Here is a 50419-nt window from a genome sequence, read left to right as displayed (position 1 = left end):
ATATCCGGGTCGCGCGCGACCTGCTGGCGACCTTCCCGTTCCTGTCGCGGCGCGGCACCACCGCCATCGCCCGCGAGGCGATCGGCGTGTGCGGCCTCATCACGCCGTGGAACTGGCCGCTCTACCAGATCACCGCCAAGGTCGCCCCGGCCCTGGCGGCGGGCTGCACCGTCATCCTCAAGCCGAGCGAGCTCTCGCCCCTGAGCGCGCTCCTGTTCGCCGAGGTGATGGACGAGGCCGGCTGCCCGGCGGGCGTGTTCAACCTCGTCAACGGCACCGGGCCGGTGGTCGGCGAGGGCTTGTCCACGCATCCGGAGGTCGACATGATCTCGATCACCGGATCGACCCGGGCCGGCGTGCTGGTGGCGCAGGCCGCGGCGCCGACCGTCAAGCGCGTGGCCCAGGAGCTCGGCGGCAAGTCGCCCAACGTCGTGCTGCCGGATGCCGACCTCGCCCGCTGCGTCCCGCTCGGCGTCGCCGCCGCGATGCGCAACCTCGGGCAATCCTGCAGCGCGCCCACCCGGATGCTGGTGCCCCGCGCCCGTCTCGCCGAGGTCGAGGCCCTGGCGCGGACGACGGCCGCGGGCTTCGTGGTCGGCGATCCGCGCAACGAGGAGACGACCCACGGCGCGATCGCCAACCGGGCGCAGTACGACCGCATCCAGCGGATGATCGCGATCGGCATCGAGGAGGGCGCCAAGCTCGTCACCGGCGGAACCGGGCGGCCCGACGGCCTCACGGGCGGCCTCTTCGCCCGGCCGACCGTCTTTTCCGAGGTGCGCCGCGACATGGTGATCGCCCAGGAGGAGATCTTCGGGCCGGTCCTGGCGATCCTGCCCTACGACGGCGTCGAGGAGGCGGTGGAGATCGCCAACGACTCGATCTACGGGCTGGGCGCCCACGTCCAGGGCACCGACATGGAGCAGGTGCGGGCGGTGGCCGGGCGGATCCGCGCCGGCCAGGTCCATCTCAACTCCCCGGCCTGGGACCCGGAGGCGCCGTTCGGCGGCTACAAGCGCTCGGGCAACGGCCGGGAATACGGCCGGGAGGGCCTGGAGGAGTATCTCGAGACCAAGTCGATCCTCGGCTACTACAGCTGAGGCAGGGCCGACGCCTCGACCCCGCCGGGCGATCCCGGCGGCCGGCCGGGGGCGGACGGCAGAAAATGCCGCTGCGTCCGGCCACTCCGGCACACTCGGCGCGGCGGTCCCCGCTAGGCTGTCCCGGTCACAGGGAGCCCACGGATGCCAGCGCCACTCCTCCATATCGACACGACCCCGGACCTGCCGGCGGCCGCCGATGTCGTGGTGATCGGCGGCGGGGTCGTGGGCACCTTCACGGCCTATTACCTCGCGCGCCGGGGCGTCAGCGTCGCGCTCGTCGAGAAGGGCCGCATCGGCGCCGAGCAGTCGAGCCGCAACTGGGGCTGGTGCCGGCAGCAGAACCGCGACGCCCGCGAACTGCCGATGGCGACGAAGGCCATCGCGTTGTGGGATCGGCTCAAGGCCGAGATCGGCGAGGATCCGGGCTTCCGGCGCTGCGGCCTGCTCTACCTCAGCAACGACGAGGCCGAGATCGCCCGCTGGGCCAAGTGGCGCGACTTCGCCGCCGGCGAGGGCGTCGTCACCCACGTGCTCGGGGCCGCCGAGGCGCGCGAGCACGGCCGGGCCACCGGACGGGAGTGGAAGGGCGGGGTGTTCTCGCCCACGGACGGCATCGCCGACACCTCCCGCGCCGTGCCGGTCGCCGCACGCGGCGTGATGAAGGCGGGCGGGACCGTGCACCAGTTCTGCGCCGCGCGCGGCCTCGAACTCGAGGGCGGCCGCGTCAGCGGCGTCGTGACCGAGAAGGGCACGATCCGTACAAAGACCGTGGTGATGGCCGGCGGCGCCTGGGCCTCGTCGTTCTGCCGCCAGCTCGGCATCCGCTTCCCGCAAGCCGCGGTGCGCCAGTCGATCATGGCGGTCGGCCCCAACGTCGCCGGCCTGCCGGACGCGCTCTACACCGCGGGCGTCTCGCTCACCCGCCGCGGCGAGAGCGGCGGCTACAACCTGGCGATCAGCGGGCGCGCCCGCGTCGATCCCACGCCCCAGCAGATCCTGTTCGCCCGCGAATTCGTGCCGATGTTCGCCAAGCGCTGGCGCGTCCTGTTGCCGGGCGGCACCGAGGCCTGGCGCAGCGGCCACGAGACCGCGAAGCGCTGGGCCCTCGACAAGCCGACGCCGATGGAGCGGGTGCGCATCCTCGACCCGAAGCCCGACGCGCGGCTCATCGCCGAGACCCGCCGGCGCGCGCTCGAGCTGCTGCCGGCGCTCCGCGACACCGCGGTCACCGCCTCCTGGGCCGGCTACGTCGATTCGACGCCCGACGGCGTGCCGGGGATCGGCGAGGTGACGGGCGTGCCCGGCCTCGTCCTGGCGGCGGGATTTTCCGGCCACGGCTTCGGCATCGGCCCGGGTGCCGGCCATCTCATCGCCGACATCGTCACGGGCGCCGAGCCGATCGTCGATCCGCGGCCCTACCATCCCGACCGCTTCCACGCCTCGGCCTGGGGCAAGGTCGCGGACTTCTAGAGCAGATTTTGCCGCAGTGGACACCGGTTCGGCGGAAAAAATCTGCGATAAAACAAGAACCTAAGCGGGCGAAGCGTTGGCCTGCCAACGCAAGTCTGCTCAGAGCAGCACCCGATCGCGTTGCGATCGGAGGATGCTCTCGATCATTGATTCTGATGCATTTTCTATCGACGGACCGGTGCCCACTTCGTCGGAAAATGCTCCAGCACCGGTCGCGCCCCGCGCCAGGGTCGCTCACCGCCTTTCGTTCGACCCGGGCGACCGTGCTTGCGCGACGACCGCCCCCGAGGAGTTTCGGCTCGACATGACGGCTACGACTGAGATGCGCTCGATGACCGAGCAGGATTTGGCGCGCGGTCACGCCCTGTCCCAGGCGGTGCGCTGGCCGCACCGTCTCGAGGACTGGCAGCTGTTTCACGCCGTCGGCCAGGGCCGGGTGGCGACCGAGGACGGCGCGATCACCGGCTGCGCCATGTCGTGGCATTACGGCGAGCGGCTGGCGACGATCGGCATGGTGATCGTCGATCCCGCCCTGCAGGGGCGCGGGACCGGCAAGCGGCTGATGAACGACCTGATCGAGCGGGCCGGTGCGCGCGCGATCCGGCTGACGGCGACCGCGGCGGGACGGCCGCTCTACGAGAAGCTCGGCTTCGTCGTCACGGGGTCGATCACGCAGCACCAGGGCCCGGCGAGCGCGGGCGCGACGGTCGACGACGAGGCGGTCCGCCCGGCCGCCGACGCGGACTGGGCCGCGATCGGCCAGCTCGACGCCGCCGCGACCGGCGGGGACCGGAGCGGGCTCCTGGACGCCCTGCGGGTGCAGGGCCGGACCGTCGTCCTGGAGCGCGACGGCCGGATCGCCGGCTACGCGGTATGCCGGCCCTTCGGTCGCGGTCACGTCGTCGGTCCGATCGTCGCCCAGTCGGACGGCGACGCGATCGCCCTCGCCTCGGCCCATGTGCGGGAGCACGACGGCGCGTTCCTGCGCGTCGACACCCGCCGCGACGACGGCCCGTTCGCCGAGTTCCTCGCGGCGTCGGGCCTCCCCAACGTCGATCGCAGCGTCGAGATGACCCGGGGCGAGGATGGACGCAGCGGCCCCGCGCAGGTCTTCGGCCTCGCGAGCCAGGCCCTGGGCTGAGACGCGTTCGCCGGAGCGGTGAACACCGGTCCGGCGAGGAGAGCGATGAAGGAAAGCTCCCGGCGGAGTTGCCTCGTGCAGCTCCGCCGGGAGCTTTTTTTTTGGCGACGCGAAGGGCCGCTCGCCGTGCGGATCGGCGCAACTCTGACGAGCGCGGCGACCGGCATCCCGACAGAAGCGCCATGCGCGAGACGCCGTCGCCGTGCCCGGGCATCGGGCAGGACATGCCCGCAATCCCGCCATCGACGGGCTTGCGCTCGGCATAAAAATATCGCCACTATCTCGCCCATGAGATTTTTCGATCACCTGAGCGGCAGCGCCGGCCGACGCGCGAGGAGGACGGCGTGAGCGCGCCGGCCGACGGCGCCTCCGTCGCCCAGCGGATCGCCCGCAGCTTCCCGGGCCTGAGCCAGTCGCACCGCGAGGTGGCGCGCTACGTGCTCGACCACCCGCTCAAGGCCGCGACCCTGCCGGTCGCCGAGCTGGCGGACCTCGTGGGCGTCTCGGTGGCGACCGCCAACCGCTTCGCCCGGGCGCTGGACTACGAGGGCTACGCGCAGTTCCGCGCCGCCCTGGTGCTGGGCTTCGAGGGCGCGCTGGCGCCGGTGGAGAAGCTGCGCGGCGACCTCGAGCAGCCGGCCGATCCGGCCAGCGTCTTCGAGGCGACCTTCGCGGCGATCGGGCGCAACCTGGAGGCGACGCGGGCCGGGCTCGATACCGGGGCCTGCGAGCGGGCGGTGGCGGCGATCCGGGGGGCGCGGCGGGTCTACGTCCTCGGCTTCGGCAGCTCGGCCTGGCCGGCGGGGTTGCTCGCCCGCAACCTCGACCTCACGCGCCAGGACGTCCACCTGCTCGCCACCGTCGAGGGACCGGCCTTTGCCGCCCGCGTCCTGCGGCGGCTGAGCGCCGACGACCTCGTCATCGTGCTCGCCACGCCGCGCTACTTCGCCGACACGGTCCGGCTCGCCGGCCAGGCGCGGGACGGCGGCGCGGCGGTCCTGGCCCTCACCGACGGCCCGCACTCGCCGGTCGCCGCGCGCGCCACGATCACGCTCTGCGTGCGCACCGACAGCCGCTACTTCGCGGCCTCGGAAGCCAGCCTCGCCGCCCTGGTCGAGGCGCTGTCGAGCGCGGTGGCGCACGCCGCGGGCGGGCTCGTCGCCACGGCGACGCGGCTCACCGAATCGGTCCTGCCCTGGCTCGAGGGCGACTACGCGGCCTGGCCGCCGGCCGCCGCGATGACCGAGCCCGCCCCCCTCTCCGACCCGGATTCCGAGACATGACCGACCTCCGCCCCGTCCTCGCCATCCATGGCGGCGCCGGCACGATCGCGCGGCCGGAAGCCGGCAGCGACGGCGAGGCACCCTATCACGCGGCTTTGGCCGAGATCCTGGCCGCCGGCGAACGCTGCCTGCGCGAGGGCGGCAGCGCCCTCGACGCGGTCGCCGTCGCGGTCGACCTCCTGGAGGAATGCCCGCTGTTCAATGCCGGGGTCGGTGCGGTCTTCACCAGCGCCGGCACCCACGAGCTCGACGCCGCGATCATGGACGGCGCGACCCTGCGGGCCGGAGCGGTCGCGGGCCTCGCCCGGGTGCGCCGGCCGGGCCGGGCGGCCCGCGCGGTGATGGAGGACGGCACGCACGTCCTCCTGGCGGGGGCCGGTGCGGAAGAATTCTGCCGCGCCCACGGCCTCGAGAGGGTCGAGCCGGATTTCTTCTCGACCGAGGCGCGCCGCCGGCAGCTCGAAGCGGCGCAGGCCGGCGGGCGGGTCAGCCTCGACCACGACGAGGGGACGCCCCTCGACGAGCGCCGGAAATTCGGCACCGTCGGCGCCGTGGCACTCGACCGGAACGGCCACCTGGCCGCGCTCACCTCGACCGGCGGCATGACCAACAAGCGGCCCGGCCGCATCGGCGATACGCCGCTGATCGGCGCCGGCACCTATGCCGACGACCGCACGGCGGCGGTGTCCTGCACCGGCACCGGCGAGGTCTTCATCCGGGCGGCGGCGGCCTACGACGTCTGCGCCCGCATGGCCTATGCGGGCCTCGATCTCGACGCCGCGGCGCAGGCGACCGTGCGCGACGCGCTGACCCCGCTCGGCGGCCAGGGCGGCCTCATCGCGGTCGATGCGCGGGGCCGCGTCGCCATGCCGTTCAACACCGCGGGCATGTATCGCGGCCTCGTCCGGGCCGGCGACACGCCCGAGACCGCCATCTTCTCATGACCGCCATCGTCTGAGTGCCGACCGTGACGCGTTCCCCCTCCCCTGCCCCTGCCCCTTCGCTGATCCTGCCCGACCGGCGCATCCTGTCGGTCTCGGACCTGACCGTGCGCTTCACCACCTCCGAGCGCACCGTCGAGGCGGTGCGCGACCTGTCCTTCCACGTCGAGGCCGGGGAGACCCTGGCGATCGTCGGCGAATCGGGCTCGGGCAAGTCCGTCACCTCGCTCGCGCTGATGCGCCTCGTCGAGCATGGCGGCGGCAAGATCGCCACCGGCCGCATGCTGTTTCGCCGCCGCTCGGGCGCGATCCTCGATCTGGCGCATGCCTCCAGCGCCGAGATGCGGGAGATGCGCGGCGCCGAGATCGCGATGATCTTCCAGGAGCCGATGACCTCGCTCAACCCGGTCTTCACCGCGGGCGAGCAGATCGCGGAGTCGATCCGGGTGCACCAGGGCAAGGGCCATGCGGCGGCCCGGGCCGAGGCCCTGCGGATGCTCGACCTCGTGCGCATCCCGGAGGCCCGCAACGTGCTGACGCGGTTCCCCCACCAGCTCTCGGGCGGCATGCGCCAGCGGGTGATGATCGCGATGGCGCTCGCCTGCCGGCCGCAGCTCCTCATCGCCGACGAGCCGACAACGGCTTTGGACGTCACCATCCAGGCCCAGATCCTCGAGCTGATCCGCAGTCTCCAGGACGAGATGAAGATGGGTGTCGTCTTCATCACCCACGACATGGGGGTGGTGGCCGAGATCGCCGACCGGGTGCTGGTGATGTTCCGCGGCGACAAGGTCGAGGAGGGCAGCGCGGCCCCCCTCTTCGCCGCCCCGCGCCACGCCTACACCCAGGCGCTGCTCGCCGCCGTGCCGCGGCTCGGCGCCATGGCGGGCAGCGACCTGCCGCGCCAGTTCGACCTCCTGCGGCCCGATGCGACCGAGACCCCGGCCGCGCAGGCGACGCGCGACGCGCCGCAGGACACCCGCCGGCCCGGCCCCCCGATCCTGCGGGTGCGCGACCTCGTCACCCGCTTCGACATCCGCGGCGGCCTGCTCAACCGGGTGCGCCGGCGCGTCCACGCGGTCGAGCGGATCAGCTTCGACCTCCAGGCCGGCGAGACCCTGGCCCTCGTCGGCGAGTCGGGCTGCGGCAAGTCGACGACCGGCCGCTCGCTGCTCCGCCTCGTCGAGAGCCAGAGCGGGCTGATCGAGTTCGCCGGCGAGAACATCCGCCACCTTCCGCCGAGCAAGCTCCAGGCACTCCGAAAAAACATCCAGTTCATCTTCCAGGACCCCTACGCCTCCCTCGATCCGCGGCTCACCGTCGGCTTCTCGATCATGGAGCCGCTGCTGGTGCACGGCACGCCTCGGCGCCAGGCCGAGGCGCGGGTGGCCTGGCTCCTGGAGCGGGTCGGCCTGACCCCGACGCAAGGGTCGCGCTATCCGCACGAATTCTCCGGCGGCCAGCGCCAGCGCATCGCCATCGCGCGGGCGCTGGCGCTCAACCCGAAGGTGATCGTCGCCGACGAGGCGGTCTCGGCCCTCGACGTCTCGATCCAGGCCCAGATCGTCAACCTGATGCTCGACCTGCAGCGCGAGCTGGGGCTCTCCTACCTGTTCATCTCGCACGACATGGCGGTCGTGGAGCGGGTGAGCCACCGGGTCGCCGTGATGTTCCTCGGCCAGATCGTCGAGATCGGCCCGCGCCGGGCGATCTTCGAGAACCCGCAGCACCCCTACACCAAGAAGCTGATGGCCGCGGTGCCGGTCGCCGATCCGGAGCGGCGCCACGCCAGGCCCCGCGGCCTCCTCACCGGCGAGATCCCGAGCCCGGTCCGTGCGCTCGGCGACGAGCCGGAGGTGGCGCCGCTGGTCGAGGTCGGTCCGGGCCATTGGGCGGCCCGGCACGTAGTCGGCGGCCTCGCGGCGTGAGTGTCCTCAAGGTGAGTGACAGATTTCATCCCACCCGCGACCTCATCCTGAGATGCTGCGAAGCAGCCTCGAAGGAGGGGTCCAGGGATCGCAGAGACTTCTGGAGCCATCCTTCGAGGTTCGCATACGCTCGCACCTCAGGATGAGGTCGCGGGCAGGATGAAATCCAGCAATCGATTCAAGCAAAATTCGAGATTTCCCGGAAGGACGCCCCAATGACCCGAGGCACCCCCATGCTCATTCGCTCCCTCCTCGCCACCGGCCTGCTCTGCGGGCTCCTCGCCAGCCCCGTGGCCTCCGCGCTCGCCGCCGGAGATCCGGTCCTCGTCATCGGCGTCCCGCCCGAGACGCTCGACCCCTACAACACCAACACCACGCTCACGACCGCCGTCACCAAGTCGTTCTACGAAGGCCTGTTCGAGTTCGACAAGGACCTGAAGGTCAGGAACGTGCTGGCCGAGAGCTACGAGGTCACGCCCGACGGTCTGACCTACACCTTCAAGCTGCGCGAGGGCGTGAAATTCCATGACGGCACGGCGTTCGACGCCAATGCCGTGAAGGCGAACCTGGAGCGGGTGCTCAATCCCGAGAACCGGCTCGCCCGCTACAACCAGTTCAACCGGGTCAAGACGGTCGAGGTCGTCTCCCCCTTCGTGGTGCGCATCACCCTGAAGGAGCCCTTCGGCCCGTTCATCAACTCGCTGGCGCACGCCTCCGCTGCGATGATCTCGCCGGCCGCGCTCCAGAAGTGGGGCAAGGACATCGCGTTCCATCCCGTCGGTACCGGTCCCTTCATCTTCGTCGAGTGGAAGCAGACCGATTCCGTCAAGGGCGCCAGGTTCGCCGATTACTGGCAGGCCGGCCTGCCGAAGGTCGACGCCATCACCTGGAAGCCGGTGCCGGAGAACGGCACCCGCGCGGCGATGCTCCAGACCGGCGAGGCCGACTTCGCCTTCCCGCTCCCCTACGAGCAGGCCAAGAGCCTCGGTGAGAACAAGAAGCTGAAGGTCATCGCGCAGGATTCGATCATCGAGCGCTATGTCAGCATGAACATGCTGCAGAAGCCGTTCGACGATCTGCGCGTGCGCCAGGCGATCAACTACGCGATCAACAAGGAGGCGCTGGCCAAGGTGGCGTTCAGCGGCTACGCCAGCCCGGCCAAGGGGATCGTGCCGGCCGGCGTTCTGTACGCTCACCCGATGAACGCCTGGCCCTACGACCCGGCCAAGGCGCGCCAGCTCCTGAAGGAGGCCGGCTACGCCAACGGCTTCGAGACCACGTTGTGGAGCGCCTACACCACCAGCACGGCCCAGAAGGCGATCCAGTTCGTGCAGCAGCAGCTCGCCCAGGTCGGCATCAAGGTGCAGACCCAGGCGCTCGAGCCCGGCCAGCGCGTCGAGTGGGTGCAGACCGCCCCCGACCCGAAAACCGCCCGCGTGCGGATGTACTATGCCGGCTGGTCGTCCTCGACCGGCGAGGCCGACTGGGCCCTGCGGCCGCTCTTTGCCACCGAGGCCTGGCCGCCCAAGCTCAACAACACCGCCTATTACAGCAACCCCGAGGTCGATGCGCTGCTCGCCAAGGCGCTCGTCTCGACGAAGGACGAGGAGAGGGCCGAGCTCTACGCCAAGGCCCAGGAGCTGATTTACAAGGACGCGCCGTGGGCGCCGCTCGTCATCGAGCAGAACCTCTACGCCACCTCGTCGCGCCTGTCGGGCGTGGTGGTCATGCCGGACGGCAACATCGACAGCCGTCAGGTCGCGGTCGCACCGTAAGGCCCGTTCGGGGGCTGGGCCGCGGCATCGACCGCCGCAGCCCGGCCCTCTTCCTCATTTCCTCCCCGTACCGGCGCCATGCTGACCTTCTTCCTCAAACGGCTCCTCGGCCTGCTGCCGACGCTCGCGATCGTCGCGGTCCTGGTCTTTCTGTTCGTCCACATGCTGCCGGGCGATCCGGCGCGGCTCGCCGCCGGCCAGGATGCCGACCAGCAGACCGTGGAACTGGTGCGCGCCGAACTCGGCCTCGACCGCTCGCTGCCGGAGCAGTTCGGCCGCTACTTCCTCAACATGGCGCGGGGCGATGCCGGCCTCTCGATCCGCACCCGCCGCCCGGTCGCGACCGAGATCGGCGAGCGCTTCCTGCCGACCCTGCTGCTGACGCTCACCAGCATGGCCTGGGCGGTGGCGTTCGGGCTCGTCATCGGCATCGTCTCGGCGGTCTACCGCAACGAGTGGCCGGACCGGCTCGGGATGACGCTCGCGGTCTCCGGCATCTCGTTCCCGGCCTTCGCGCTGGGGATGCTCTTGATGCAGATCTTCTCTGTCGGCCTCGGCTGGCTGCCGACCGTCGGGGCCGGCTCGTGGCAGCACTACATCCTGCCCTCGCTGACCCTCGGGGCGGCGGTGGCCGCCGTGATGGCGCGCTTCACCCGCGCCTCCTTCGTCGAGGTGCTGGGCGAGGATTTCGTCCGCACCGCCCGGGCCAAGGGGCTCAAGGAACGGGTCGTCATCGCCAAGCACTGCCTGCGCAACGCGCTGATCCCCGTCGTCACCATGATGGGCCTGCAATTCGGCTTCCTGCTCGGCGGCTCGATCGTCGTCGAGGCGGTGTTCAACTGGCCCGGCGTCGGCCGCCTCCTCGTCGATGCCGTCAATCAGCGCGACTACCCGGTGATCCAGGCCCTGGTGCTGATGTTCTCGCTCGAATTCATCCTGATCAACCTGGTCGTCGACCTGCTCTACGGGCTGATCAACCCGACCATCCGCTACAAGTGAGCCGGCCGTGACCCAAACCGCTCTCACCGCCACGAAGGCCGTCGCCGCGATTCCGACCGGCGTGCGCACCCCCTGGTCCGAGTTCTGGCGCAAGTTCCGCCGCCAGCACGTCGCCGTCGTGGCGCTGGCCTTCGTGGTCCTGCTCGTCGCCGTGGCGATCCTGGCACCCTGGATCGCCCCCTACGACGCGGAGACCTTCTTCGATTACGACCGGATCAACGAGGGCCCGTCCCTCGCGCACTGGCTCGGGGTCGACCCGCTCGGGCGCGACATCCTGAGCCGCATCCTGGTCGGCGGGCGCATCTCGCTCGCCACCGGCTTCCTGTCGGTCGCGATCGGCGGGCTCATCGGCACGGTGCTGGGGCTGCTCGCCGGCTATTACGAGGGCTGGTGGGACCGCCTCGTCATGCGCCTGTCCGACGTGCTGTTCGCCTTCCCCGGAATCCTGCTCGCGCTCGGCGTCGTGGCGATCCTGGGCAGCAGCCTCGTCAACGTCGTGGTGGCGGTGTCGGTGTTCAGCGTGCCGGCCTTCGCGCGGTTGGTCCGCGGCAACACGCTGGTGCTCAAGCGCGCCACCTATGTCGAGGCCGCCCGCAGCATCGGGGCCTCGGACCGCACCATCCTCACGCGCCACATCCTGCCGGGCACGGTCTCGTCGATCGTCGTCTACTTCACGATGCGGCTCGGTACCTCGATCATCACGGCGGCGAGCCTGTCCTTCCTCGGCATGGGCGCGCAGCCGCCGACGCCCGAATGGGGCGCGATGCTCAACGACGCGCGCGCCGACATGGTCTCCTCGCCCCACGTCGCGATCTTCCCGAGCCTGGCGATCTTCCTCACCGTGCTCGCCTTCAACCTCCTCGGCGACGGGCTGCGCGACGCCCTCGATCCCAAGCTCGACCGCGCATGAGCGACAGGGTTCCCCGCGTCGGCGCGCTCCCGAGCGGCCCGCGCGACGCGATCACCGACGTTTCGGGCGTCACCGTCGGCCATTGCACCCTCGCCGAGGGCGCGGTCCAGACCGGCGTGACGGTGATCCGTCCGCATGCCGGCGACCTCTACCACGACCGGGTGCCGGCCGCGGCCGCGGTGCTGAACGGCTTCGGCAAGTCGATCGGCCTGATGCAGCTCGAGGAGCTCGGCGTCATCGAGACGCCGATCGCGCTCACCAACACCTTCGGGGTGCCGGCGGTGGCGGCAGCCCAGATCCGGGCGGCGCTCGCGGTCAATCCCGGCATCGGCCGCGAATTGCCGACCGTGAACCCGCTCGTCTTCGAGTGCAACGACGGCCACCTCAACGACATGGCCCGGATGGTCGTGGCCGAGGCGCATTACCGCCAGGCGCACGATGCCGCCGACGTCGCGGTGCCGGAGGGCGCCGTGGGGGCCGGGCGCGGCATGTCGAGCTTCGGGGTGAAGGGCGGCATCGGCACCGCCTCGCGGCGGGTCGAGGCCGGCGGGCGCATGGTCACGGTCGGCACCCTGGTGCTGGCGAATTTCGGCCGGCCGGCGCAGCTCCGGATCTGCGGCCGGGCGCTGGGCCCGGTCCTCGCCGAACGGCTGGAGGATCCCGGGACGGTCGCCAAGCCCGAGAAGGGCTCGATCATCCTCATCGCCGGCACCGACGCGCCCCTCGACGCGCGCCAGCTCCGCCGCCTGGCTCTGCGGGCGGGCGCGGGGCTTGCCCGCACCGGCTCGGTCTTCGGCCATGGCAGCGGCGACATCGCGCTCGCCTTCTCGACCGCCTACACGCTGCCGCAGGACCCCGGCACCCCGATGCCGGCGGTGGCGATGCTGCACGACGCCCATCTCGACCCGCTCTTCGAGGCGGTCGCCGACGGGATCGAGCAGGCGATCCTGAACGCGCTCTGGCGCGCCGAGACGGTCACCGGCCGCAACGGTCATCGCCGGCGGGCCCTCGCCGAGATGCTGCCCGACTGGCAGGCCCTCGCCCCCGGAGCGATGTCGTGAAGGTCCTGATCTCCACCGATATCGAGGGCGTGGCCGGCGTCACGCATCCCGACCAGACCCGCCGCGGCGGGCCCGACTACGACCGGGCGCGCCTCTGGATGGTGCAAGAGGCGAATGCCGCCATCGCCGGCGCCTTCGCGGCGGGGGCCGAGACGGTCCTCGTCAACGATTCGCACGGCGATTTCCGCAACATGCCGGCGGACCTGCTCGATCCCCGGGCCCGCGCCGTCCAGGGCAAGCCGCGCCCGCTGGGCATGATGGCGGGGGTGGATCTCGGGATCGATGCGGTGTGCCTGATCGGCTACCATTCCCGCGCCCATGGCCGGGGAATCCTCGCCCACACGATCAACGGCTTCGCCTTCGCGTCGATCGCGCTGAACGGGCGGGAGATGGGCGAGGCCGGGATCTACGGCGCGCTCGCGGGCGCGTTCGGCGTGCCGGTCGCGATGGCGAGCGGCGACGACGTCTTCGTCGCCGAGAACCGGGAATTGTTTCCCGAGACCGTCTTCGTCGAGACCAAGCGCGCGACCGGCTGCCACAGCGGCATCAGCCTCTCGCCCGAGGCGTCCCGCGACGCGATCCGGGCCGGCGTCGCCGCCGCGCTCGCCCGGCCGCTCCCGGCGCCGCTGCGGCTCCCCGTGCCGCTCGTCGTCGAGATCCGCGCCCAGACCCCGGCGCTCGCCGACCTGTTCTGCGGGTGGCCGAGCCTGCACCGCCTCGATGGCAGCGCCGTCCGCTTCGAGGCCGACAGCGTCGCGAGCGCGGTGCGGATGATCAACGCCCTGTCGGCGATGTCGAGTTTCTTGCGCTGACGGCGCGGTCGGCCCCGGATCAGGCCGCGTCCGCGGGGTGGCGAACGAGCCGTCCCGGCGGCATCGTCACGCGCGACCCGTGACACCGAGGCCCGAGCTGCGACCATGAACCCGCTCCGACGCATGCTGCCGTCCAACCACGCCCTGTTCGTGTTCGAGGCCGTGGCCCGCAACCGGAGCTTCACCCGGGCGGCGGCCGAGCTGAACGTGACGCAGCCGGCGGTCAGCAAGGCGATGGCGCAATTCGAGCGCCATCTCGGCGTGCGCCTGCTCGACCGCTCGGGCGACGGCATCGCGCTCACCGACGACGGCGCGATCCTGTTTCGTCGGGTGGCGGACGGCTTCCGGGGCATCGAGGCGGCGTTGCGCGAGATCGACATCCGCCGCACCGGCATCGACACCGTCACGCTGTCCCTGTCCTCGGCCTTCACCACCCACTGGCTGATGCCGCGCATCAACACCCTGCAGGAGGCGTTCCCCTCCGTCGATTTCCGTTTCCAGCTCATCCCGGGCGCGCTCGCCGGCCCGGTCGACGACGTCGATCTCGGCATGCGGTTCGTCGAGGGGCCCGACCTCGACCACGAGGCCCTCTTCCTGATGAACGAGGTGATGCTGCCGGTCTGCAGCCCGGCCTATCGCGCCGGGAGGCAGGCCGATCCCGCCGGTCGCACCACCTTCGTCAACCTCACGGCCATCTCGCCGATGTGGACCGGCGGGGTCGATCCGGGACCCGACTGGAACGGCTCGCGCGCCTCGCTCAACTTCTCCGACTATGCCGTGGTGCTGCAGGCCGCCCTCCTCGGCCAGGGCGTCGCGCTGGGCTGGGCGAGCGTGGTCTCGCACTGGCTCTCGACCGGCGACCTCGTGCCGGCGGCCTCCCGCGTCACCCGCACGGCACGGATGTGCCAGCTCATCCACTTGCGCTCGCGGCCCCTGCGCCGCTCGGTCGCCGCCGTGCGCGACTGGCTCGTCGCCGAGATGCGCGCCGACGTCGCCAAGGTCGACCGGCTCTATCCGGAGCTCGGCTTGGGCCGGGCGTGCTTCGAAGCCCCATAACCTGGAGTTATGGGCCTGCGGATTCTTTCGACATTGAACGGAGGCGCTACTTTTGTGAGCTTTCCCCTGTCGGCGGCACCGGACGGGAAGGCAGCCCCACGATGGCAGCAGGATCGAGCCCAGGATTGAATCGGATGCCGCTCGCCGGCGGCAGCGTCGGCGTGTCGATCCGCAACGCCACCCGGCGCTACGGCGCCTTCAAGGCCCTCGACGACGTCACGCTCGACGTCGCACCCGGCGAGTTCCTGTCCCTTCTCGGGCCGTCGGGCTCGGGCAAGACGACGCTGCTCGGCATCCTCGGCGGCTTCACCGTGCCCTCCTCCGGCAGCGTGCATTTCGGCGAGACCGACGTGACGTTCCTGCCGCCGCACAAGCGCGACATCGGCGTGGTGTTCCAGAACTACGCGCTCTTCCCGCACCTGAGCGTGGCCGAGAACGTCGCCTTTCCGCTGCGGGCCCGGCGAGAGCCCAAGGCCAGCTGGGGCAAGCGGGTGGCAGAGGCCCTCGCGATGGTCGAGCTCGCCGGGTACGAGGATCGGTCGATCTCGCAGCTCTCCGGCGGCCAGCGCCAGCGCGTGGCCCTCGCCCGCGCCATCGTCTTTCGGCCGCGGCTGATCCTGATGGACGAGCCGCTCTCGGCCCTCGACAAGCAGCTGCGCGAGTCGATGCAGATCGAGCTGCGGCGGCTGCATCGCCAGCTCGCCGCCACCATCATCTACGTCACGCATGACCAGCGCGAGGCGCTGACCATGAGCGACCGGATCGCGATCCTGCGCGGCGGGCGGCTCGCCCAGATCGATACGCCCGAGCGCCTGCACGACCGGCCGATGAGCGCCTTCGTGGCGAGCTTCATCGGCGAATCGACCCTCGTCCCCGTCACCCGCGCCGGCGCCGACACGATCGCGCTCGGAGCGACGGCCTTGCGCAGCGCCCGGCCCCTCCCGGCGGGCGAGGCCCTGCTGCTGGCGATCCAGACCGAGAAGCTGATCGTGGCCGGCGACGCGACCGCCGACGGATACAACCGCCTGACGGGGCGCGTCACCGACGTCGTCTACCAGGGCGAGAGCCTGCGGGTGTTCGTCGCCCTCGATGGCGGGCCGGAGATCTCCCTGCGCCAACCGGCCCACCATGCCGGGCGCCTCGCGATTCCCTCCCCCGGCGGCGCGATCACCGCTCTCCTCCACCCGCAGGACACGATCGTCGTCCCGGCGGAGCCCGCCTGACCTTCCCCGCGTCGGTTGCGAAAAGGAAAACCCATGCCCGCTCCCTCCCTCGATACCTTCAAGGTTCTCACCTTCGACGTCGTCGGCACCCTGATCGACTTCGAGAAGGGCATCCTCGACCATCTGCGCGCGGTGTCCGGCCGCAGCCAGGCCGAATTGAGCGACGCGACGATCTTCGCCTCGTACCTCAAGGGCCGCGAGCTGAACTACGAGCGCTCGAGCGAGGTCTTCGCCGACGTCTACCGTCACGTCGCCCGTGAACTCGGCTTCCCCAACGCGGACGCCGATGCCGACGCGTTCCAGCTCTCGGTGCTGCGCTGGCCGGCCTTCGCGGATTCGGTGGCGGCGCTCAAGCGCCTGCGCAAGCATTACCGCCTCGTCGCGATGACCAATGCCGACCGCTCGGCCTTCTCGTTCTATTCCCACACCCTCGGGAGCCCGTTCCACGACGGCGTGACCTACGACGATACCGGCGTCGCCAAGCCCAACCCCCAATTCTTCGCCTTCAACCGCGGCCGGCAATCGGCTCTCGGCTACAAGCAGAGCGACATACTCCACGTCGCCCAGAGCCAGTACCACGACATCGGCATCGCCCGGGACCTCGGCTACACCGTCTGCTGGATCGAGCGTCGCCAGGGGCTCGAAGGGTTCGGCGGTACGCCCGAGCCCGAGCGGCTGACGACGCCCGACTACCACTTCCCGACGCTGGAGAAGCTCGCCGACGCCGCCGACGCGGCCTTCGCCGCGGCCGCCCGGCAGGCGGCCTGACGATGAACGCCTTCCCGAAGCCTCCGGTCGCCTCGCTCTGGGCCGCCGGCGCGGTGCCGGCCGGACGCTTCGGGCCGCTCGACCGCGACGTCCAGGCCGACGTCGCGATCGTCGGCGGCGGCTATACCGGGCTCTCGGCGGCCCTGGCTTTCGCCGCGCGCGGCGAGCGCCCGGTGGTGCTGGAGGCCAGCACGATCGGCTGGGGCGCGAGCGGGCGCAACGGCGGCGTCGTCTCGGCGAAGTTCCGCCCCTCGTTCCAGACCATCGCCAGCCGGCACGGGATCGCGGTCGCCAAGCGCATGCACGCCATCGCGTACGCCTCGGTCGAGACCCTGGAGCGGCTGATCGCCGAGCACGGCATCGTGGAGGCCAACTACGCCCGGGTCGGCCAGCTCAAATGCGCCCATACCCCCGCGACCCTGGCGGCGACGATCGCCGACAGCGAGTGGATGCGCCGGGAGATGGGCGACGGCTCCGTCTCGGTCCTGTCCCGCGAGGCGGTGGCGGCCGAGACCGGCTCGCAGGATTTCGTCGGCGGCGTGCTCTCGCAGAAGGCCGGGGGGCTGCACCCGCTCAACTATGCCCGCGGCCTCGCCCGGGCAGCCGCGGGGAAGGGCATCGCGATCCACGAGGAGAGCCCGGCCCTGCGCCTCCATCGCGAGGCCGGCGGCATCCGGGTCGAGACGCCGGGCGGCTCGGTGCGGGCGCGCCAGGTGATCGTGGCGACGAACGGCTATACCGACCTCACCGCGGCGGCCGCGCCCTTGCGCACCCGCCTGATTCCCTTTCGCAGCGCGATCCTGGCCACCGAGCCGTTGTCCGACAACCTGCGCGCCGCGATCCTGCCGAGCCGGCGGATCTACGTCGAGACGCGGCGGATGATGCGCTGGTTTCGCATGGTCGACGACCGGATGGTGTTCGGCGGGCGCGGCGCCTTCGGGCGCTCCGATTCCGAGGCCGCCTTCGCGGCTCTGCACCGGGCAATGGTGCGCACCTTCCCGGCGCTCGCCGATACGCCGGTCGCCTATCGCTGGTCGGGCCTCGTCGGGATGACGCTCGATGCGCTCCCGCATGTCGGCCGGCTCGACGACCGGGTCAGTTTCGCCATGGGCTACAACGGCGCCGGGGTCGCGATGTCGAGCCATCTCGGGGCTCTCGCCGCCGCGTTCGCCCTCGGCGAGAGCCCCGACGTGGCGTTGCTCGGCGGCGACGGCTTCCAGCCCGTCCCGTTCTACGGCCTGCGCGAGCCGGCGATCCGTCTCGTCGCCGGCTGGTACCAGTTCCTGGACGCGATCGGCCGCTAGAGCCCGTCACGGTCGCGCTGCGATCGCGGAGGGCTCTAAGCCTTTGTTAAGTCGCATTTTCTGTGACGAACCGGCATCCGCTTCGTCGGAAAACGCTTCAGGGTTGCAGCCTTCACAAGCAGAGGAGAAGTCGAGATGGCGTCGCGCATCGGAAACACCGTCCTGGCCTGCCTCCTCGGCGCGGCCAGTCCGGCTCTCGCCGCCGAGCAGGTCACCTTCGTGTCGCAGGGCGGCGCCTACCAGCAGGCCCAGACGGTGGCGATCCTCGATCCCGCCGCCAAGGCGCTCGGCATCACCATCAACCAGGACAGCGCCCCCGATGCCTGGCCGGCGATCCGCACCCAGGGCGCGACCGGCAAGCCGACCTGGGACGTCGTCGACACCCCCACCCAGGATTGCGTGCGCGGCGGCAAGGCCGGGCTGATCGAGAAGCTCGACTTCTCCAAGATCCCCAACGCTGCCGCGATCCCGGCCATCTACAAGACCGACTACTCGGTTCCCTACGAGTTCTATTCGAGCGTTCTGGCCTACAACAAGACCAAGTACGGCAAGAATCCGCCGCAGAGCTGGGCCGATTTCTGGGACGTGAAGAAATTTCCGGGCGCCCGGGCCCTGCGCAACCATCCCTTCGCCACCCTGGAAGCCGCCCTGATGGCCGACGGCGTGGCGCCCGACAAGCTCTACCCCCTCGACGTCGACCGCGCCTTCCGCAAGCTCGAGGAGATCAAGCCGCATATCTCGGTCTGGTGGACCTCCGGCGGCCAGTCGGCCCTGCTGATCCAGGGCGGCGAGGTCGACATGGAGATGATCTGGAACGGCCGCGCCGCGGCGGTGATGGAGGCGGGGGCGGAGGCCGACTTCACCTACAACCAGGGCATCTTGCAGAACACCTCGCTCTGCATCCTGAAGAACGCCCCGAACCTCGCCACCGCCGTGAAGTTCGTGAACCAGGCCATCGACCCGAAGCTCCAGGCCAACCTGCCGCTCAACATCCCGTACGGCCCCGGCAACCCGGCCGCCTTCGACACCGGCATCATCCCGGCCGCCCTCGCCGCCAAGCTGCCGAGCTCGCCGGACAACGCCAGGAAGCAGGCGGTGCTCTCGGCCGAATGGTGGACCTCGGAGGCCGGCGACGCGGCGCTGAAGCGCTGGGCGGACTTCGTCCAGAGGAAGTGAGCGCGACGCCGCCTCGAACCCTCCCCCCTCTGCGGCAGGGCTACCCGGGCGACGTGACAGGCGCGGGTTTCCCCTCTCCCCGCGGGCGGGGAGAGGCTTTCGTCCCCCTTGTCGGGGACGAAAGGAGCGGAGGCGAAAGCCGCAGCGAGGGTGAGGGGGTATCAACGAGTGAGGCTACTCCGGAAACACCCCCTCACCCTCGCCCTGCGGGCTTGCCGCGCCCTCTGAACGAGGGCTCGGCCCTCTCCCCGCCCGCGGGGAGAGGAGAGTAACCCGCCCCCTCCCTTCATCCCGCGGCAGCTCTGCGCAGAACGGGGAGGGGTTTGCGGCGGCATTCGTCACGCCGTCCCCGTCATCCCCCCGGACACCCCGCCATGATTCCATCCAGCCCCGCCCTGCGGCGGCACGAGCGGCGCGAGCGGATGCTCCTCCTCGCGCTGCTCGGCCCCGCCCTCGCGGTCGTCACGGCGCTCCTCGTGGTGCCGCTCGCCTGGCTCGCCGTGCAGTCGGTGACCACCGACGGGGCGCTCACCCTCGAGCATTACCGGCGCTTCCTCACCGAGGACATCTACTGGCGCAGCTTCCTGCTCACCTTCCGCATCGCGCTCACCGTCACCGTGCTGGCGGTGCTGCTCGGCTATCCGGTGGCGTATGCCGCCGCCACCCTGCCGCGGCGCTGGAGCGTCGTGGTGCTCGGCCTGGTGATCCTGCCGTTCTGGACCAGCGTGCTCGTGCGCGCCTATGCCTGGATGGTGCTGCTGCAGCGGCGCGGCCTCGTGAACGGCCTACTCCAAGGGCTCGGCCTCACCGACCAGCCGATCGCGCTCATCAACAACGAGTTCGGCACGGTGCTGGCCACCCTGCACATCCTCCTGCCCTTCATGGTGCTGCCGCTCTACGCCACGATGCAGCGCATCCCCCGCGACCTGATGCTCGCCGGGGCCAGCCTCGGCGGTTCTCCGCTCCACGTCTTCCTCCGGGTGTTCTTGCCGCTGTCGATGCCGGGCGTGGTCGCCGGGACGGTCCTGGTCTTCGTGCTGGCGCTCGGCTTCTACATCACGCCGGAGCTGCTCGGCGGCGGGCGCACCTTCATGGTGTCGATGCTGGTGAGCCGCAACGTCGAGATCTACAACCAGTGGGGTGCGGCGAGCGCCATCGCGGTCGTGCTGCTCGTGTGCGTGGCCGTCCTGTTCTGGCTCGCCTCCCGGGTGGTCCCCTTCGAGCGCATCATGGGAGCACGCTGATGCCGACCGCCCTCCCCGCGCGCCTCGCGCTCGGCCTCATCGTCGCCCTGGTGCTGCTGTTCCTGGTGCTGCCGATCCTGATCGTGGTGCCGATGTCGTTCTCGAATGCGCGGTTCCTCACCTTCCCGCCCCCGGGCTGGTCGCTGCGCTGGTACGAGGCGTTCTTCGGCAGCCCGGCCTGGATGCAGGCGGCCCGGGTCAGCCTCGGCGTGGCGTTCGCCACCGCGATCGGCGCGACGCTGATCGGGACGGCGGCGGCCTACGCCCTCACCTTGAGCGGGTCGCGGCTCGCCCGCAGCCTGACGGTGATCCTGCTCCTGCCGCTGATCGTGCCGATCGTCATCACGGGCATCGGCGTGTTCTTCGTCTTCGCCAAGACCGGGCTGCTGGCCACGCTGCCGGGCCTCGTCCTCGCCAACGTGATGCTGGCGACCCCCTACGTCGTCACCTCGGTGCTGGCGGGACTGCGCGGCTTCGACCCGGCGCAGGAGATGGTGGCGCGCAGCCTCGGCATGAACCGCCTGCGCGCCTTCCTCGCCGTCACCCTGCCGCAGATCCGCCCGAGCGTGGTCTCGGGCGCGCTGTTCGCCTTCATCTCGGCCCTCGACGAGACCGTGGTGGCGATCTTCATCGCCGGCGGCCAGAACCAGACCCTCACGAAGAGGATGTTCACGGCGCTCCGCGACGAGATCGACCCGACCATCGCGGCGATCTCCTCGCTCCTCACCGCGGCTTCCCTGATCGTCGTGGTGCTGGCGAGCCTCGGCGCCCGTAAAGCCCGCACCGGCCCGTGACCGCGATCCTGATCCTCGGCGGCGGCTCGGCCGGCTGCGTGCTCGCCGCGCGGCTCTCGGAGGAGCCGTCGTTTCGCGTCACCCTGGTTGAGGCGGGCGACGACCTCACCGCGGCCACGATGCCGCCCGAGATCCGCAGCCGCTATCCCGGCCGGGCCTATCTCGACCCGCGCAACATCTGGCCGGCCCTGACCGCCCGGATGGGCGCCCCCGTCGGCAATCGTCCGGAGAGGCCGGCGCCGCGGCGCTACGAGCAGGCGCGCCGCCTCGGCGGCGGCTCGGCGATCAACGCCATGATGGCCAATCGCGGCGCGCCCGGCGATTACGACGAGTGGGGCGCGCTCGGCGCCGAGGGCTGGTCGTGGGAGACCTGCCTGCCCTACTTCCGCAAGCTCGAATCCGACCGGGATTGCGGCGGCGAGCTGCACGGCCGGGACGGCCCCCTGCCGATCCGCCGGGCCACCCCCGACCGGCTCTCCCCCTTCGTCGCCGCCACGATGCGGGCGCTCGCGGCCCAGGGCCATCCGGCCGGGGCCGACCAGAACGGGCCCTGGCGGGACGGCGTCTATGTCGGCACGACCGCGATCTCGGATGAGGGCGAGCGGGTGCCGGTCTCGGTCGCCTACCTGACGCCGTCCGTGCGGGCGCGGCGAAACCTGATCGTGCGCACCGGCCTGATCGCCGAGCGCGTCCTGTTCGAGGGACGGCGGGCTGTGGGCGCCGTGGTGGCGCCGCTCGGCGGCGGCCCCTCGGAGACGCTGCCCGCCGACCACGTCGTGGTGGCAGCAGGGGCGATCCACAGCCCCGTCCTTCTCATGCGCAGCGGCGTCGGCCCCGGGGCCGCTCTGCGCCGGCATGGCCTGGACGTGATCGCCGACCGGCCGGGCGTCGGGCGGAACCTGATGGAGCATCCCTCGATCGCGGTCTCGGCCTACCTGACCCGGGCCGGCCGGGTCCGCGATCCGGGCGAGCACCACGAGCAGGCGATTCTCCGCTACTCCTCCGGGCTGCCCGGTACGCCGGACGGGGACATGCACGGCGCGATCCTGTCGCGGACGGGCTGGCACAGCCTGGGGCGGCGGATCGGCGGGATCTTCTTCTGGGTCAACAAGTCGTATTCGCGCGGCGAGGTCACCCTCGCCGCACCCGATCCGCGGGCCGAGCCGCAGGTCGATTTCCGCATGCTGTCCGACCCCCGCGACCACGCCCGACTGATGGACGCGGTCCGCCTCGGCGCCCGGGCCTTGCGCGACCCGTCGCTCGCGCCCGTCCGCGGCCCGGTCTTCCCGGTGAGCTACTCGCCCCGGGTCGCCCGGGCGGCGGCGCCGGAACCCTGGCCGGCGGCGCAGCGCGGGATCCTGTCGGGCCTCCTCGATATCGCCGGCCCGGCCCGGTCGGCGCTGCTCCACGGCCTCGTGACGAAAGGAGTCACCCTCGACCGCCTGCTCCGCGACGAGCGGGCGCTCGGCGCCTTCGTGGCCGCCGAGGTCGGGGGGACCTGGCATCCGTCGGGCACCTGCCGCATGGGGGCGGCGGACGATCCGATGAGCGTCTGCGACGGCACCGGCCGCGTGCACGGCGTCGAGGGCTTGCGCGTCTGCGACGCCTCCCTGATGCCGACGATCCCGCGGGCCAACACCAACATCCCGACCGTGATGGTGGCCGAGCGTATCGCCGACTCGATCCGGCACGACGATCTCGGATCGGCGGACGGCTGATCGATCCCGGGATGGGCCGCCGCGCGCCTCGGCCGCCCGCGCACGGATGTCACGCGGCCGACGGACGCGATCCGCGCGGAAGAGGCGCGCCGGCGATCCCATGAGAGACGCTTTCGGGGATCGCTCGGCGCGAGCGCGCGGATCGCGTGTCATGCCGGCTCGGGAACGGTCGATGCGGTCCGCCGCCTCAGGCGGCGATCTTCCGGCACTCCGCGGCGCAGGCGCGGCACGCGTCGCGGCAGGCGCGGCATTCGGCTATGTCGGGGAACTTGGCGCATTCCGTCTCGCAGGCCGTGCAGATCTGCGCCACGGCCCGGGCCATCGCCGGCGTGTGGGGCGAGTCGACGGCGGCGAGCGTCTGCAGGGCGGTGCACGCGTGCACGAGGTCGTAGGTCGCCTTCATGCAGGCCACCATGCGGGTGTCGTTCATGGCGAGCATGCCGAAGCAGTGCCGCAGGCAGTCGTTGCCGGTCGCGACGCAATGGGCGCTCGACGCGGCGAGGGCGGCGAACTGCGCCGGATGGTCGTGCCCGCCGGCCGGGGCCGCGGCCTGTCCGGAGCCATGGTCGTGCATCGGGCCGTGGTCGGCCGCCGCGGCCTTCGTCGCCGCGCTGCCCGCAAGACCTGCCAACACGCCCGCGGCGATGAACTGACGTCGTTCCATGTCGATCCCTTCTCCCGAGAACGCTGCGGCATCCCGCGGGACGATCCACCCGCGATGGTGCGGCGAGCTCCTCCTACACGGTCGGCCGTCGCGAGACGACGGGCCTCGGCGCCGGAGCCCTGCATCCTTCCGCCTCACGGCTTGTCGATGCCGAACGCCTTGATGCGCGAGGCCAGCGTCGTCGGCCGCAGGCCGAGCAAGGCGGCGGCGCCTCCCGGGCCGAACACCTTGCCGCCGCAGAGCGCCAGGGCCTCGACGATCTCGGCCCGGTCGCGGGCCCGCCGCTCGGCCTCGCTCAGGGGACCGGACGAGGGCGGCGCCGGACGATCGGACCGGGAATCCGGGCCCGACGGGACGGGGGCGGCCTCGGGCAGATCGAGGCGCAGCCGTCCGCGCTGGGCCAGGATCACCCCGCGCTCGATCACGTTCTCCAGTTCGCGCACGTTGCCCGGCCAGTCGTGGCGCGTCAGGCGGCGGACGTCGCCCTCGCTCAGCCGCGGCTCGGGCACGCCGAGGCGGCGCGCCGCGCCCGCCAGCATGTGCTGGGCGATGAGCGGGATGTCCTCCGGCCGCTCGCGCAGGGGGGTCGCGCCGATCGGAAAGACGTTGAGGCGAAAATAGAGGTCGCCGCGAAAGCGCCCCCGCCGCACCTCCTCCTTCAGGTCGCGGTTCGTCGCCGCCACGAGGCGCACGTCGACGGCGCGGGTGCGCTCCTCGCCGACGCGCTCGAAGGAGCGCTCCTGGAGCACCCGCAGCAGCTTGCCCTGGAGATCGAGGGGGATCTCCCCGACCTCGTCGAGGAACAGGGTGCCGCCATCCGCCAGTTCGAAGCGGCCGACCCGGTCGCGCAAGGCCCCCGTGAAGGCCCCGCGGGCGTGGCCGAAGAACTCGCTCTCGAACAATTCGCGCGGGACCGCCGCGCAGTTCACCCGGATCAGCGGCCGGTCGCGGCGGCGGCTCGCCTCGTGGATCGCCCGGGCGATCAGCTCCTTGCCGGTGCCGGATTCACCGGTGACCAGCACCGTGGCATCGGTGCCGGCCACGAGATCGATCTGGCGCCGGATCGCCTCGATGGCGGGGCTCCGTCCGATGATGCCCTGGTGGTGGCTGCCGGCCCGGATCTCCTCCCGCAGGTAGGCGTTCTCGAGCTCCAGCCGCTCGCGCAGGCTCTCGACCTCGGCGAGCGCCTGGCGCAGGCGCTCGTCCGCCTCGCGGCGCTGGCTCACGTCCCGAAACACGATCACCGCCCCGACGAGGGCGCCGCGGTCGCGGATCGGCGTCGAGGTGTACTCGACCGGGAAGGCGGTGCCGTCCCGGCGCCAGAACACCTCGTCGTCGACCTGGTGCACGATGCCGTCCCGGAAGGCGGCGTAGATCGGGCAGTCCCGGTGCGGGTAGTGGCCGCCCCCCGCATGCGTATGGTGCACGGCGGCATGCATGTCCGTGCCGACGAGGTCGGCGGCGTTCCAGCCCAGCATCCGGGCGGCGGCCGGGTTGACGAAGGTCGTGATGCCCTCGGCATTGACCCCGTAGATGCCCTCCCCCGCCGCGCGCAGGATCAGCTGGTTCTCGCGCTCGATATCGCGAAAGATCCGCTCCATGCGCTGCCACTCGGAGAGCCCGGCGCGCATGTGCCGGTCGGCTTCCCGGTCGACCTGCCGCTGGCGGCGCTCGTCGAGGTCGACCAGGGTCAGGAGGACGAGGCCATCCGGCATCGCCGTGCCGACGGTCTCGATGGTGAGAGCGCGGCCCTCGCCGTGGCGGGGCGTGAGCGCGTGGGTCCACCAGCGGCCCTTGGCCTGCACGCCCTGGGTGAACACGATCAGGGCCGGGAGCTGGCCGGGATGCAGGGCACTCACCGGCTCTCCCCGCAGGGCGGCCTGCTCGCGGCCGAGGAGGCGCGCGGCGGCGGCGTTGGCCGCCACGATCCGGTCGGCATCGGGATCGATCACCAGCATGGCCTCGGCCCCGACCTCGAAGACGGGCCCGAACTCGGCGTTCGGATCGGCGGCGCTGACCGGCATCACGAGATCTCGTGGTTGTGCGACGAAATCTCATGTTACACGATATTTCGTAATTTTGCTCTACTGCCTCAACGTACTGAAAAAGCTGCATTATCCATGTTGTTCGAACCTGGCACGCCCCTTGCGGATCCCTTCGCGATCCGCATTCCGCGAGGCGCCCATGGCCCTGTTCGACAATCCCTTCGATGCCAAACGCCGCCTCGCCCGCGGCGGCTGCTCCTGCGGCGCCCATGCGAGCCAGGCGGCCCACGATGCCGCGCAGGATGCGACGCCCACCGGCGAGGCCGCGCTGGAGCGGGCGGTGGAGGGCGCGGTGATGCGCGCGCTCTTTCCTCACGACGCCGAGCGCCGTGCCTTCCTGCGCAGCGTCGGGGCCGCCACGGCACTCGCGGCGGTGAGCCAGTTCCTGCCCACGAAGCTCGTCGCGGACGCCTTCGCGCAAGGGGGAAAGCCCGAGAAGACCGACCTCAAGGTCGGCTTCATCCCGATTACCTGCGCCACGCCGATCATCATGGCCAAGCCCATGGGCTTCTACGAGAAGCAGGGCCTGAACGTCGAGGTGGTGAAGACCGCGGGCTGGGCGGTGATCCGCGACAAGACCCTGAACAAGGAATACGACGCCGCCCACATGCTGGCGCCGATGCCGATCGCGATCTCGCTCGGCCTCGGATCGACCCCGCAGGCCTACACGATGCCGGCGGTCGAGAACGTCAACGGCCAGGCGATCACCCTGGCGATGAAGCACAAGGACCGGCGCAACCCGAAGGACTGGAAGGGCTTCAAGCTCGCCGTTCCGTTCGACTACTCGATGCACAACTACCTGCTGCGCTACTACCTGGCGGAAGCGGGCGTCGATCCCGACACCGACGTGCAGATCCGCGCCGTGCCGCCGCCCGACATGGTGGCGAACCTGCGGGCCGACAACATCGACGGCTTCCTCGCCCCCGATCCGGTGAACCAGCGTGCGGTCTATGACGGCGTCGGCTTCATCCACATCCTGTCCAAGGAGATCTGGGACCGGCACCCGTGCTGCGCCTTCGCGGCCTCGGAGGCCTTCATCAAGGAGACGCCCAACACCTACGCGGCATTGCTGCGGGCGATCATCCAGGCGACGGCCTACGCCTCGAACAAGGACAACCGCAAGGAGATCGCCGCCGCGATCGCCCCGGCGAACTACCTCAACCAGCCGCTGACCGTGGTCGAGCAGGTGCTGACCGGCACCTTCGCGGACGGCCTGGGCCAGGTGCGCAAGGTGCCCGACCGGGTCGATTTCGACGCCTTCCCCTGGCAGTCCTTCGCGGTGTGGATCCTGACCCAGATGAAGCGCTGGGGTCAGATCAAGGGCGACGTCGATTACGCGGCGGTGGCGAAACAAGTCTACCTCGCCACCGATGCCGCCCGCCTGATGAAGCAGGACGGCTTCACGCCCCCTGAGACGACCACCAAGAGCTTCGTCGTGATGGGCAAGACCTTCGACCCGGCAAAACCGAAGGAATACATCGAGTCCTTCGCGATCAAGCGGGCGGGCTAGAGCCATGACGCGCTCCCTCACCCTTCGCGCCGCGGTGCTCTCGCTGACGCTGCTCGCCGCGATCCTGCTCGCCTGGCAGGTCGCGGTGAGCGGGACCGCCAAGACCGAGGCGATGGACCCCGAATACGCCGCCCTGATGGGCGCCACCGCCACCACCGGCAAGTCCGCGATGCCGGGGCCGCTCGATGTCGGCGCGACGCTCTGGCAGCACCTGAAGGACCCGTTCTACGACCGGGGGCCGAACGACAAGGGGCTCGGCATCCAGCTCGCCTACTCGATCGGGCGCGTCGCCCTCGGCTACGGGCTCGCGGTGCTGGTGGCGATTCCTGTCGGATTCCTCATCGGCATGTCGCCGCTGATGAGCCGGGCGCTCGATCCCTACATCCAGATCCTGAAACCGGTCTCGCCGCTCGCCTGGATGCCGCTCGCGCTCTACACGATCAAGGATTCGGGGCTCTCGGCGATCTTCGTGATCTTCATCTGCTCGCTCTGGCCGATGCTGATCAACACGGTGTTCGGGGTGTCGGGCACCCGCAAGGAATGGCTCAACGTCGCCCGTACCCTCGAGGTCGGTCCGCTGCGCCGCGCCTTCACGGTGATCCTGCCGGCCGCCGCGCCCACCATCCTCACGGGCATGCGCATCTCGATCGGCATCGCCTGGCTCGTCATCGTGGCGGCCGAGATGCTCGTGGGCGGCACCGGCATCGGCTACTTCGTCTGGAACGAGTGGAACAACCTCTCGATCACCAACGTGATCACCTCGATCCTGTTGATCGGGCTCGTCGGCATGGTCCTCGACCAGTTGCTCGCCCGCGCTCAGCGCCTTGTCACATTCCCCGAATGAGGCCGGGCGCATGAGCAAGCTCCTTCCCTTCCGGCGGCGCATGCAGGCCGCCGCCGCCGATCAAGGCGCCAGGACCGGCCGCATGGCGAACTCCGAAAAATTCATCTCGATCGAGGGGATCGCCCGCCGCTATCCGGCGCCCGGCGGCAAGACCACCACGATCTTCGAGAACCTGTGGCTGCCGATGCGCCGCGGCGAGTTCGTCTGCATGATCGGGCATTCGGGCTGCGGCAAGACCACGGTGCTGAACATCCTGGCGGGGCTCGAGGCGCCCTCCGAGGGCGCGGTGATCGTCGACGGGCAGGCGCTCCAGGGGACCAGCCTCGACCGGGCGGTGATCTTCCAGGGCCACGCCCTGCTGCCCTGGCGCAGCGTGCTCGGCAACGTCGCCTACGCGGTGTCGTCGCGGTGGCGCAAGGCGTCGAAGGCCGAGATCGCGGCGCGGGCCAGACGCGCCATCGCCACGGTCGGGCTCGCCGGGTCCGAGCACAAGAAGCCGTCCGAATTGTCGGGCGGCATGAAGCAGCGCGTCGGCATCGCCCGGGCGCTCTCGATCGAGCCCAAGATCCTGCTGATGGACGAGCCGTTCTCGGCCCTCGATGCGCTCACCCGCGGCACGCTGCAGGACGAGGTGCGGCGGATCTGCGTCGAGACCGGCCAGACCGTGTTCATGATCACCCACGACGTCGACGAGGCGATCTACCTCGCCGACCGGATCGTCCTGATGACGAACGGGCCGGAGGCGAAGGTCGCGGAGATCGTCGAGAATCCGCTGCCGAAGGATCGCGACCGCACCCAGCTCCACCACGCCCCGGGCTACTATGCCCTCCGCAACCACCTGATCGACTTCCTCGTGTCGCGCTCCAGAACCCTGCGCGACACGATGCCGGCCGGCTACGACCCGCGCCATCCGCCGGTCGTCCGCTCGTCGCTCAGCGAGGCCGATGCCGCAGCGATCGCGGCCGAGCCGCCCTCCCGCCGGGCCTGACCGGCTCCCTTTCCGGTCCCCGGGCACGGGCCGCGCCGCCTCGCGACGGCCGGCGCCCGGGACCGCGCCCAGCGGGACCGGGCGGGGCGGCCGCTTCGCCCCGTCCGATCCCGAGCTTCGAGCCCCACGCCGCCCCGCCGGGACGGCACGTAACCCACGGAGAGACCCCATGAAGCGCGAAGACCTCACCGAGAAGCTCCTCGACATCAAGCGCGAGAAGGGCTGGACCTGGAAGTACATCCAGGACGAGATCGGCGGCATCTCGCCGATCCTGATCACCGCCGCCTGCATGGGCCAGATGAAGCTGCCCAAGGCCCAGGCCGCCAAGGCCGCGGCCCTGTTCGGCCTGACCCAGGCCGAGGAGCGGATGCTGAACGAGGCGCCCTATCGCGGCTCGATCCCCGCGATGCCCCCGACCGACCCGCTGATCTACCGCTTCTACGAGCTGGTGATGGTCTACGGCACCACCTGGAAGGAGCTGATCCAGGAGGAGTTCGGCGACGGCATCATGTCGGCGATCGACTTCAACATGACGATGGAGCGTGAGCCCAACAACAAGGGCGACCGGGTCAAGATGAACCTGTCGGGCAAGTTCCTGCCCTACAAGTACTACGGCAACGAGGAGGGCGTGCCCGAATACGGCTTCAAGGAGAGCTGAGCCGGGGATGGCCGGCCCTGCGCCGGCCGGTCCGGATGGCAGGCCTGTGGGATCGTGCCCGGATTGTGGATTTTGAACGCGTCCTGGGCAGCGTGACGCGGGGTTGCCCGTCCACTGCCCAGGGATGCCGCAGCGGGGCGACATCCGCGAAACGACGTGGAAACCCGGCCCGGCGTGAGCCGGGCCTGGACGCGCACGGGATATCCGGGATCACCCGGTTCTGTGCGTTCTGTGGGATTTGTTGGCATCGAACTTGAATGCTGCGGACAGGCCGGTCCGGCGACAGCCGCCCGGACCGGGCCCGCAGGCAGACGAGAGGGATGCGGACATGACCAGAGGGGCGATGAACCGCCGCGAGGCGCTGAAGCTGGGGATGGCGGCGGCCGCCGGCACCGTATCGGCGCCGTTCGTGTCCCGCGCCGGCCTCGCGGCGGAGCCGATCAAGCTCGGCAGCCTGCTCGACGGCTCCGGGGCGCTCGGCCTCGAGGGCAAGCGGATGATCGAGACGACCGAGTACGCGGTCGAGCTCCTCAACAAGGCCGGCGGGCTCCTCGGCCGACCGATCCAGCTCATCGCCTACGATACCCAGTCGACGATGCAGCTCTACACCCAGTACGCCCAGCAGCTCGCCCTCAAGGACAAGGTCGACGTCATCCAGGGCGGCATCACCTCGGCCTCGCGCGAGGCGATCCGCCCGATCTTCGGTCGCTCCAAGACCCTGTATTTCTACAACACGCAGTACGAGGGCGGCGTCTGCGACCGCAACGTGTTCTGCACCGGCTCGACCCCGGCCCAGACCGTCAACCACATCGTCGATTACGGCCTCAAGAACTGGGGCAAGAAGGCCTACATCGTCGCGGCGGACTACAATTACGGCCACATCACCGCGAGCTGGATGACGAAGTTCATGAAGGACGGCGGCGGCTCGGTCGCCGGCACCGACTTCTTCCCCCTCGACGTCACCAACTTCTCCTCGGCAATCAGCCGCATCCAGCAGGCCCAGCCTACCCTCGTGCTCTCGGCCCTCGTCGGGGCCAACCATTCGGGCTTCTACCGGCAATGGGATGCCGCCGGCATGAAGGCCAAGATCCCGCTCGCCTCCAGCGTCTTCGGGCTGGGCGACGAACTGACCACGATGGACCCCTCGACCACCGACGGCATCGTCACCTGCTACGGCTGGTACAACGACCTCGACACGCCGGCGAGCAAGGCCTTCGTCTCCGGCATGCAGGCGAAGTTCGGCGCCGACGTCACCGACCTCAGCGAGCTCGACACCGCCACCTACGAAGGCATCATGTTCTGGGCCGAGGCGGTGAAGAAGGCCGGCTCGGTCGAGCGCGACAAGGTGATCGCGGCGCTGGAGGGCGGCATCAGCATCGAGTCGCCCACCGGCACGGTGACGATGGACGGGGCGACCCACCACACCATCCGCAACACCTACCTCGCCCGGCCGAAGAACCGGAAGTGGGAGATCCTCGCCACCTTCCCGAACTCCTTCCCGGCCGATACCGGCGGCGCCTGCGACCTCCTCAAGAATCCGCGCATGAACAAGCAGTTCACGCCGGACCTGAAGGGCTGACGGCCGATGGATCTCGCCGGCCTCCTCGCCTTCAACGTCCTGACCGGCATCGCCACGCTCGTGCTGATCACCCTCGGCCTCGGGGTGATCTACGGGATGATGCGGATCATCAATCTCGCCCATGGCGAGTTCATGATGCTGGGCGCCTACACCGCCGTGATGGCGAGCGGGGCGGGCGTGAACATCTGGATCGCCATGCTGGTCCTGCCGCCCCTGGTGGTGGGGGTGATCGGCCTCGTCCTCGAGCGCACCGTCATCCGCTTCCTGTACGGGCGGATGATGGACACGATGCTGGCCACCTGGGGCGTCAGCCTCGGGCTGATCGGGCTCGTCACCACGCTCTACGGCAACGTGGTGCGGGGCGTCTCGACGCCGGTGGGCAGCTTCGACATCGGTCGCTACGGGGCGAGCCTCTACAGCCTCGTCATCATGGCGACGGCGCTCGGCGCGCTCGCGGCGATGTTCGGTCTCCTGCGCTTCACCAAGTTCGGCCTCATCCTGCGCGCCACCATGCAGAATCCCCGCATGGCGGCGGCGCTGGGCGTCCAGCCGAACCGGATCTACATGGCGACCTTCGCGCTCGGCGCGGCGCTCGCCGGGCTCGCCGGCGGGATCCTGGCGCCGATCTCGGGCGTCTCGCCCGCCATGGGGGCGGCCTACGTCGCCCGCGCCTTCATCACGGTGCTCGGCGGCGGGCCCGCCATCATCACCGGCACCGGCCTCGCCTCGGGGCTGTTCGGCACGATCAACGAGCTCGTCTCGTTCAAGACGACGCCCGTCATCGGCGACGTGGCCCTGCTCGCCGCCGCGATCCTGCTGATCCGCCTCCTGCCGCAAGGCATCACCGGCCGCTACCTGAGGCGCAGCCTATGACCCCGACCGTCTTCCGCCCCTCCGGCGCGGGCCTGCGCTCCGCCGCGGGCTTCCTCGCCACCCTCGCCCTCGGGCTCGCCCTCCTGTTCGGCGCCCCCCACACCCTCGACACGTTCGGCCTCGTCCAGTGCACGGGCTTTGCCGCGCTGGCGATGTTCGGCCTCTCGCAGGGCTTCGTCTGGGGCTTTGCCGGGGTGATGTCCTTCGGCCAGGCCGCCTTCCTGGGCCTCGGCGGCTACGCCTACGCGGTCGCGGTGCTCAATCTCGGCGACAGCACCCTGCCGGTCCTGTGCGCCATCGCGGTGCCGATGCTGTTTGCCGCGTTGCTCGGCTACTTCATGTTCTACGGGCGGATCAGCGACGCCTATATCGGCGTCATCACGCTCACCGTCTCGGTGATCCTGTTCCAGCTCGTCAACGCGACGTCAGGCAGCCAGTACCGGATCGGCGCGGCCGAGCTCGGCGGCTTCAACGGCATCCCGGCGATCCCCGCCCTCAACCTGCCGGGCCATCCCGGCGAACCCCTCGACACCGACGGCATCTGGTACGCGGCGATGGGCGCCCTGATCCTCGTCTACGTCGTCCTGCGGGCGGTGCTGGCGAGCCGCTTCGGCCGCGTCGTGGTGGCGATCCGCGAGAACGAGACCCGGGCCCAGCTCATCGGCTACGACCCGCGCCTCTACAAGCTCCTCGCCTTCACGATCGCCGCCGGGGTCGCGGGGCTGGCCGGCTGCCTCTACGCCAACTGGGGCGGCTTCATCAGCCCGACCGTCTTCGGCCTCCCGATGTCGGCCCAGGTCATCATCTACGTGCTGGTCGGCGGGCTGGGCACCCTGGTCGGGCCGATGCTCGGCGCGGTCCTGATCCAGGCGCTGATCATCACGGCGGGCAGCCAGTCCGTGCTCGATTCCAATCTCGGCCTCGGCCTCGTGCTGGTCGGCTTCGTGCTCCTGGTGCCGCAAGGCCTCGTCCCGGTCCTGCGCGGCCTGTCCTGGCGCCTGATCGAGCGGCGCGCAGGCAAGGCCGCCCCCGGCCCCCTCGCGACGGAGACCGCCCGATGACCCTCCCGGTTCCCACCGGCCTCAACGGCGTGCCCCTGCGCCCGCTGATCGAGGCGCGCGGCGTCACCATGCGGTTCGGCGGCGTCACCGCGGTCGCGGGCGTCGACTTCACCCTCGGCGAGGTCGAGCTGCGCTGCCTCATCGGCCCCAACGGCGCCGGCAAGAGCACCTTCTTCAAGATCCTGACCGGCCAGCTCAAGCCGACCGAGGGGCGGATCGCGCTGCGCGGCACCGACATCACCGGGGCCGAGCCCCACGCCATCGCGCGCCTCGGGGTCGGCATCAAGACGCAGGTGCCGAACGTCTTCAACGGCCTGTCGGTGCACGAGAACGTCTTCGTGGCGGCCTCGAGGCGCAAGTCGCTGGCGCGCACCCGCGCCATCGTCGACGAGACCCTGACCCGGCTCGGGCTCACCGGCATCGCCCGGCGCGAGGTCGGCCAGCTCGCCCACGGCCAGAGGCAGTGGGTCGAGATCGCCACGGTGCTCGCCCAGGAGCCGGAGCTGATCCTCCTCGACGAGCCGGCCGCCGGCATGACCCACGAGGAGGTCCACCGCACCGCCGCTTTGATCCGCGAGATCAACCGCACCCATGCCCTGATCGTGGTGGAGCACGACATGCCGTTCATCCGGATGATCGCCAAGACCGTGACGGTGTTCAACCAGGGCCGGATCCTGGTCGAGGACGAGGTCGACGCCGTGCTGGCCGACCGCCGCGTGCGCGACGTCTATCTCGGCAAGCAGGCGGCCTGAGCGATGGGCCAGTCTCCCGCTCTCCTGTCCGTCGAGGGCCTGCATTCCGGCTACGGCCGGATCCCGATCCTCGGCGGCGTGGCGCTCGCCGTCCGCGAGGGCGAGTTCGTCGGCATCCTCGGCCATAACGGCATGGGCAAGACGACGCTCCTGCGCACGCTGATGGGCTACCTGCCGGCCACCGCCGGGCAGGTGCGCTTCGACGGGCGGGACGTCACCCGCCTGAGCCCGACCGCCCGGGCCCGGGCCGGGATCGGCTACGTCCCGCAGGGCCGCGAGATCTTTCCGGCGCTGAGCGTGCGCGAGAACCTGCGCATGGGCTGCCTCCTCTCCGCCAGGGGCGAGGACGAGACCATCGCCGGCATCCTCGCCGACTTCCCGCGGCTCAACGCCTATCTCGACCGGCCCGGCGGCGCCCTGTCGGGGGGCGAGCAGCAGCTCCTGGCGCTCGCCCGCTGCCTGTGCGGCGGGCCGCGCATCCTGCTCCTCGACGAGCCGACCGAGGGCATCCAACCCTCGATCATCGAGGAGATCATCGAGACCCTGCGGCGGATCGGGCGCGAGCGCGGCATCGCGCTCCTTCTCGTCGAGCAGAACCTGAACTGCATCGCCGGCCTCTCCGACCGGGTCCTGATCCTCCAGAAGGGCGCGATCACCCGCGAGGTCCCGCCCGAGATCGCCCGCGACCGGGCCCTGATCGACGAGTTCGTCGGCATGCATTGAGGCCGTCACCCTCCCCCCCAAACGATCTCCCACGTCCCGACGAGCCCTCCGGAGCCCGAACGATGGCTGCTGACCCGATCCCCGCCCCCGCCCTGTCCGACGCCGCCGTCGAGATGACGGTCGCCGATGCCCAGGAGGCCTTCGCCCGCGGCGTCACCGCCGAGGCCCTGGCGGAGGCCTTCCTCGCCCGCATCGCGACCTACAACCCGCGCTACAATGCGCTGATCTTCCTCAACCCCCACGCCCTGGACGAGGCGCGGGCGATCGACCGGCGCCGCGCCGCCGGCGAGGCCCTGGGGCCGCTGGCCGGCGTTCCGGTGGTGGTCAAGGACACGATGGACATGGCGGGCCTGCCGACCACCGCCGGCTGGCACTTCCTCTGCGCCAAGGCCGGCGGCACCGACCTGATGCCGGGCACCGATTCCCCGGTCGTCGCCCGGATGCGGGCGGCAGGCTGCGTCATCCTCGGCAAGACCAACGTGCCGGTGCTCAGCGCCACCGGCAGCCACGCCAACGACAGCTGGGCCGGCCCGACCCTGAACGCCATGGTGCCCGAGAGCCTGCCCGGCGGGTCGAGCGCCGGCACCGCCACGGCGGTCGCCGCGAGCCTCGCGGTGCTCGGTCTCGCCGAGGAGACCGGAGGCTCGATCCAGAACCCGGCCTCGGCTCAGGGGCTCGTCGGCATCAAGCCGACCTTCGCCCTGGTGCCGAATGCCGGCGTGGTGCCCCTCGCCGGCAGCACCCGCGACGTGGTCGGGCCGATCGCCCGCTGCGTGAGGGACGCGGCGCTCACCCTCGACGCGCTCGCCGGCTACACCGCCGCCGACCCGAAGACCGTGGCGGCGATCGGTCGGCGGCCGAAGGGCGGCTACGCGGCCGGCCTCTCGACGACCGCGCTCCAGGGCAAGCGGCTCGGCCTCTACGGGCCGGGCTGGCGCGACCGGCCGCTCAGTCCGGAGACGGCCGACCTCTACGCGCGGGCGCAAGGCGAGATCGCCGCCCGCGGCGCCGCCCTGGTGGCGGATCCCTTCGCGGGGAGCGGGTTCGCCGCCCTCGGCCGGCCCGTCGCGGGCCTCGACCATTACGACGCCAGCGGCATCGAGAGCGTGGTCCACGACCTGCATCACTACCTGCAGCGGCTCGGGCCGGACGCCGCCTACCGCACCTTCGCCGAGTTCGCCGCGGCCACCAAGGCGGAGGACCCCTTCGCCCCGGGCGGCGTGCTCGACTGGATGAACCAGGTCCCGGCCTTCGCCCCCTGCCTCGCCGATCCGCTCGCGCCGCCCGACCTGTCGGACTTCCTGTCGCTCCGCGAGCGCTACCTCGCGATCTTCGACGCGGTGATGGCCGAGCACGGCCTCGACGCCCTGGTCTTCCCGCAGATGCGCGACGCGCTGCCGCCGCTCCACGGCCCGGAGACCATCCACGAGACCACGGTGTGCGAGATCAACATCGCGGGGCTGCCCGGCGTGGTGATGCCGGCCGGCTTCTACGCCTCGGGCGCGCCGTTCTGCCTGATCTTCGTCGGCAGGCTGTGGAGCGAGGCGGACCTGCTCGCCCTCGCCCACGACTACGAGGCCGCCACCCGCCACCGGCGGGCGCCCGCCCTCTCGGCGGCGTGAGGGGCATCCCCGGCATGACGGGGCGTGCGACGGCGACAGAGGCTCCCGGCCTCCCCTATGGTCCGCGCCACCGACGGGGAGGAACGGACGCCGATGCTAACCGATCACCGCTACCAGGAGATCCTGTCGCGCCTGAACGGCACCGGACGGGTCGGCGTCGCGGAGGTCGCCGCGCACCTGCACGTCTCCGAGGAGACGATCCGGCGCGACCTCAAGGTGCTGGAGGAGCGCGGCATCCTGCGGCGCATCCACGGTGGCGCGGTGCCCCTGCGCCTCGACGAGGACCGGCCGCTCCAGGAGCGCGGCAAGACCAATGCCCGCGAGAAGGCGCGGGTCGCGGCGCTCGCCGAGGGGCTGGTCCGCGACGGCATGTCGGTCTTCCTCGACACCGGCACCACGACGCTGGCGCTCGCGCGCCGGCTCACCAGCCGCAGCCTCACCGTCACCACCAACTCGATCGACATCGCGCTGCTGCTCGGCTCCGGCCCGGCCCGGATCAACCTGACCCCCGGCACCCTGCGGGCGCGCGACAACGCCCTCGTCGGCTACGAGACCGTCGCGTATGCGCGCCGGTTCTTCTTCGACATCGCCTTCATGGGGATCGGTGCCTGCGACCTCGTCCACGGCTGGATGGACTACGAGGAGCACGAATCCGCCCTGCGCAAGGTGCTGCGGGGCCAGGCCCGCGAGGCCGTGCTCCTCGCCGATTCCCGCAAGTTCGGGCGGCAGGCCAATCTCTGCACCTTCGGGCTCGAGGAGCGCCTGCGCGTCGTCACCGACCGTCCGCCGCCGCAACCCTTCCAGGATCGTTTCGCCCAGCATGACATCGCGATCGTCAGCGCCTGACGCCGCCGCGGCGGCGTCCTTCGACCACGAAAACGCCGCTGCGGCGTTCCACGATCTCTTCTCCCGCCTCTCGGCCTGCGGAGCGACGCCCGGCGGCGGCGTGACCCGGCTGTGCGGCACGCCCGAGGACGGGGCCGCCCGGGCCATCCTGGCCGATTTCCTGCGCGAGGCCGGGGCGACGCTCCGCACCGACGCGGTCGGCAACCAGTTCGGGCTCTTCAGGCTCGCCGGGGCCGCGGATGCCCCGGTGGTGATGCTGGGCTCGCATCTCGACAGCCAGCCCCGGGCGGGGCGCTTCGACGGAACCTACGGGGTCGCGGCGGCGGCGGCCATCGGGGCGGCGCTGATGCGGGCCCGCCGGGCGGGCGCCGCCTTCGACGCCGATCTCTGCGCGGTGAACTGGACCAACGAGGAGGGAGCCCGGTTCCGGCCGAGCCTCCTCGGCAGCGGAGTCTATGCCGGCCACCACGACGCGGAGACCGCGCTCGGCTGCCGCGACGACGCGGGCGTCGCGCTCGGCGAGGCCCTGGCGGCGATCCGGGCGCTCGGATCCGACGCCGCGCCCCCGCTCCCCGCCTGCTACCTCGAACTCCATGTCGAGCAGGGCACGATCCTGGAGGAGGCCGGGGCCCGGATCGGTCTCGTCACCCGCAACTGGGGGGCGGCCAAGATCGAGGTCGTGTTCACCGGCGAGCAGGCCCATACCGGGCCGACCCGGATGGGCCGGCGCCGGGACGCGCTCTACGCGGCGGCCCTGCTCATCACCGCGTTGCGGACCGTGGCGGAGGCCTGGCCGGACCGGGTCCATACCTCGGTCGGCCGCATCCTGGTCGCGCCGAACTCCGCCAACGTGGTACCGGCGGAGACGGTCCTCTCCGTCGAGGTCCGCGCGGACGACGACGGCCTCCTGTCCGAGGCGACCGCCTGGGCCGAGCGCGCCATCGCGGCGGCGGCCGGCGAGGCCCGCGTCGGGGTGGCGCTGCGCAGCCGTTCCCGGCGCCCGGTCCGGCCGCTGCCCGCCGAGGTCTGCGACCTCGCCGAGGCCTGTGCCGAGGCCGAGAGCCTGCATGCCCTGCGGATGGACACGGTGGCGGGCCACGACGCGCTGAGCCTGCTCGGCCTGTGCCCGACCGGCCTGATCTTCGTGCCCAGCCGCGACGGCATCGCCCACGACGAGGCCGAGTTCACCGCCGACGCCGACCTGGAGGCCGGCCTGCGCGTCGCCCTGCGGGCGGCGACGCGCCTGTGCCGGGCCGGGGGCTCTCCGGTGCGGGCCTTGCATGACGCGGCCGACCCTTCCCGCGGAGCGACGCGATGAATGCCGACGGCCCCGCCCCCACCGCCCTCGACCCGCGCGTCGCGGCTCTGCTCGCCGGGCGGCAGGACTGGCGGGCCCGGCGCCCGGCCCGGACGGTGGCGGTCGCCCCCCTCGCCTCGCCGACGCACCGCGCCACCGCCTCCGATTGCCTGCGGGTGAGCTTCGAGACCGGTCCCGCCCTCTTCCTGAAGCTCCGTCACCCGGACATGGCGACCGACATCCTGCCGCAGGCCGGCACCGCCGCGCGGCGGGCGGCGGATCTCGGGATCGGGCCCGACGTCGTGTTCGAGGACGAGGCGGCGCTCGCCCTCGCCGACCTGCCGGCGCCCTGGCGCGAGGCGCGGGTCGGGGATCTGCAGGACCCCGGCCTCCTCGGGCGGGTCCTCGACGCCAAGAAGCGTCTGCACGCGAGCGGTCCCCTCGGCGCCCGGTTCTGTCCCTTCGCCCGCATCGCGGCGCTGGCCGCCGAGGCCCGGGCCGCCGGGGCACCCCTGCCCGACGGGACCGAGCGCCTCCTCGCGACCACCGACCTCGTCCGCGAGGCGGTGCATGCGGCGGGGTTCGACCTCGCCTTCTGCCACAACGACGGCATCGCCTCGAACGTGATGATCCGGGAGGCGCAGGAGTGCGGGGCGGCGGATCTGCGCCTCGTCGACTTCGACCTCGCCGGCGACAACGATCCCTGGTTCGACGTCGGCGCCCTCCTCAACGAGGCCTGCCTGTTCGAGGACCAGCGCCGGGCCGCCATCGAACATTATGCCGGCAACTGCCCGGAGCACCTCTACGGCCGCTGCCGGCTCTACGGCGCCGTCGACGACGTGATGTGGGGGCTGTGGGGCGTCGTGCGCGCCGTGACCTCGGCCCGCACCGGCATCGAATTCTACAAGTACGGCACCTGGCGGCTCCTCCACGCCCGCACCACCCTCGGCGCGCGGGAATGCGAGGCGTGGCTGCGGCGGCTGTGAGGCAGCGCGGGAGATCCGGCATGACCCAGATCTGGACATCCTTCGGACAGGCGGGCAGCGAGAGCGAGCGGGCGCTGGAAGCCATCCTCGCCCGGGTCCCGGCCTGGCGCGGCAAGGCCCTGCGCTACCGCCCGGTGCCCGGGGGGATCAGCAACACCAACTGGCGCATCGGCATCCCCGGGGAGGCCGATTGCTTCCTCAAGGTGCCGGGTCGCGGCACCGAGATGTTCATCGCCCGCGACGCCGCCAACGACGCCAGCCGCCGGGCACAGTCCTGCGGCTTCGGCGTGCCGGTGATCGACTACCTGCCGGACGAGGGTGTCGAGATCTTCGCCTTCGCGGAAGGGTTTCGCGCCTCCTCGAACCTCGACTTCCTGCGCCCGGCGGTGCGCGGCAACGCCGTGCGGGCCCTGCGGGCCTTCAACGATTCCGCTCCCCTCGGCCTCACCAAGACGATCTTCGACATGATCGAGGAGCATGTCGCGCAGGTGGCCCAGGTCGGCGGCCGCCTGCCGCCCGACCAGGGCCACCTGATGCGCGCCTTCGCCGAGGCCAAGGCGGCGCTGACCGCCTCGGGCCTCGACCTCGTGCCCTGCATGAACGACACGCTCGCCGGCAATTTCCTGATCGACGACGACGACCGGGTGCTGCTGGTCGATTTCGAGTACGCCTCGAACAACGAGCGCACCTACGAGCTCGCCCTGTGGTTCGACGAGATGGCGTTTCCGCAGGCCGTCGAGGACGAGATGATCGAGGCCTATTTCGGCCGCTGGGACCGCAGGATCGCCGCCCGCATCGCCGTGCTCAAGGCGCTCGGCGACCTCAAATGGGCGACCTGGGCGATGATCCAGGAGGCGGTCTCGACCCTCGATTTCGACTATTACAAGTACGGCTCCTGGAAGCACCAGCGGGCGCGCACGCTGTTCCACCATCCCGACTGGCCGCTCTGGCTGCGGCAGGTGTGAGGACCCGTCATACGAAATCCGGTTGATCGCTTCGCGATGCGGATTTCGGCTTCGCTCAAGCGTGTGGAGCCTGCGGCTCCACCGCGCGGGCTGGTGATACCGCTTCCGGAAGGAATCTTCCGGAAGCGGTATCAGACCCTCGCGCCTCGGCGACGACGCACGGTCGGGCTCGGCCCGGCGCCTTCGAGCGGATCCGTTCGAAGGCGCCGCGGTCTCAGGCGGGCTTCACGAACTTGGCCTTCCCCCGCAACGACCACGGGCCCGCGAGCCCGTGCTCGGCGCAGAAGGTGTCGACCGCCCGGGCGACGCCGGGAAACTTGCCCCCCTGGCTGTCGTAATCGTCGGCGATGAACAGGCCGCCGGGGCGCAGGACCGGCCACCAGGCCCGGAGGTCGGCCGCCACCGAGGATTCCTCGTGGCCGGCATCGAGATGGATCACGTCGGCGGACAGCCCGCGCAGGCGCATCAGTTCGGCGGCGTTCACCGAATCGAGGGGAAGCGGCACCACCCGCTCGGCCAGCCCCGAGCGCAGGACGTTGGCCAGGAAGGTGCGGTAGAGGCTCGGATAGCCGTGTTCCGGGCTCAGTTCCGCGAACAGCGCCGGATCGGCCCAGTGGTCGACCGCGCCGAGCCAGGTATCGACGGCGATCACCGTGCCGGACACGTCGTGCTCGGCCATGACCTGAGCAAGGTAGAGCACGCTCGCCCCCTTCCAGGCGCCGATCTCGACGACGGTGCCGGGACGCCACTCGCGCACCGCCTCCTCGAGATAGGGATGGATGCTGCGCCAGCCCTGGAGGTCGAGGGGGCGCAGGGCCTCGGGCGGGTTCGCGAAGGGATCGCGGCCGTGCCACAGCGCGTCGATGATCGTCTGGCGGGTCATGGTGCGGCTCGGGATTCGGGAGATAGGGGAAGCGTGGCGCCGGCACGACCTGCGGCGCCGGCATGGAGCGCCGCGTAGAGGGCCTCGCAGCGGTCGAGCCAGAGGTCGCGGGTGAACAGGCGCAGCACCCGCTCGCGCGGGATTCGTCGCGGGATGGCGAGTGCCGCCGGGATCGCCCCGGCCAGCGCCGCGGCATCCTCGGATGGGACCAGGCAACCGGCCTCGCCCACGACCTCCCGGGCAGCGCCGCGGGCAAAGCCGGCGACGGGCAGGCCGCAGGCCATCGCCTCGATCGCCGCCAGCCCGAACGGCTCGTCCCAGCACGGGGTGAACAGGAAGACGGATGCGCGGGCCATCTCGGCGGCCAGCGCCGCTCCGGCCAGGTGGCCGCCGTAACGGATCGCCCCGCCGAGGAGCGGGCGGATGCCCGCCTCCCAGTAATCCGGTTCCTCGATCGGGCCGAACAGGGTCAGGGGCAGCCCGGCGCTCCTCGCCGCCGCGATCGCGTGGTGCGCGCCCTTCACGGGGGTCAGGCGCCCGCTCCAGGCGGCGCTGCCGTCACCGTTCGCCCCGAAGGGCCAGGCCGCGGGATCGATGCCGTTGGGAAGAACGGACGCCTCGGGCGGCGGACCGTCCGGCCACCAGGCGGCGAGGTGGGCGGAGGAGGTCGCGGTGAGGCGGTGGGTCGGGCATGGGCTGTCGTGCACGAACCACCGGAGCGCGTCGTAGGGCGGCGCGTGCAGGGAGGTGAGGGTGGGAACGGTGCTCGTGCGCCGCCGCTCCAGCGGCAGCCGGCTGAGCGAGTTGTTGTGCACCACGTCGAAGCCGCCGGCCGCGATCCGGTCGAGGGCGGCCGCGTAGGCGGCGTCGACATGGGCGCGCAACCCGGCATCGCCCCGGTGCTCGAGGCCCGGAAAGCGCTTCTCGTGGTGGACCGGGCTTACCGGATCGAGGGAAAAGCGCGGGTCGCTGTCGCCGGAGGCGAACAGCACCACGTCGTGGCCCCGCGCGGTCAGCCCCTCGGCGAGGTGCCAGCAATAGGCTTCGAGCCCGCCCGCGAAGGGCGGCGCGATCGGATGGCGCAGATGGGCGAGGAGCGCGATCCTCACGCAGTAACCGCGTCCTGCACCGGCACCTCGCGGGCCTCGATGGCGCGGATGACCGAGGCGGAGTTGGTGTAGGGCTGGTGGCCCTGCTGGCCGGTGAGGGCAAGATCGTCGGCGTCGGGGCGGCGCAGGATGCGGATCGGCCGGTCGGGCGTGTCGTCGATCAGCCCCATCACCCGGAAGGCGTGGAGCCAGTGCCCCATGGTGCGGTAGCCCCACTTGGCCTCGAACAATTCGGCGTTGCGCACCACGCTGTCGAGGTGGTGGACCGGCGGCATGTGGTGGGGGTGGTACTGGTGATAGGCGAGCCCGCCCTTCATCCAGGCGATCGGCAGGCCGCGCCGGTCGAGCGCCTTGCCGAAATCGGTGTCCTCGCCGCCATAGCCGGTATAGCGCTCGTCGAAGCCGCCGGTGGCCAGGAAGGTGGCGCGCCGGATCGCGAAGTTGAGCGACCAGAAGCAGCGGTAATCGTGGCAGATCTCGAGTCCCGTAGCCGGCGGCCCGCGGCGGTCGGAATGCTTCTCGGCGACCCGGGCCAGGTCTTCGTAGGTCCAGTGGCCCAGCGTGGCGGCCTCGGGCAGGTGCAGCACCTCGCCCATCAGCAGGCCGTCGAGGGTGGCGAGGCCCTTGGCGTAATCGGCGACGAGGTCGGGTGCGGGGATGCAGTCGACGTCGAGGAAGACCACGGCCTCCCCGGTGGCCGCCGCGACGCCGCGGTTGCGCGCGGCGGCGAGCGGCAGCTCGGTACCGGACACCCGGATCTGGCGCACGGGGACCGACGACGCGGGCAGATCGTAGAGGTCGTCGTGCATCACCGCGACGATGAACTCGACAGGTGCTTGGGTCTGGCGCTCCAGGCCGCGCAGAACATTGGCGAGATGCGCCGGCCGGCCCTTGGCCAGGGTCACGACGGAAACGGTGGACATGCGGGCTCTCGGCTCCGGCAAGAGGGAAGCGGGCAGGCTCAGCCGGCCGCGACGACGCGCAGTGGGGCGGTGGCGGCTTGCGAGGGCTCGGCGGCGCCTTGCCAAAGCTCGTCGGTCAGCCCTTCGAGCCAGCCCGCGGCGCGGGCGGCGGCGTCCGGCGCGTAGAGGCTGCGCAACGCCGCCCCGTCGAGGGCGCGGGCGCGGGCGAGGAGGTCGCGCCAGCCCTGGAGGTCGCCGGGCCAGAAAGGCGCCTGGACGGCGGCGCCGAGGCGCACCAGGGCTTCGGCCTTGCGGGTCTGCTCGCCGAAATAGCGCCATTCCGGCATCACGATCAGCCGGCCGCCGACGCGGGCGACCTCGTGCACCGTGTTGTCGCCGGCCGACGCCACCACGATGTCGGCCGCCGCCAGGTAGTCGGTGACCGAGGGCACCCAGCCGAGTTCGCGCAAATTCGAAAAATCGGTCTCGTGACCCTCGCGGTGGGTCGGCCCGAGGGTGAGCCACAGGGCGTCCGGCGCCGCCCGCGCCGCCACCGTGAGGGGGGCGTAGGGCGTACCGCTGCCCCCGCCGCCGGTCACCGCCACGACGATCTCGCGGTCGGGATCGAGCCCGAGCCTGGCCCGCGCCTCGGCCCGGTCCGGCACCCGGTCGACGCTGGTGCAGAGCCCGCCGCTGTAGAAGGTCTTGGCGCGTAAGTGCGCCGGGTAGTCGTCCTGCTCCATCCGGGGATCGAACGGCGCCAGCATTCCGACGCAGGCTTCATACGAGCCGACATGGCCGATATCCTGGCGGTCGCCATGCATGCGGATCTGCACCGCCGGCACGCTGGCGATGCGGGCGAGCAGCGCGATCTCCGCCGAGACGTCGACGACGAACAGGCCGATCCCGCGCTCGTCGAGATGGTCGAGGATCTGGCGCATCGTCCGGCGCATCTCGGCGAGGCCGAGCGGCACGCAATGCATCACCTGCGGCGTCGGCTCGGCGTAGAGGCGCGGCGTCGGCACCGCGGCGCCGATCATGTTCGGCAGGGCCACGATTTCGATGTCGCGGGAGAACCCGTCGAACAGGTGGGGGCCGGCGGTCAGCACCGAGACCGGGCGGTCGCGGGCGAACTCGGCCGCCACCGCCATCGTGCGGTTGGCATGGCCCCGTCCCTGGTGGTGGACGAAGAACGCGATCGGCTTCTTCATGGTCTCTCGGTTGTCAGGAGAACAGGGCGTCGGGCCGCGAGGCGGCGGCGATCTCGGGCGCGGTCGGGGCGCGCAGCAGGCGGATCGACTCCGCCTCCTCGTCCCAGGCGATCAGCCCGGCGTCGCGGAACTGGCCGAGCCAGTAGGTCATGCACCAGCGCCCGTGCCGGGCCCGGAAGCGCGCCGCGTTGGCGAGGATCGGCGCGAAGTGCTGGAGCGGCGGGACGTGGACCGGGTGGTGCTGGTGGTAGGCCCGCGCGCCCCCGACCCAGAAGGTCGGCAGGCCGCTGCCCGCGAGGCGCGCCGCGAGGTCGGTCTCCTCGCCGCCATAGCCCGCGTAAGCCTCGTCCATGCCGCCGCCCGCGTGCCAGGCCCGGGCGGGCAGGGCGAAGGACAGGCCCCAGAGCTGGCCGGCATCCGGCTCGGGGCGGAGTCCCGCCTCCGGCACCGGCGGGCGCGCCGGGTGGGCGCGGCCGAGCCGGTCGAGGGTCGCGTCGTCGCTGTCGGCAGGCAGGCCACCGGGCGGCAGGTACAGGACCTCGCCCAGAAACAGCCCGTCGGTGCGCGCCGCGGCCCCCGCATAGGCGGCGACGAGGGACCGTCCCGGGATGCAATCGACGTCGAGAAACACCAGGAGGTCGCTGCAAGCCGCCTCCGCCGCCCGGTTGCGGGCGGCGGCGAGCGGCATCGGCTCGCCCGGGACGTGCAGGTGGCGGACCGGGCAGCCGGGATCGGGCAGGTCCGGCTCGGCCTCTGGCTGCATCCAGGCGATGACGAGTTCGCGCGGCGATGCGGTCTGGCGGGCGAGGCCGCGCATCAGGTGGCGCAGCCGGTCGGCCCGGCCGCGCACCAGGGTCAGCACGCTGACGGCCGCGGCGGTCTCAGCCGGCATGGGACGCGAGCGCCTGGCTTTGGAGCGCCCGGCGGAAATGCCCCACGCCCTCGATGATGCCGCGGGCATGCGAGGCCCGGGCGACGTAGGAATGCTGGAGCGCGGCGTGGCCGGCGAGGTCGTCGGAATAGTTCGCCACGATGATGGCCTGGGCCCGGGCGCGCAGCATCTCGATGTCGTTGCCCGAATCGCCGGCCACGAACACCGCCCGCTCGGGCAGGCCGTAGAGCGCGCGGACGTGGTCGACGGCGGTGCCCTTCGAGGCTCGTTCCGGCAGCACGTCGAGGTAGCGGCCGTGGCTGTGGATCACGGTCCCCCGCAGGCCTGCCCGGCCGAGGCGCGCCCGCACCCGGGCCGCCGCCACGACGTCGCCGAAATAGCTGAGCTTGAACGCCCGCTGCTCCAGGGGGCCCTGGGGCACGAGGCCGTCGAGGCCGGCGAGCGCCGCGCACAAGGCCTCCCGCTCCCAGCCGGCGGAGACCGTTTCGCGCCAGGCGGTATCGGCCGTGTAGGTCACGCCGTTCTCGTCGAGGTGGTAGATCTCGGAGCCGACCGAGGTGATCATCACCTGCGGGCGCGGGCTGTCCTGCTGCTCCAGGATCGCCATCGCGCTGTGGAACGAGCGCCCGGTCGCGACCCCGAAGGCGAGGGCTTCCTGCCGGCTGCGCCAGCGGCGGAAGGTGCTCAAGCCCGCCTGGCAGCCGACGAGCGTGTTGTCGATGTCGCTGATCAGGAGCTGGCGGGGCGCCCGCATCGGCGGCACGGGGGCGTGCAGCGCCCGCAGCAGGGCGTGGTAGCGGGCGGCGTGCCGGTCCCAGTTGTAGGCTGCCGCCGCCCGCGCCCCGCCGGCGACGCAAGTCGCGTAGAAGCTCGGATCGTCGAGGATCGTCACGCACGCCGCCGCGATGGCGTCCGGCGCTCGCGGATCGACCAGGATCCCGTTGCCGCAGGTCTCGACGATGTCGTTGGGCCCGCCGCTATCGGTGGCGACGAGGGGCAGGCCGGCGGCGGAGGCCTCGAGCAGCGTCAGGCCGAACGGCTCGTTCAGCGCCGGGTTGACGAACAGGCCGCCGCGCACGCGGGCATGGGCGTAGAGCGCCGGCACGTCCTCGGGCCGGTGGGTCTTGGGATAGGCGACCCGGCCGTAGAGGTCGTAGCGGTCGATCAGCACCAGGAGGTCGCGCATCGTCGCGGCCATGTCGCCGTCGAGCGCGTCGATGTCGTCGCGGGTGCCGGCGACGAGGACGAGGTTCGCCCGCGCCTGCAAATCCGCGCTCTCGCCGTAGGCCCGCACCAGGGCCGCGAGGTTCTTGCGCGCCACCGGGCGGGCGAGCGCCAGCAGCACCGGCTTGTCGGGCTCGTGCAGGAAGCGCGCGATCGTGGCGTCGACCCGCGGGTCGGGGCGGCTGTCGGCGAAGCGGGCGAGATCGCTGCCCGGCGGCAGCACCCTGATCCGGCCGGGATCGTAGGCGGCGTAGCCCGCATATTGCACCTCCGCCTCGTCGCGGGAGGACGCGACGACGAGGCTCGCGCGGGCGAGCGCCTGCTCCTCGGTGGCGATCCGGCGGGCGAGGTCGGGACGGGTCGCGGCCCCCTCCCCCAACGTCGCGGCCTTGACTCGCCCGAGCGAATGGGCGGTGAACACGAACGGGAGGCCGAGGCGCTCCTCGACGATCGCCGCCACCGCGGCGGCATCGGCGTAATGGGCGTGAATCAGGTCCGGGGCCCGCGCCTGCAGGCCGATCCAGGCGATCAGGCTCTCGGCAAAGCTCGCGACCTCCGCGTGCATCTCCTCCTTGGTGCGGTAACCCGGGGACGTGCTCGCCAGCCGCACCAGCGCGACCTTGTCGCCGAGCCGCTCTTCGGGCACGGCGTAATCGGGGCCGGGCGGGCCGTCGAACAGCCGGGTCGCCACCACGATCCGGTCGATCCCGGGATCCTGGGCCGAGGCGGCGACGAGATCGAGCAGGTAGCGGATATGGCCGCCGGTATCGGCGGTAAGCCCATAGACGACATCCCGGCCGCGCAGGCAGCCCTGCAGGGCGACGTGCAGAACGAACATCAGGCCGCTGCCACAGTGGACAAGCCGCAAGCACAGGACGGTTCGAGTGAGGTGTCTTCTTTGATCCGCGTCGCGCAAGTCGCCCCGAACATCTTTCCCATCCCCCCGGACCATCACGGCGGCACGGAGCGGGTCATCCACGACCTCAGCACGGCGCTGCGAAGCTTGGGGGTGGAGGTAACGCTGTTCGCCCCCTCGGACAGTGCGACACACTTACCCCGTATCGGTAATTACCCGAGCCTCGCGGCCCTGGAACGCCGGCACGGCCCCGTCGCGCCGGGCGTCCCGGCCGCCCTCGACGCGCTGCAGCTCGACGCCCTGCGCCGGCATCTCGACGCCTTCGACATCGTCCATTGCCACGGCGAGTTCGCGCATGCCGCGCTGCTGGGCGAGCGCCGGTCCCACAGCCTGACGACGATCCACTGGCGGGTCGACGAGCTCGACCGGGCGTTGTTCTTCGAGGGGTTCCCGGATCTGCCGGTGGCGGCGATCTCGGCCGCGCAGGGCGCCGGCATCCCGGCCTCGAACCGCGCCGGGGTGATCCATCACGGCATCGACCGGGATCGCTACGCGGCCTCCCCGGCGCCGGGCCGCCACCTCGCCTTCGTCGGCCGGCTGACCGACCAGAAGCGGCCCGACACCGCGATCCGCGTCGCCCGCGCCGCCGGCCTGCCGATCCGGCTCGGCGGCACGATCGACGTCGGCAATCCGGGCTATTTCGACCGGGAGGTGCGGCCGCTGCTCGGCGAGGACGCGGTCTATCTCGGGCCGGTGGACGACGCGGCCAAGGGCGCGCTCCTGCGCGAGGCCGTCGCGCTCCTCTTTCCGATCGACTGGCCCGAGCCGTTCGGCCTCGTGATGATCGAGGCGATGGCCTGCGGCACCCCGGTGATCGCCTGGAACCGCGGCTCGGTGCCGGAGATCGTCGAGGACGGGGTGACGGGCTTCGTCGTCTCCTCCGAGGCCGAGGCCGTGGCGGCTTTGGCCCGGATCGGCACCATCGACCGGGCGGGCGTGCGCCGTCGCTTCGAGGAGCGGTTCACCGCCGAGCGCATGGCGCGGGACTACCTCGCCCTCTACCGGCGCCTGCTCGGCCGCTGATGCGCACCGCCCTCCTCGCCTGGGACTATCCGCCGGCCCCGAGCGGCCTCTCCACCGCCGCCCGGGAGATCGCCGAGAGCCTGGCCGGATCCGGTGCCGACGTGACGGTGTTCACCCTCGACCGCGCCGGGACCGCGTGGGCCGGGGGCGTCCAGATCGTCGGCCTCGCCCTGGCGCCGGGAGGCCCCCTCGCGCGGCTGCGGCTCTGGGGCTCGCTCGGCCATCTCGCGGCACCCCTCGCCTTCCGCCGCGCGGTACTGGCGGCCCATCGTGCCAGCCCCTTCGACGTCGTCGAGGCGACGAACTGGTACGCCCCGGCCGTCCTGCTCGCCGGGCGCCGGGATCTGCCGCTGGTGACCCGCTCCTCGACGCCGGCCGCCTTCACCCGCGGCTCGGCGCCCACCCTGCGCGACCGCCTCGACGGGGCGAGCGCCGACGCCCTCGAACGGCGCCAAGCGCGGGGCAGCGCCGGCCTCATCGCCAACACCGCCGCGCACGCGGCGGTGATCGACGCGGCCTACCGGCTTTCGGGCGGGCAGCCGGCCGCGGTGATCGGGCTGAGCCTGCCGCCGGAGATCGTGGCCGGTGCGCGCGCGGCTCCCTATCCGGAGACGGAGGATCCGGTGCAGCTGCTCTTCGTCGGCCGGGCGGAGGCCCGCAAGGGCTTCGACGCGCTCATGGCCGCGCTGGCGATCCTTTCCGACGAGCAGGAGCGGGGCGCCCTGCCGCCGTTCCGGCTCGACCTCGTCGGGGTGCCGCAGGGGGACCTGCCCGCCGACCTGCCCGCCCCGGCCCGCGCCCGGCTCCAGCCCAGCGGCCGGATCGACGCGGCGGCGCTCGCGGAGGCCTATCGGCACGCCCACATCGTCCTCGCGCCCTCGCGCTACGAGAGCTTCGGGCTCGTCTACCAGGAGGCCATGGCGTATGGCCGCCCGGTGGTGGCCTGCGCGGAGGATGCCAGCGCCCGCGCCTTCGTGGGCGATCCCGGGGCGGGGCCTCTCGCCGCGGAGGCGACCGGCCCGGCGCTCGCCGACGCCCTGCGCCCGCTCCTGCGCGATCCGGCCTTGCGCCGCGCCTACCGCGCCCGGGCGCTGGCGGCGGCCGGACGGTTCGACCGGGCGAGCCTGGGGCGCGAGACGCTCGACCTGTACCGGCGGGCGATCGCGGCGGCGCGGAGCTGGCCTCAGGCCCGGTAGGGCCGCAGCAGCGCCGCCTCCTCCTCGGGCCGCCCCCGCCCCGGATCGAGGGTCTCGTAGGTCCGCGAGCGGGCCCGGACATGGGCGAGGCTCAGGGCGTGGTCGATTGCGCCGGTGAGGGCGAGGAGGCTGCGGGGCCAACCGCCGTCGAGGACCGGCCGCTCGTGGACGCGGCCGGCATAGCGGGTCCCGGCCCGGTTCAGCCGGTACTGCACGTCCGGGTAGACGTCCGAGAGCATACCGTCGACCCGGTTGCGCCGGGGCAGCCCGACCGAGACGACGTCGCCGTCCTCGGCGAGCGCCGCGAGCGCGGGCAGGGCCCGGCCGAGCGCGGGGTCGATCGTTTCGTCGGTGTCGAGCTGCAGCATCCAGGGGCGGCGCGCCAGGTCCTGGAGAGCGTTGCGCTGGGCCGCGAAATCGCCCGAGAGCGGCCGGGCCGCGACCCGCACGGCGCCGTCGAAGAATCCCGGGACCGCCACCGGCCGGGGCGGAGACCGTTCGCCGTCGAGCAGCACCACCACGTCGTCGGTCCAGGCGGCATGGGGCGCGAGCGCGGCCAACACGGCGTCGCACTCGGCCGCCCGGCCGATCAGCCCGAGGGAGACCGGGCGTCCCCCCGCGAGGTCGTACAGGACGGCCTGCGCGGCGCGGACCGCGTGGGGCCGCAAGAGGGCGGCGCGGTCCTCCGGCCCGAGGGGGCGCAGGCCGCGGCCGAGCCGGGTCGCGGCGCTGCGCAGGGTGTAGACGTCGAGGCCGTAAGCGGCGTCCGGATCGGGCACGAACAGGTCTTGGCCGAGGCGCCGGGCGAGGTCGTCCCAGCAGCGGGCCGGATCTGCACCCCGCTCCGTCAGAACGCCGCAGGACTCGCAGGCGATCGGAAAGGTGCGCTCGCGCCCGCCCGGATAGGCGAGGCGCCGCGCGCTCGGCGCCGGCATGGCGGCGGC

The 50419-nt window shown here is 71.8% G+C and carries 44 protein-coding genes; 35 read left to right on the top strand and 9 right to left on the bottom strand.

Annotated features, from left to right (window positions below; genetic code table 11):
• From QR78_RS18640 to QR78_RS18550, 19 genes are all read left to right on the top strand, one after another.
• Nucleotides 1-1100 (top strand): aldehyde dehydrogenase family protein (locus QR78_RS18640; protein WP_048429060.1); only part of this gene is annotated, 1100 nt, incomplete at its 5' end.
• A 144-nt stretch (nt 1101-1244) separates the two neighbouring features.
• Nucleotides 1245-2573, top strand: a complete 1329-nt coding sequence (locus tag QR78_RS18635) for an NAD(P)/FAD-dependent oxidoreductase (RefSeq protein WP_048429059.1) — start codon at nt 1245-1247, stop codon at nt 2571-2573.
• Nucleotides 2574-2877: 304 nt separating this feature from the next.
• Nucleotides 2878-3714 carry a GNAT family N-acetyltransferase gene (locus QR78_RS18630; RefSeq protein ID WP_048429058.1) on the top strand — a complete coding sequence of 279 codons (837 nt, stop codon included), beginning with the start codon at nt 2878-2880 and terminating at the stop codon, nt 3712-3714.
• Nucleotides 3715-4058: 344 nt separating this feature from the next.
• Nucleotides 4059-4997, top strand: coding sequence for a MurR/RpiR family transcriptional regulator (locus QR78_RS18625; protein WP_048429057.1), 939 nt, complete (start codon nt 4059-4061; stop codon nt 4995-4997).
• Complete coding sequence (locus QR78_RS18620; protein WP_048429056.1) at nt 4994-5941, top strand: isoaspartyl peptidase/L-asparaginase family protein; 948 nt, start codon at nt 4994-4996, stop codon at nt 5939-5941. The genes QR78_RS18625 and QR78_RS18620 overlap by 4 nt, the downstream gene beginning before the upstream one ends.
• A gap of 23 nt (nt 5942-5964) precedes the next feature.
• Nucleotides 5965-7866, top strand: coding sequence for a dipeptide ABC transporter ATP-binding protein (locus tag QR78_RS18615; RefSeq protein ID WP_089504175.1), 1902 nt, complete (start codon nt 5965-5967; stop codon nt 7864-7866).
• A gap of 233 nt (nt 7867-8099) precedes the next feature.
• Complete coding sequence (gene gsiB, locus QR78_RS18610; RefSeq protein WP_048429054.1) at nt 8100-9641, top strand: glutathione ABC transporter substrate-binding protein GsiB; 1542 nt, start codon at nt 8100-8102, stop codon at nt 9639-9641.
• Nucleotides 9642-9719: 78 nt separating this feature from the next.
• Complete coding sequence (gene gsiC, locus QR78_RS18605) at nt 9720-10640, top strand: glutathione ABC transporter permease GsiC (protein ID WP_048429053.1); 921 nt, start codon at nt 9720-9722, stop codon at nt 10638-10640.
• A gap of 7 nt (nt 10641-10647) precedes the next feature.
• Nucleotides 10648-11550, top strand: a complete 903-nt coding sequence (gene gsiD, locus QR78_RS18600; protein WP_048429052.1) for a glutathione ABC transporter permease GsiD — start codon at nt 10648-10650, stop codon at nt 11548-11550.
• Nucleotides 11547-12611 (top strand): DmpA family aminopeptidase, encoded by a 1065-nt coding sequence (locus tag QR78_RS18595; protein WP_048429051.1) that lies wholly within the window; start codon nt 11547-11549, stop codon nt 12609-12611. Before gsiD ends, QR78_RS18595 begins: the two co-directional genes overlap by 4 nt.
• Entirely contained in the window at nt 12608-13423 is an 816-nt protein-coding gene (locus QR78_RS18590; RefSeq protein ID WP_048429050.1) for a M55 family metallopeptidase, read from the top strand. The genes QR78_RS18595 and QR78_RS18590 overlap by 4 nt, the downstream gene beginning before the upstream one ends.
• Nucleotides 13424-13528: 105 nt before the next feature.
• Nucleotides 13529-14479 carry a LysR family transcriptional regulator gene (locus QR78_RS18585; protein ID WP_048429049.1) on the top strand — a complete coding sequence of 317 codons (951 nt, stop codon included), beginning with the start codon at nt 13529-13531 and terminating at the stop codon, nt 14477-14479.
• Between the two features lie 134 nt (nt 14480-14613).
• Nucleotides 14614-15702, top strand: coding sequence for an ABC transporter ATP-binding protein (locus tag QR78_RS18580; RefSeq protein WP_048429048.1), 1089 nt, complete (start codon nt 14614-14616; stop codon nt 15700-15702).
• A gap of 33 nt (nt 15703-15735) precedes the next feature.
• Nucleotides 15736-16470, top strand: coding sequence for an HAD-IA family hydrolase (locus QR78_RS18575; RefSeq protein ID WP_048429047.1), 735 nt, complete (start codon nt 15736-15738; stop codon nt 16468-16470).
• Nucleotides 16471-16472: 2 nt separating this feature from the next.
• Complete coding sequence (locus tag QR78_RS18570; protein WP_048429046.1) at nt 16473-17774, top strand: NAD(P)/FAD-dependent oxidoreductase; 1302 nt, start codon at nt 16473-16475, stop codon at nt 17772-17774.
• Nucleotides 17775-17909: 135 nt separating this feature from the next.
• Entirely contained in the window at nt 17910-18950 is a 1041-nt protein-coding gene (locus tag QR78_RS18565; RefSeq protein WP_048429045.1) for an ABC transporter substrate-binding protein, read from the top strand.
• Nucleotides 18951-19324: 374 nt separating this feature from the next.
• Nucleotides 19325-20194 (top strand): ABC transporter permease, encoded by an 870-nt coding sequence (locus QR78_RS18560; protein ID WP_048429044.1) that lies wholly within the window; start codon nt 19325-19327, stop codon nt 20192-20194.
• Nucleotides 20194-20988 carry an ABC transporter permease gene (locus tag QR78_RS18555; RefSeq protein WP_048429043.1) on the top strand — a complete coding sequence of 265 codons (795 nt, stop codon included), beginning with the start codon at nt 20194-20196 and terminating at the stop codon, nt 20986-20988. The genes QR78_RS18560 and QR78_RS18555 overlap by 1 nt, the downstream gene beginning before the upstream one ends.
• Nucleotides 20985-22706, top strand: a complete 1722-nt coding sequence (locus QR78_RS18550) for a GMC family oxidoreductase (protein WP_048429042.1) — start codon at nt 20985-20987, stop codon at nt 22704-22706. The genes QR78_RS18555 and QR78_RS18550 overlap by 4 nt, the downstream gene beginning before the upstream one ends.
• A 187-nt stretch (nt 22707-22893) precedes the next feature.
• Here the strand turns inward: QR78_RS18550 and QR78_RS18545 are convergent, their stop codons facing one another.
• A complete protein-coding gene (locus QR78_RS18545) occupies nt 22894-23370 on the bottom strand; it encodes a four-helix bundle copper-binding protein (RefSeq protein WP_048429041.1) in 477 nt (158 codons plus the stop codon).
• A gap of 134 nt (nt 23371-23504) precedes the next feature.
• Nucleotides 23505-25394, bottom strand: coding sequence for a sigma-54 interaction domain-containing protein (locus QR78_RS18540; protein WP_048429040.1), 1890 nt, complete (start codon nt 25392-25394; stop codon nt 23505-23507).
• Between the two features lie 160 nt (nt 25395-25554).
• Here QR78_RS18540 and QR78_RS18535 point away from each other — a divergent pair, with 160 nt between their 5' ends.
• The 14 genes from QR78_RS18535 (at nt 25555) to QR78_RS18470 (ending at nt 40119) form a co-directional block, all read left to right on the top strand.
• Nucleotides 25555-26925 (top strand): CmpA/NrtA family ABC transporter substrate-binding protein, encoded by a 1371-nt coding sequence (locus tag QR78_RS18535; protein WP_048429039.1) that lies wholly within the window; start codon nt 25555-25557, stop codon nt 26923-26925.
• Nucleotides 26926-26929: 4 nt separating this feature from the next.
• Entirely contained in the window at nt 26930-27769 is an 840-nt protein-coding gene (gene ntrB, locus QR78_RS18530; protein ID WP_048429038.1) for a nitrate ABC transporter permease, read from the top strand.
• A gap of 10 nt (nt 27770-27779) precedes the next feature.
• Entirely contained in the window at nt 27780-28757 is a 978-nt protein-coding gene (locus tag QR78_RS18525) for an ABC transporter ATP-binding protein (RefSeq protein WP_048429037.1), read from the top strand.
• A gap of 169 nt (nt 28758-28926) precedes the next feature.
• Nucleotides 28927-29415, top strand: coding sequence for a cyanase (cynS, locus tag QR78_RS18520; protein WP_048429036.1), 489 nt, complete (start codon nt 28927-28929; stop codon nt 29413-29415).
• A 328-nt stretch (nt 29416-29743) separates the two neighbouring features.
• Nucleotides 29744-30994, top strand: coding sequence for an urea ABC transporter substrate-binding protein (locus QR78_RS18515; protein WP_082171508.1), 1251 nt, complete (start codon nt 29744-29746; stop codon nt 30992-30994).
• 6 nt (nt 30995-31000) lie between these two features.
• Entirely contained in the window at nt 31001-31867 is an 867-nt protein-coding gene (locus tag QR78_RS18510) for a branched-chain amino acid ABC transporter permease (protein WP_048429034.1), read from the top strand.
• A complete protein-coding gene (locus QR78_RS18505; protein WP_048429033.1) occupies nt 31864-32928 on the top strand; it encodes a branched-chain amino acid ABC transporter permease in 1065 nt (354 codons plus the stop codon). The genes QR78_RS18510 and QR78_RS18505 overlap by 4 nt, the downstream gene beginning before the upstream one ends.
• Nucleotides 32925-33680, top strand: a complete 756-nt coding sequence (locus QR78_RS18500; RefSeq protein ID WP_048429032.1) for an ABC transporter ATP-binding protein — start codon at nt 32925-32927, stop codon at nt 33678-33680. Before QR78_RS18505 ends, QR78_RS18500 begins: the two co-directional genes overlap by 4 nt.
• Nucleotides 33681-33683: 3 nt before the next feature.
• Entirely contained in the window at nt 33684-34403 is a 720-nt protein-coding gene (locus QR78_RS18495) for an ABC transporter ATP-binding protein (RefSeq protein ID WP_048429031.1), read from the top strand.
• A 62-nt stretch (nt 34404-34465) separates the two neighbouring features.
• Nucleotides 34466-36025, top strand: coding sequence for an amidase (locus tag QR78_RS18490; protein WP_048429030.1), 1560 nt, complete (start codon nt 34466-34468; stop codon nt 36023-36025).
• Between the two features lie 93 nt (nt 36026-36118).
• The gene (locus tag QR78_RS18485; RefSeq protein WP_048429063.1) at nt 36119-36871 is read left to right on the top strand and encodes a DeoR/GlpR family DNA-binding transcription regulator; all 753 of its coding nucleotides are present in this window, start codon (nt 36119-36121) and stop codon (nt 36869-36871) included.
• Nucleotides 36846-38189, top strand: coding sequence for an allantoate amidohydrolase (locus QR78_RS18480; protein WP_048429029.1), 1344 nt, complete (start codon nt 36846-36848; stop codon nt 38187-38189). The genes QR78_RS18485 and QR78_RS18480 overlap by 26 nt, the downstream gene beginning before the upstream one ends.
• Entirely contained in the window at nt 38186-39154 is a 969-nt protein-coding gene (locus QR78_RS18475) for a phosphotransferase family protein (RefSeq protein ID WP_053220979.1), read from the top strand. Before QR78_RS18480 ends, QR78_RS18475 begins: the two co-directional genes overlap by 4 nt.
• 20 nt (nt 39155-39174) lie before the next feature.
• On the top strand, nt 39175-40119 hold the full coding sequence (locus QR78_RS18470) for a choline kinase family protein (protein WP_048429028.1): 945 nt from the start codon (nt 39175-39177) through the stop codon (nt 40117-40119).
• Nucleotides 40120-40333: 214 nt separating this feature from the next.
• Here QR78_RS18470 and QR78_RS18465 read toward each other — a convergent pair whose 3' ends face one another.
• Genes QR78_RS18465 through QR78_RS18440 form a run of 6 tightly spaced genes read right to left on the bottom strand, consistent with a single transcriptional unit; the run spans nt 40334 to nt 47178 of the window.
• Nucleotides 40334-41002 carry a class I SAM-dependent methyltransferase gene (locus QR78_RS18465; RefSeq protein ID WP_048429027.1) on the bottom strand — a complete coding sequence of 223 codons (669 nt, stop codon included), beginning with the start codon at nt 41000-41002 and terminating at the stop codon, nt 40334-40336.
• A complete protein-coding gene (locus QR78_RS18460) occupies nt 40999-42111 on the bottom strand; it encodes a glycosyltransferase (protein ID WP_048429026.1) in 1113 nt (370 codons plus the stop codon). The genes QR78_RS18465 and QR78_RS18460 overlap by 4 nt, the downstream gene beginning before the upstream one ends.
• Nucleotides 42108-43034 carry a galactosyltransferase-related protein gene (locus QR78_RS18455; protein WP_048429025.1) on the bottom strand — a complete coding sequence of 309 codons (927 nt, stop codon included), beginning with the start codon at nt 43032-43034 and terminating at the stop codon, nt 42108-42110. Before QR78_RS18455 ends, QR78_RS18460 begins: the two co-directional genes overlap by 4 nt.
• A gap of 38 nt (nt 43035-43072) precedes the next feature.
• Nucleotides 43073-44224 (bottom strand): glycosyltransferase, encoded by a 1152-nt coding sequence (locus QR78_RS18450; RefSeq protein WP_048429024.1) that lies wholly within the window; start codon nt 44222-44224, stop codon nt 43073-43075.
• Nucleotides 44225-44237: 13 nt separating this feature from the next.
• Nucleotides 44238-45116 carry a glycosyltransferase family 2 protein gene (locus tag QR78_RS18445; RefSeq protein ID WP_179945789.1) on the bottom strand — a complete coding sequence of 293 codons (879 nt, stop codon included), beginning with the start codon at nt 45114-45116 and terminating at the stop codon, nt 44238-44240.
• A complete protein-coding gene (locus tag QR78_RS18440; RefSeq protein ID WP_048429023.1) occupies nt 45106-47178 on the bottom strand; it encodes an HAD-IIB family hydrolase in 2073 nt (690 codons plus the stop codon). The genes QR78_RS18445 and QR78_RS18440 overlap by 11 nt, the downstream gene beginning before the upstream one ends.
• 60 nt (nt 47179-47238) lie before the next feature.
• Between QR78_RS18440 and QR78_RS18435 the strand changes: the two genes are divergently transcribed.
• Together QR78_RS18435 and QR78_RS18430 are read left to right on the top strand one after the other, a co-directional pair.
• Nucleotides 47239-48279, top strand: a complete 1041-nt coding sequence (locus tag QR78_RS18435) for a glycosyltransferase family 4 protein (protein WP_048429022.1) — start codon at nt 47239-47241, stop codon at nt 48277-48279.
• Nucleotides 48279-49475, top strand: a complete 1197-nt coding sequence (locus QR78_RS18430; protein ID WP_048429021.1) for a glycosyltransferase family 4 protein — start codon at nt 48279-48281, stop codon at nt 49473-49475. Before QR78_RS18435 ends, QR78_RS18430 begins: the two co-directional genes overlap by 1 nt.
• Here the strand turns inward: QR78_RS18430 and QR78_RS18425 are convergent.
• A partial coding sequence (locus QR78_RS18425; protein ID WP_048429020.1) for a glycosyltransferase family protein occupies nt 49463-50419 on the bottom strand: 957 nt, incomplete at its 5' end. The genes QR78_RS18430 and QR78_RS18425 overlap by 13 nt on opposite strands.

The organism is Methylobacterium indicum, assembly GCF_001043895.1.
In the GTDB taxonomy this organism is placed as follows: domain Bacteria; phylum Pseudomonadota; class Alphaproteobacteria; order Rhizobiales; family Beijerinckiaceae; genus Methylobacterium; species Methylobacterium indicum.
This window is presented reverse-complemented; position numbering and strand designations above follow the sequence as displayed.

Bases quoted from the DNA above. Each gene is read 5' to 3' on its own strand.
- QR78_RS18465 (WP_048429027.1), bottom strand. From the start codon at position 41,002: ATGACCCGCCAGACGATCATCGACGCGCTGTGGCACGGCCGCGATCCC.
- cynS (WP_048429036.1), top strand. From the start codon at position 28,927: ATGAAGCGCGAAGACCTCACCGAGAAGCTCCTCGACATCAAGCGCGAG.
- QR78_RS18505 (WP_048429033.1), top strand. From the start codon at position 31,864: ATGACCCCGACCGTCTTCCGCCCCTCCGGCGCGGGCCTGCGCTCCGCC.
- QR78_RS18475 (WP_053220979.1), top strand. From the start codon at position 38,186: ATGAATGCCGACGGCCCCGCCCCCACCGCCCTCGACCCGCGCGTCGCG.
- QR78_RS18580 (WP_048429048.1), top strand. From the start codon at position 14,614: ATGCCGCTCGCCGGCGGCAGCGTCGGCGTGTCGATCCGCAACGCCACC.
- QR78_RS18630 (WP_048429058.1), top strand. From the start codon at position 2,878: ATGACGGCTACGACTGAGATGCGCTCGATGACCGAGCAGGATTTGGCG.
- QR78_RS18515 (WP_082171508.1), top strand. From the start codon at position 29,744: ATGACCAGAGGGGCGATGAACCGCCGCGAGGCGCTGAAGCTGGGGATG.
- QR78_RS18535 (WP_048429039.1), top strand. From the start codon at position 25,555: ATGGCCCTGTTCGACAATCCCTTCGATGCCAAACGCCGCCTCGCCCGC.
- QR78_RS18555 (WP_048429043.1), top strand. From the start codon at position 20,194: ATGCCGACCGCCCTCCCCGCGCGCCTCGCGCTCGGCCTCATCGTCGCC.
- QR78_RS18440 (WP_048429023.1), bottom strand. From the start codon at position 47,178: ATGTTCGTTCTGCACGTCGCCCTGCAGGGCTGCCTGCGCGGCCGGGAT.
- QR78_RS18570 (WP_048429046.1), top strand. From the start codon at position 16,473: ATGAACGCCTTCCCGAAGCCTCCGGTCGCCTCGCTCTGGGCCGCCGGC.
- ntrB (WP_048429038.1), top strand. From the start codon at position 26,930: ATGACGCGCTCCCTCACCCTTCGCGCCGCGGTGCTCTCGCTGACGCTG.
- QR78_RS18480 (WP_048429029.1), top strand. From the start codon at position 36,846: ATGACATCGCGATCGTCAGCGCCTGACGCCGCCGCGGCGGCGTCCTTC.
- QR78_RS18445 (WP_179945789.1), bottom strand. From the start codon at position 45,116: ATGCCGGCTGAGACCGCCGCGGCCGTCAGCGTGCTGACCCTGGTGCGC.
- QR78_RS18495 (WP_048429031.1), top strand. From the start codon at position 33,684: ATGGGCCAGTCTCCCGCTCTCCTGTCCGTCGAGGGCCTGCATTCCGGC.
- gsiB (WP_048429054.1), top strand. From the start codon at position 8,100: ATGCTCATTCGCTCCCTCCTCGCCACCGGCCTGCTCTGCGGGCTCCTC.
- QR78_RS18470 (WP_048429028.1), top strand. From the start codon at position 39,175: ATGACCCAGATCTGGACATCCTTCGGACAGGCGGGCAGCGAGAGCGAG.
- QR78_RS18525 (WP_048429037.1), top strand. From the start codon at position 27,780: ATGAGCAAGCTCCTTCCCTTCCGGCGGCGCATGCAGGCCGCCGCCGCC.
- gsiC (WP_048429053.1), top strand. From the start codon at position 9,720: ATGCTGACCTTCTTCCTCAAACGGCTCCTCGGCCTGCTGCCGACGCTC.
- QR78_RS18635 (WP_048429059.1), top strand. From the start codon at position 1,245: ATGCCAGCGCCACTCCTCCATATCGACACGACCCCGGACCTGCCGGCG.
- QR78_RS18545 (WP_048429041.1), bottom strand. From the start codon at position 23,370: ATGGAACGACGTCAGTTCATCGCCGCGGGCGTGTTGGCAGGTCTTGCG.
- QR78_RS18560 (WP_048429044.1), top strand. From the start codon at position 19,325: ATGATTCCATCCAGCCCCGCCCTGCGGCGGCACGAGCGGCGCGAGCGG.
- QR78_RS18430 (WP_048429021.1), top strand. From the start codon at position 48,279: ATGCGCACCGCCCTCCTCGCCTGGGACTATCCGCCGGCCCCGAGCGGC.
- QR78_RS18500 (WP_048429032.1), top strand. From the start codon at position 32,925: ATGACCCTCCCGGTTCCCACCGGCCTCAACGGCGTGCCCCTGCGCCCG.
- QR78_RS18490 (WP_048429030.1), top strand. From the start codon at position 34,466: ATGGCTGCTGACCCGATCCCCGCCCCCGCCCTGTCCGACGCCGCCGTC.
- QR78_RS18510 (WP_048429034.1), top strand. From the start codon at position 31,001: ATGGATCTCGCCGGCCTCCTCGCCTTCAACGTCCTGACCGGCATCGCC.
- QR78_RS18575 (WP_048429047.1), top strand. From the start codon at position 15,736: ATGCCCGCTCCCTCCCTCGATACCTTCAAGGTTCTCACCTTCGACGTC.
- QR78_RS18455 (WP_048429025.1), bottom strand. From the start codon at position 43,034: ATGTCCACCGTTTCCGTCGTGACCCTGGCCAAGGGCCGGCCGGCGCAT.
- QR78_RS18450 (WP_048429024.1), bottom strand. From the start codon at position 44,224: ATGAAGAAGCCGATCGCGTTCTTCGTCCACCACCAGGGACGGGGCCAT.
- QR78_RS18565 (WP_048429045.1), top strand. From the start codon at position 17,910: ATGGCGTCGCGCATCGGAAACACCGTCCTGGCCTGCCTCCTCGGCGCG.
- QR78_RS18595 (WP_048429051.1), top strand. From the start codon at position 11,547: ATGAGCGACAGGGTTCCCCGCGTCGGCGCGCTCCCGAGCGGCCCGCGC.
- QR78_RS18620 (WP_048429056.1), top strand. From the start codon at position 4,994: ATGACCGACCTCCGCCCCGTCCTCGCCATCCATGGCGGCGCCGGCACG.
- QR78_RS18585 (WP_048429049.1), top strand. From the start codon at position 13,529: ATGAACCCGCTCCGACGCATGCTGCCGTCCAACCACGCCCTGTTCGTG.
- QR78_RS18540 (WP_048429040.1), bottom strand. From the start codon at position 25,394: ATGCCGGTCAGCGCCGCCGATCCGAACGCCGAGTTCGGGCCCGTCTTC.
- QR78_RS18485 (WP_048429063.1), top strand. From the start codon at position 36,119: ATGCTAACCGATCACCGCTACCAGGAGATCCTGTCGCGCCTGAACGGC.